Source organism: Bacteroides sp. 43_46 (assembly GCF_001915455.1).
Taxonomy (GTDB): Bacteria; Bacteroidota; Bacteroidia; order Bacteroidales; family Bacteroidaceae; genus Bacteroides; species Bacteroides caccae.
The window spans coordinates 1-57,671 of the sequence record NZ_MNQN01000127.1; the positions used below are offsets into that span (position 1 = coordinate 1).

The following is a 57,671-nucleotide window of genomic DNA, read 5'->3' on the forward strand; positions in this document are numbered from 1 at the left end:
GGATATAGGTAAGTCTTTTAGAGAACAAATAAAAGGATAATATTTGAAATTCTAATATTAGTTGTATCTTTGCACTCAGAAATCGTACCCAAGATACAAACTGATGTCGAACGGTGCAAAGCTGTGAAAACCTTATTCAAGGGACTAACATCGTGATAAAGATATAACTTATTGAGAAATAGTGCCATACAAACCGACTTTCGGTTGCTGGTGGCACCACTTTTAGAGAAAGCAAAACGATGTAAGGAGGTGTGTCAAAATGCGCACCTTCTTTTTTTTAAGCACAAAGCCCCAACTTTCACAAGCTGGGGCTTTGTTATTACCTAAAGATTTTGTATCTTTAAATGTGGCATGAATGAAATGTAAGGTGAAGTACGTGAAACCGCCTGTACATCGGTGATTGACGAATGTCACGCAATATATTTGGGAAGAAAACAAAAAGTTCCGTTCCTTCTATTTTGCTTCCGTTGCTTCTATATTCATTCCGGTGGACTGTGCTGTAAATAGGGAAACAATGAGAGACAGATTGAAAAGGCGAAGGAAAGACTGTATGTTGCTTCTGTTTTTAGGCTTAAAACAAAGGCTATACGCTCCATTTAGATGGGTGTATAGCCTTTATTAATTTAGATATAGAAATACATTACAGCGGCTTAAAATGCTATTTTCGTGCGCTTCGAATAAGCACTCCTTGTTGTATGATCGCTTTTTTAGTAGCGAAGGAAACACCATCGGACAACCCTTTGTGACGTAGGGTTTCTTCCGTAATACCTATTTCTTCAGCAGTAAATTCAGAATAGATTGCTGATATAGAACCAAAAAAACGGCTTGTTTTTTTGAAAATGAGATGAACATGTATAACCTTAGTCTCTTTAGCCATGACTTTACTTTTAGATATTTGTAATACTAAAAACTTCTATATAGTTGCTATATGGAAGTTTTTCTAATTGCAAATATACGAAATAAATGAAGAAAATAGGATGTATTTTTGTTTATTTCGTGATAAATACAGACTTATGGAAAAGATATAATTTATTGTTAAAATAGCCTATACCCATGTCAGCACCCTTTAAACACCCATTAGAAAATAGAGACAAAATGTGAATATCACCCATTAAACACCCATTAAAAAAGAAGTGTTTTTATTATTGAGTTTTACCCTATAATACTGGTATATGCATTGAGTTATACCCTATAATACAACTTTTAGGAATACAGATATTTTTGGTAATATGCTAAAAAACAATGATTTATAATAAAATATAATGTTTAATATTAAGTTAACCTTTTCATAAGTAGGGACATTTGACTTTTCAAAGCATCCACATCGTCTTCTAAATGGTTTACTTTATCATAATACGTCGCGTTAATATTAGGCATCTTTGCGCTTAAATACCATTCCACATATAGTATAGTATTAATCTCATCTTCCATCAAATTAAAGTTTGGGTAATTAGCTTTATCAACATTATCAGAGGTACAAACTATAAAACCATGTTCACGGAATCTATTTTTTATGCGTTTCACGTAAGCACGTCCACTTCTGTCGCTTACCACATATACATGATTGTCTTTAATCTCATTCCATTCACTTCGATCCAATAATCTTAAAATGAGATATGAACAGTCTAATAATGTCGGAGACATACTTTCTCCTCGTACTTTAACACAGAAATATTTTCTATTCCTACGTAGCATATTGTAAGGAAGCCTAATAGTCTCCACGACTTCTATAAAATCAGGATTTTCACATCCATAACCTGCAGCTACAGATATATCAACGATAGGGATTGACTCAAATTCCGACTCTATTGGAACGATTTTAGAAATTTTCGTTTGATTGTCATCACGCAACATTGAACCACATCCAGCAAGCAACCAATCCGTAGAGATATCGCTATAATATGAGAGAAATTTCAATAAATTATCTTCAGACATTCCATTTGGTTGACTCAACACGCCATTGGTTATGCCTGTATTTTTATAACATTCATACTTTGTAATCCCTTTAAAATCTAAATATTGCAGAATTCTCTGCTTTAATACTGAAAAATCTCTCATGTTTTCTTTCATAATTGAAATATCTCTATTATATTTGCAGCGTGTTACAGATTAACAGCGCTCAAATGTATGAATAATTACTCTAAAATAAAAAGGTATGAAACAAATAATTGAATTAAGAGACACCGAAAAACGAAAGATGATTGCAGAAACATTTGGAATATCTCTCGCAAATCTTAGTCAAATACTCCGTTTCAAACGGAATGGAAAGAATGCAGAAGCTATTCGTAGAATGGCACAAGAAAATGGTGGAATTAAATATACTGAAGGTAATGAACCATCAAAAGTGAAGGTTTTGGATTCTCACGGAAATGTAACAAGAGTAATAAGCAATAAATAAAAATCTGCAATGCAAAAGAATAAGATTTTGAAACGTATAGATCGCATTATTTTTCAAGCCATTGTCATGGGTGATAACTTAACAGCAGATGATGTGCTACGCCTCGGCAACCATGCCAGATTCAAGAAGAAACTATTCATGGTTGGTGACACGTGCCGGGTTTCAGTGAGAAAGTTGTCCAATTCAGCGAGTATATTCACAGTCGTCAATTACTACTACATCAATAGTCTCTGTTTTACGGATCGTATCCGCCACTATTTGGGCAAATTGAGGACAACAGCATTTCGTAATATGGGCATAAGTGAAGTCTTTGTCGTAATCATAGATGATACGTGCCTTTAGCTTATGAACAGGACATTTTACATCTCGGAGTATACTCTTGCATATTGTTTGGTCTGATGCAAGTTTAGATTCCAAATCATCGAAAAACATCATAACGGTTTATTTAAATTAAATATTTTCCATATTGGCTACAAATGTAGCAAAACTATTCCGGTTCGTGATGAATAGGAATAGCCTTTTTAGAAACATGAATGTAGAACAAGAAAAACGATATAGTATATGAAAACATTTAGAGTGATTCAGAATGTGTTGATAGCGGTCGGGATAATAACTACCGTTTCATTGGTTGACGGGATTGAGGTGTCTGCCTCTAATGTGCAGGCGGCTTTTGTTATTGCCTGTTTCACGATAGTGACCATTCTTGAAAGGGAATTCCGTTCGGAAAAGGACGAAGAGTAAAACAAGTATGCAAGCAAGGAACTTCCCCGTATTTCGGGATAACACAGACTCATGGTTTCAGATTGAATTTGTCATGGTATTATTTAATGGTGTTAGGACAGGTTTTCAATGGGAACAGGTGAAAAGAGGGGAAGCAGCTACAATCCTGGGGCAGTGCCGGGACTTGCGCTAAAGTTAATAGTATAATTATTATGGCTGAGATATTTAATAATCGGATTTGCGTGTTTGCGAATGAATTAATCATCTTCAATCCCAAAACGCAAGTTGGGAGTGAAGATGGGTTCATTCCTGAAGGAACATACTATTCGATGGTGAGGAACGGGCAACTTATCGTACTCCGTCGTGGTATTCCCGGATGTCCTGCCCTAGTAGATTTTGAAACCATGAGAAAGGACGTAAAGAAAGGGTACATTGTACGTAAAGGTGATCCCCGTGCAGAAATTGCCGCTAAAACACAGAAATCCATACTGGAAGATGCGATTGTCTACAGCAATGCCGCCTACGAGTTTTTCAGTGTGAAATACCGCTATGACGGTGACAAGAAGCTTCCCCCCGCGAAGATTGACGAATATACCCTTAATGTGCGCATCATGAACGCGCTCCTCTCCCTTCGCGATGGTCGTAAAGCCAACTCGATAGGCGGTGGTGGTACGCGCATCAACGTTTGGGAAAAGCTCTGTAAGTTGAGCAATGATCTTCTGACACTGAAAGACCCGAACGGGCGTGATATTTTTCCTCATAACCTGCCGAAGAACTGGAAGGCTTTGAAACGTAAATGCGAGCAATATGAAGCGGCACGACGGATCAGTGAGGAAGAAGGCTATCGCAGTGTCATCCATAAATCGTATGGCAACAAATACGCGGCAGTCGTACTGAACGAGGACGCAAAGGCAGTGATGCATAAATTAATCAGTATGCATAACAATCTGAATAATGTTCAAATCATGGAAGAATACAACAAGGTGGCTTCCCTGATGGATTGGAAACCGATCGATAGTCCTACCACCGTTGAGAACTGGAGACAAAAATTTGCTCTCACAACAATGGCGGGAAACAAGGGAGACAAAGCTCTGAAGAACACACGCATGAAACAGATACACCGCGAAGCCCCGACACAAGCACTTACTTACTGGACGCTGGACGGATGGGATGCGGAACTGTTCTACCAGAAAAAGACTCCCAAAACGGTAAAGAAAAACGGTGAGGAAAAGAGATATATGTACACCACTTATACCAACCGGAAAACGATGGTAGTCGTACTTGACGCATGTGAAAAATATCCGGTAGGGTATGCCATTGGCGACCATGAATCACCCGCTCTTATTCGTGAAGCATTACGAAATGCGGTACAACATACCAAAGAGCTATTTGGGGAACGCTATAAGCCTTTACAGCTACAAAGCGACAATTATCAAAAGAAGGTGATGGTTCCCTTCTATGAAGCCATGACCAAGTACTATACACCAGCCGCTTTGGGAAATGCAAAGTCCAAAATTGTAGAACCCTATTTCAAACGGCTGAACGTGGAATACTGCCAAAAACAGGCGAACTGGTCGGGCTTCGGTATCACTGCCGACAAAGATAACCAGCCTAATTTGGAAGTATTAAACCAGAATCACAAGTTCATCCCGGATGAAGCCACCGTTATTGCGCAATTAGAGGCTATAATAGCGCAGGAACGGGCAAAGAAGATAGATGCTTACCGCGCTGCATGGGAACGTACCGAAGAAGCCCGCAAAATGCCTTTCGGGATTGAGGAATATCTGATGCTCATGGGGGAAACCACCGGACGCACAAACAAGATCACAGGTTCGGGACTGTTTATCGAGTTCATGGGTGAACGAATCTGCTTCGACAGCTTCGACCTTTCCCTCCGCGACCATTACAACGAAGACTGGATAGTACGCTTTGACCCGGACGATATGAGTCAGGTGCTTGTATCGAACGCAAAACGCCTGAAGTCCGGTCGTGTTGACAAAGAGATCGGGACATTGCAATACGTACTGCAACGTGATATCAAAGTTCCGATGGCTTTGGCTGATCAGAAACCGGAACATTTTGAATACCGGGCACGTGTCGACAGGTTCAACACTGAAATGGTGGAAACGGTGAAGGAGAAAGTGAAAGAGGTAGACAGGAGAATCACCACCATTTGCCAACGTATCCCCGAAATAGCTGCAGGAACGGTTCTTGACCGCTACCTGATAACCGACAGCTTGGGACAGCACAAGGATGTCCGGTCGAAAATGAGGGATGACGCCACGGACGCGGATTTCATGGAAGTGACCCAACATATCACCCGGCAAAGTGTAGCAATGGCTTCCACCGGAACGGATGATGAAGATTACGATTACAACCCGCTGGACATGAATTTTTCAAGATGATTTAAAAACAATTTAAAAGATATACAACATGGATAATCAAGCATTAAAAACGTACATAGAGAAGTTAATCAATCGCGGATCATCTGCAACGGAGTTGGCGCGTAAATGTGGAATATCGGATACCGCCATGTCCCAATTCAGAAGCGGCAAGTATGGAGCTAACGAAGACTCTATCGCTGAAAAGATCGCTTCCGGTCTTAATTACTACGAAAACGCCTGGAATGTAGTGGAAAGCGTCACCAGTTACCAGCAGGTACGCACCGCGTTCGTGGCAGCCAAACGGAATCACAAATGGATGTGCATATCTTCCCGATCCGGCAGTGGGAAGACTCAATCCCTCATAGACCTTTATAACATGAGTACTGATAATTCAGTCATATATCTGAAATGCCGGAAGTGGACGGCACGTAAATTCCTGACCAAGTTAGCCACATGCATGGGGGAAACGGTAACGCGCTATATGGATAACGATGACCTTATGGACTTGGTTGTTTCACACATAAACCGCATGGCTGGAAAATCCCCTTTGTTAATCCTTGATGATGCCGGAAAACTGGCGCACAGTGCCCTTTGTACGTTGATACCTCTATATGATGATACTTTACACCGTTTGGGGGCTATCGTAGCCGGAACGGAGACGCTGGAACGCAATATAAAGCGTTATGTCGGTCGTGTAGAAGGATACGACGAAATAGACGGCAGATTTTGCCGGAACTACATCGCATTACTGGGAGCCACAAAGAAGGATGTCAAAGCCATTTGCGCGGCAAACGGGATCAATGATACGGAGGAACAGGAAAACATTTGGGGAAAGTTGAATAAAGAGAAAAAAGAGCCTGTGCCGGGAAAATATGTTTGGTTTACCGATGATTTGCGTGAACTGTCCGGCATGATCGAAGACCGTATAATCAAACAACAAATCGAGCGTGGAGAACTGGCATGAAAGTTTGGAGTCAGAAGAACCTAGAAGACATCCGACATGAATATATTGATTTTGACGGTGAATGGTATCTGGCATTCGGTCGTCCGGAAAAATCCGGTTGCTGGATCATTTACGGAAAGTCGGGACAAGGAAAAAGTTCTTTCGCTCTGCAGCTGGCACGCAAATTTGATGAAATGGGGCTCCGGGTTCTTTATTTAACACTTGAAATGGGCGCGTGCGACGACTTCGTGAATTCCGTTCTTAGTGTCGGCATTCATAGTAAAACGAATAATATAATCTATTCGGATGAAGCCACCATCACAGAACTGGACGAATACCTCTCAAAGCAACGCAGCCCGGACGTGATAATGATAGACTCCATACAATACTTCGAGCAGCAAGGGGGAGCGAAAGCCCCCGAAATAATCCGCCTGCGCAAGAAGTATCCGCGAAAGATATTTGTCTTCATCTCGCATGTGGACGGGCGCGAGGTGGAAGGAAAAACAGCCTATGACGTGAAACGTGACAGCTTTAAAAGAATCTACGTGGAACATTTCAAGGCAACATTTATCGGACGTGGCAAAGGAGGTTCACGCGGATATTACATAGTATGGGCGGAAGGGTATCAAAAATATTGGATTGAAAATATTAAAAGCGATAATGATGGAACAGAAGACGAAGAAACCTATCAGTAAGAGCCTTATCAAACGCCTGCATATCATATACAGCGCACAAGGCATTGATGACGAACAAAAGCGGGCTATCCTGCTAGACCTGACAGACGGACGGACAAATACCACAAAAGAGTTGACATACAGCGAGGCAATGTATCTCTGCGGTTATTTGAACGGTGCGAAAAAAGAAAACCAGGATCTAACCATCACCGAACGGGAAATAAGGAGACGCAGATCGGCTGTCCTGAAGAGAGTGCAGCGGATCGGAATCGACACAACGGACTGGGGAGCGGTGAATGCGTTTTGCCTTGATACCCGGATAGCAGGAAAGAAGTTTCGCGAACTGGACGGGGAAGAACTTCTCCTGTTGATACCGAAGCTGGAGTCAATATTAAAAAAGAAAGAAGATGGCGGATATTAGTGCGGAACAACACCGGATAAACCGGATTAATGAATTACTGGATCGGCTTGACAAGATTCCCGGTGAGCTGGATGCCATACACGAAAAATTGTATGCCGGAAATATGAATCGTAACGAGTTTGCGAAGTTGGTAGACCAAAGGTCATCGCTTTATATCGAAGCGGAAAACAAGGAACGGGAACTGAAAGAAGTATATAAAATCAAATTGTAATTAATCATTTAAAAGTTAATAGTATGGATATTAGTAAATTGTCAAAAGAAGAAAAGGCGGAACTGTTGCGTAAACTGAAAGAGGAAGAAAAAACAGAGTCCATTCAGCGGAAGGAAACCTACGAAGCGTTGAGACATCAGTTCATGTTCGATGTGGAAAGTAAACTCATGCCAGTAGTGAATGATGTTCAGGGCTTTTATGATTGGATTGTGGGTGAAAGCAAGGCTTTCCGTAACGTGATGCGTGAATACGGTCAGCTCCGTATGCGTCAGGGTGAAGAAACCGCCACTTTTTCAGTAGTAGACGGGAACTTCAAACTGGAGGTAAAAAGCAACAAGGTGAAAAGTTTTGATGAACGTGCCGATCTCGCTGCCGAAAGGCTGATTGACTACCTGAAGAATTATATAGCCCATTCGGAAAAAGGAGTCGATGATCCGATGTATCAAATGGCGATGACGCTTCTCGAACGTAACCGTCAGGGGGATTTGGACTATAAGTCTATCAGCAAATTATATGAATTGGAGTCACGTTTTGATGAAGAATATGCCTCTATCATGCAACTGTTTAAAGAAAGTAATGTCGTGTATAAAACTGCAACTAATTACTATTTCCATAAGCGTGACGAGAACGGAGTATGGCGTCGTATTGAACCTTCATTCTGTAGATTATGATTATAGCAGTTGACTTTGACGGAACCATTAGCCGGGGGAGATTCCCGGCTATTGACGGGGAGCAACCATACGCTGGTGAATCGCTCCGGAAATTACATGATGAAGGACATAAAATCATTATTTGGACATGCCGTACTGGTGATCAGTTATTGAATGCCATCAACTGGCTGTTGGAACGCAAAATACCATTCGACCGTGTAAATGACCATGATCCTGAAAATGTCGCTAAATATGGGGAAGGCGGGAAAAAGATATATGCCCATTGCTATATCGATGACAAAAACATCGGAGGTTTTCCCGGATGGCTGGCATGTGTGGAGGAGATTGAACGGATGGAAGAAGCCTATAAAACTATTTTAAAAGAGGATAAAACTAAAGTATGAACAAGAAGAAGGAGATAATACGCACTATCAGAAATTTTAAAAGGATTCTGAAAAGTGGGAATGTGAAAACGATATTGGTCGTTAGTGATTGGGATATATATATAAAAACATACACTATTGAGGAAATTGCTGCCCGTTTCTTACGAATAAAAGGTTATAATGTACAAATTACCATATCGGATAATACGGAGCACCCTTCCTACCAGTTTGGTTATATACGATTCTATCGTTATGCCAGAATCAAGTTTAATTCTAATTAGCAAAAAGATGAATGCAAAAGATCAAAGAAAACTGTGCAAAGCCGGCTATACAATCCTGCGTCGCCATGATTACCCCCAGCCGCATATCACTTTTAAAAGCGATATAAATCCGGATAGTTGGAAAAGGTATGGGGACAATTATCCTTCAAAAGCGGAAAGAGACCGGGCAATGAAACGTTTGCTAACAGATGATAAAATAGTAGAAGATTAAATTGGATATGAAAAAAGATAATAGCTTAGAGGATCTACTGATTCTATATTTAGTATCAGTAATAGGTATATTTACCTCCTTATCGGTTTTGGCTTATTGTGGAGTTTTAAAATAAAGGGATAACAGCCGGGAAAGATCGGCTTTTGATAATATTTAATTTAGAAAGGAATAAGAATATGGCAAAGATTTATGTAGCAAGTAGTTGGAGAAATCAACATCAACCACAAGTAGTTAGTTTCCTTCGCGAGCAGGGACATGAGGTTTACGATTTTAGGCATCCTGCTGGAAAAACTGGATTTCAGTGGTCACAGATTGATGAAGATTGGCGGAATTGGAGTACAGACCAATATAGGGCTGCGCTTGAACATCCCATTGCACAGGCTGGTTTCAAATCTGATTTTGATGCAATGCAATGGGCAGATGTTTGTGTTCTTGTATTGCCTTGTGGACGCTCTGCACATTCGGAGGCAGGATGGATGAAAGGAGCAGGAAAAAAAGTAATAGTCTATCAAATTTGGGAAGAAGAGCCGGAATTGATGTATAAGTTGTTCGATGGTGTGTGCTCAATGGGGGTAGGATTACAGATGTTTTTAGCTGAATTTGACAAGGAGAAAAATAACGTATAACAAGATAATAATGAATAAAGATAATATTATTCCACCTATGACGCATCCTTATGGGATGTGTTGGCAACAGCCGCCAACTTACTTGATACTAATTGATGATACTCATGCAGTGATGAGTAGACTTGATTTTGAAATACTCATGGATTATACTTGTTCTCGACCGTCAGCTCTCTATAATGGTAAAATGTGGAAAGCACAATATGAGAATGAAGGTGCGTTGAAATGGTTTCTTTGCTATTGTTTCAATGAGAATGAGAAGACGAATGAGATAGACATTGCATATCGTGAAATTTTGATAATTGACTAATAACAATACGGAAAGGAATAGAATGTTATATATAGCAGAAGTAGTAGCAATAATCGAAGAGGCGAAAGAACGTGGAGAACATTCGCACACATTCATAAATCTGTCTTCGTATGTACGACATATACTAATAAAAGTCGGATATAAAATACGTTTCTCTATAGATGAGAATTGGAATGGCGTATATAAAGTAGAGTGGTAATTTTAAGTAAAACAAAATAGATGAGCTTTATTGCAAGACAAAAGAATGGGCTTTTATGCCGATTCTCAACGGTGATAGATACTGTTAGTGATTATAATATGACAGATGAAGAATATATTGAAATGTGTGCCCAAAAAGCAAGGGAGGAAGCTCAAGAAACATTAAAACATTCTCTTCGTCCGTTTGAAGAGGTAAAAGCATCTTTTGTACCTACCAATATGAGCCGTGATGAGTTCAACAGGATTTTAAAATTAATGGAAAAAGAATAACTATAAACATGAAACGATTTAATACCAAACAAGGTTTGTTCCCCTAAAGATAGATGAAGACTTTAATGTGGGGCATATTCAATCGAAAGACGGAAAAGTAAAAGACTTTAAAACGCGCAAGGCAGTTGAGAAGTATTGCAAAGAAAATCATTGCATTTATTGCGAAGAAAAATACATATTCTACAAATGATTATCCGTTCGAGAAAAGCCGCGCAAGAAAAAATCTTTGCGCGGCTTAATTTTATATTCTCAAATTACAGCAATCATTCGGGCTGTAGTTTACATTCTTCTTCCAGTACTGAAAATGACTATCCACGTCCTCACAAACTGAAATCTTCCTGCATCCTGAAATCTTATTTAGATATTCGATTTTTCGCTCCAACTGCAAATGATTATACCCTGCATGCTTCAGGGTGTATTCGGAATAGTCAATATCAAACCATTGCTTCACCCATGTGTTTACCCGCAAGAACTCCACCAGAATCTTATCACATCTGATACTGTTCAGAACCCTAAAATCAATAAATTGAGGGATAAATGGTGATAACCTGACAGAGACATCAAATCCTTGCTCCTGCAGCTTCTCAATAGCTTTAATCCGTGCAGATGGCGGACACGCCTTTTCAAATGTACGTGAAAGAGTGTCATCCGTAGAAGTCACAGATATTTGTATATGCGCCAGTTTTCTATCCATCAACCGGATATATATGTCATCTGCTACCATTGAGGACTTTGTCACGATAAGGTAATGTACCCCTTGTCGGTTCAGGTTCTGAATTGCTTTATAGGTTTCCCTGTAAACAGCCTCACAAGGTTGGAAACAGTCAGTCATTCCACCCAAACGCACAACTGTTCCCCGCTCTAATTTGCAGATCTTCCTCCCCACTTTGTCCGTCCGGGAAACAGATGGATTATCAGGATGCCATAGTCCCCTGAAATTAAGGAGTGACTTTGCATAACAATAAGAACAGTCGTGAAAGCATCCACAGCCGTAGAGGTCTAAACGTGTCGGGTAATTGCATTTATTTCCTTCATTTCCGGAGACGGTCTTATAAAAGGACTTAAACTCTGGTGCTTTTGTGAACGTAGTCACCCATTGTGGTGCATTTACTGTATATCCGGTAGTCATACCCGCAATTTCTTCTTTCAACATGCTCATACTCTTTTAAAATGAATGTTTATAATAATAATACAAATTTGATTATCTTTGCAATGCCAATCACATAAAACAAAAATGCGAGTAGACGCAGCAAGGGTTTTTGCCCCCGGCTGTGCGTCTGCTCGCATTTTGTTAGTATGTGATTGGCGTCTTTACTAACAGGCTGGGGGCTTTTTTATAGCCTTTCCCCCACAGGCTTATATTCAATTTTGACAAATCACTGAAAATCCGTATATTTGCGCTTATAATAGTGCTTTCTTATGCGGAATCCTGAAATGACCAAAATACGTGACCGGAAGATGGTAGAAACGTTCTATCTTCTCTATGATAAAAAGCGCATCCGTTTGGAGGATGTTCTTTTGCGTATGAGTCATGACCTGTTCTTTCTTGATCAGAACTACATCTACAAACGGATTTTTTATATATCGGAGAATTTATCATATTACGAACAATTAAAAGAGGGCAAAAAGCCCGATTCAAAAAAGAACGATACAAATCAACTTAGTCTTGGTTTTTAACCGTTGCATCATAGATGATACAGCGGTTCTTCGTCTTCCGTTTTCTCCGGTAAGTCCCCATTGCTAATTTTCATTTCACGGTCTTTCATGTCGGCATGGCTTGCAAGTTCCATTGTGGTGTAATCCATGATTTCACATTCAAAGCTGATCCGGTACAGGTTTCCCGCACCCCCCGACTCTTCCCGTCCGACATGGGTACGTCGGAGCGTGCCGAAGTTCTTTCCCGATTTTCCGTGTAACATCATCCCCAGCAATGTCAACAGGTCAAGAAAGGACAACGCCTCTTCCTGCATAGCCGCACCTTCGTAGGTATCGGAAAAAGTTTCGTAAAACAGCCGGAAATCAATCTGCGTGTGAAGCCGCTGAACGAGTAACCCTTCATCCTCAATACCCAGCGTATTAAATTCAATGAATACAGCCGGGGACGAAAAGGGATGTTCTTCATCGAGAAAACTAACCTGTTCATGCCACATGTCTATATGTTCAATCCCCGGTGTATTTTCCATCCGTTCCCTTAGCTCGGAATACTCATCCGGGATAGATGCGAGGAACTCATCTTTGCTCCGTATTATTTCAACCAGTTCTTTGTAGCAGTCTGTCCAAATCATAACTATATAGATTAAATATTCGAGAATCGTTTGTCAATCTCCGATGCGATCCATGTATCGAGTTGCTTCATAAACGTAGCGGACTCACCCATATACTGACGTTTGGGGATTCTTATCCTGCTGCCTACTTTTTTAAGTGCCATACTTTTGTAAAAAGAAGCCATTGTAGACAGCCGCTCATTGGCTTTATTTTGCCGTAATTCGCCATTTTTCCTCTTTTGCATTGATCCGGTCGACTTCATGTACAAATACCAAAAATAACGTTTCATTCGCTCCGTTACGACAATGTACCCGCCTTCATTGTGGATCTTGGCATAAGCCAGCGGATCGGTCTGATAAATGATACGGTCTATTCCACGGCTGACCGCATGTATGCTGTCACGGAGCTTCCCGCTTTGTATCAATACGCCACGATCCGAACCGATTGCGAGTGACCTTTTAGCCCACGGTGTCAGTGATGTATCAAGAAACCCCTGCCTGCGAAAATTCTGCTTGAAGAAGTTCACACCCGCAACTTTCGCGTAGCGGTGCGCATCTTCTACCAGTGTGGATAATTCTTTAAAAAAATCAGGTAATTCAGTTCTTTCCATTTGCATTTCAAAATAAAATTGTATATTTGCAATGTTCGCGGCTGTAACAGGTCAAGAGCTCCCTTCAGGAGTGGTAGTTTCGGCTACTGCTCCTGAAGTTCTTTAAGAAGGTCGGTTGCTTTTCCGTCCACCACGTCTTGCCATGACACTTTCACGGCTTTTCTCTTATAAATGAACACCATCCGCTGCCCGGCATACTTTTCGCCATACAGTTTGTATATGCCGTTCAGTTTGTTTTTCAGCATTTCCGGTTCGACAGTGTCAAAAGCGCTCAAATTGAATACAGTATATTCGCACTGCTGTTTTTTCGAACTGTCAAGCCCGTGTTTTATACCGCCCAGCCCCTGAATATTTTTCAGGTCTGCCAGCTTTTCGTCAATCAAATATTCCGGGTTCTTTACCCCGTCCTCGTTGATGTGCGGGCGGATTTTTACTTTCATCTTCAGTTCCTTTGAAATTACCCGTGCGCTTTCCACATTCTTTGCCAAGTCTTTCGGATCAGCAAAGTCGCTGATCATCACTTTCGATTCCGGATCACGATGATAAGGGGCGTATATTTTATTCCGCTCCGTCTCTTTCCTGATTTTTATCAGGTCATTGTCCGGCATTGAAAAATAAGGATGTGCAACCGTGAATATCTCACCGGATTGACCTACGTTATTCGCAAAAGCATCCGGTATCGTCACAATAGGCGTAGCAGGTGTTTCCGGTTCGTCCGTTTGTTCGACATAACACCTGCACCGATATCCGTTGGGCGGGTAGTTCTGCAGCCAAAACGGATCGTTAATAGGTTTTACGACACCATCCAGTATCCTATGTGATTCTCTTACCCGTTCATCCCCGGCAGTCACATACTTCAGGTTAGGCATTATATCCGCATTCTCCTTGAATTCCTGCCATTCACTGGCGCGTCTGCCGCTTGTTTCTGCCGTTTCAAATTCCGTGCGAAGGTAATTTTCATTATAGTCTTTATGAATTGCCATTACTTTTTCCCGGAAGTCCTCATAAGAAAGTTTTTTCCCCTTATCATCATAAAGGGCATCATTCATCTCCTTAATTTCCTGATACGTCTTCGCTCCGGAGAACTTGAACAAGTTGTCACGTATCCGTTGAGGTTCTTCCGCCTGTTCCGGATCATTATAGTCGTCTTCTCCCCATCCTTCAGCCGCCTTCTTATTCAGTTCCTCGTATGTCTTTCTGAATAATTCCCCGTCAATATTCCCTGTCTTAACTTTACGTTCGTAAACCTGTTTCATCACTCTTCCGATGATACTGCTGAAATCATACTCCCCGGCTTCCATGACAGGCGACGTTACCGTTTCATCGTCCGGTTCGGTCTTTTTTTTTTGAGGGTCTGTTTGGGGCTGATTCGGCAATGTTCCTCCCTGCTGCTCACCACCGGGATTTTTCTTTTGACCAATGATCGGCAAACCTGTTTTTTTAGCAACTTCTTCATGGTCAAACTCAAAGGTATAAGCCAGCTTGTTGATTGCTTCGATGTATTCCGTGATAGACAAACTTTCCGTGTCGTCCCACTTCAGTTTCAGCCTTTCAAGCGGTTTGTATACCGGGCTGATCTTTACCAGTTTGGGAATGATAATGTAATTGAAATAAAACTGGAACAACATTTTATCATATTCGTGCCGCGATTTTTCAACACGTTCATGTACTTCTGCCGTACCTTCCCACGCACCGTTTTCAGTTGTTCCCGTCTGACCCAGCAAACGTTTACTGATCTGGTTGTCACATCGTTCCTCTAACGGTAAAAAAGCATTGGTTGTATTTCCCCCGGCTTCTTTCCCATACTCGACCGTTTCGTTTCCTTGCAGCACAGCAAAGAAATTATTCCTGAAGTCCGTCATCATTTCGAATAATTCGTCCATCCGCTTTTTATCCATTCTGTCTGAAGTAACAAAGACGGGCGGAACACCATATTTTTCGATATAATTCATCCATGCCCCCAATCCTAATTTCTTGGCAAGAATGATGACCGCCAGTTCGTTGAGCATCCCCAGCGACCACGGATTCCCGAATTGTACATAGTACGGTTCAAGCGCACCGTCTTTGTACGACCATCCAGTCTGGTCTGATTCCTCCCTGATGATGATTTGTTGTTGTGGAATGTAATTTGACATGGGAATTTCTTCGACATGGCTAATTTCCAAATTATCATCAAGGTGGGAAAGATCGGCAAGCGATACCCCCTGTAACTGATGCAGAAAACAGATTCTGATAAGCTGGTGAAACCATGGACGATCCAGTAATTTTTTTGCTTCCTCATCTTCATTGTCATTATCATCCACAAGGTTATATTTTGCCTGTTGCACAGGTAAGACGCGATTGTCAATGGTCGTCTGCAAATGTTCATCGTTATATAACGACTGAAAAAAGCGGTATAATAAACCACGCCTGGGATCATCCGGATCGGTAGCTGCGGTCACTGACATGATCCAGTCGTCAATGGTCTTTTCCCGATAAACAACAGCCTGCCTTTTATACATTGTTCCTGACGTTGGCAACCCACTGCTGTCCATTCGATAATAATACTCATTGAGTATATTCTTCAGGCTCATCCGACGAATAGCCTTCTGTTGAAACCAGTTGAATATTTCTCTTAACTTCTTGTACATAACATACCTTTTAAAAGCGGTTTAAAAACTATTTAAAGAAACCATCCACCATTGCGCGTGTGCCCGTATAATATGGGATATTGCACGTTCCCGTCTTCATCCGTTACCGGGGGAATATCCTGTGGCAAAGTCATGATCCCGTCGCGCAGTTTGACAAGTATGCCGTCCGCCCAATCGTTCAAGCCCGACAAGGAATCCGGAACTTTACGGGTTGCATTCCGGCTGACAGCACGACAGGCTGTGATACATGCGACCACACGTACCAACAACCCTGTCCGGATCGGAGGATCACCAAATATTTTCCCCACGTCGTAACGACCACCGATATAGGCGCACACTTCACTTATGACAAGGTCTTCAATCCCTGCCAGTATCTCTTCTTCTTTCTCTATACTTTCGATCAGCAACCGATTCTGTATGATGGTTGTCAAATCATCCATGTTGATGTACTTCATAGTTACCAAGTGTATTTACGTTTATATCTTCCCGCTTTCCACGGTCGTGACGCGGGTTCATCCTCTGATTGTGGGGGATCAGTGTATATTTCAAGTTTCTTCACCGCCTGTTCATCGGCATCCGGACTGTCGTCATGTTCTGTCATACCCGGTTCAACCGCATACAATTGCTTTAAGCCGACAGCTATGTCAGGGTTTGACTTTAGCAGTTCATTGACATACATACGACCGTTCTGATAATACGGGTGCATGGAAAGCATACGAAGCAACTTGGTCATCGTTTTGGGAGTTTGTATTGGAACCAAATTAAGCTCCACCCCCGTTTCCGCTTCAGCTTCCTCAATGTTCCGTTTAACTTCATCATTCCAGAATTGACTCTCATATTGCCAAAAACAGATAATGCCCTTTGCCCTGAATTCAGCCTGCTTCATGCACATCCATTGTACGCAGAGTTTCATCTTTGACTGCTTTACGAATCCGTCTATCAGCCAAAAATCATTTTTATGGCGTCCCCAAATCTTACATGCGTTAAAGTCACTTGTATCTGTCCCGGCATACGCAATGTCCCAATGTGCCACGATCGCATTCATCGTGTGAAGGTCAGGGAGCTTTCCCCACTTCACCATTTCGGGCTTGAATATTTTACCCTTGACAAGCGGTACGTGGTTATATTCCGCATGTGCCGCGAGAATGCCCATGTCTTTTTCCTGCTGACGATAGAACTGGGCGGAATACATCGATTTCCACGCTGGTTCATACGTTACCGGATCATAAGCCTTCACCAGATGCCAGTCCCAGTCGGGATGCCGTTGTTTGAGAATCGTCTGTACCATCCGGGATGCAAAACGGTTGTTAGCACCTATCAGACGTCTGCGCTTTCCCGTCATGGTTGCCAGCACGTCCGCTTCGATCCAGTCCGCATAATCATCCTGCATCCGGTTGTTTTTGATGGTCTGCGGTGTCTCCAAGTCGTCAATTATCCACAGGTCAGGACGATGTGCGCCTTTACGAAGCCCGCGAACCTTCTGCTTCGCACCGAACGCCTTGCAAATAAAGCCGTTCATCGTTACGAAGTTTCCCTTTTCCCAATATCCCGGATTATACTGCTCGCCAAAGTCGTGTTTCAAAAGTTCGTTTGCCTCGAATTCCGCACGTAAATCTTCCAGCAGGTCACAAGCGCGGTCAAATGTGTCGGAAACGATACACATATAATGCGTCTCACCGTTAATCCATAACCATAGGGGAATGATCACATCGTTCCATACCGATTTTGCAAGTCCGCGTCCCCATTCGGCATATCCTTTATAAATTGGATCGTTCATCACCCTATTGGCATGAGCGATCTGAAAGTCCGCACAGTCTGCGGTCGCATAATGGGGAAGATAGGTTTCGACAAGATACTTGACATCCCGCTTCGCACGCTGTATGCGGTTCATCCGAACTGTCAGCGATTCGTCCGGATCAATCAGGTTGCCCGTGCACCGCGCACGTTTTAACTTCTCCTGATACTCCTTGAGGGCTTTGCTATCTTCGACTTTCATTATCCCAACATTTTTGCGGCTTCATAAAGGTGGTTCTCCTGAAAGTCCAGTGTTTTAAAATAAAGGTCTGCATCGTACACCTTCATCGCATCGAATATCCGGCTCATGACATCAATGTAAATAGCGAGCGTAATCCGGTTCTTTTTGTCCACCTCTTTGAGCTGGTTTCCCCATTGCGCCACACTGTTGTCAAGCGTAGCCGCCTGTTTCCGTAGTTCGAGCACCTTGTCGCTGTCACCTTCCGCAATGGCTTCGTCAATCATGCGCAGCAGCTCCAGTTTTTGGTCTGCAAGAATGTTGATAATCTGTTTCAGGTTGTCACCCTGCTTTTGCGATGAAATAACAGATGCCTGACGCTCTTTTTTCCAAAGTGCGTCATTCTCATTAATCCAGCTTGAAACAGACCTTTCCGACACGTTTATTCGTGTGGAAATCTCCTTGCACGTCATTCCTTCACGTACATAAAGGTCGTGCGCTTCCTTCTTCAATTTACGGTAGTATTCTTTGCTTGGCATATCGCTTCCTTTCGTTTACGCAGCAAAGGTCATATTTCATCATCACCTGTGGAAAACGGCTTTTCATGTTGGAACGTATTCTTTCCAAGTTGGAAAAAATACGTCCTTGTTAACACTGTTTTTTTTCCAAGATGAAAACGCTTTTTCCGTACCCGCCTTTCCTTTTCCAATTTTGCAGTATGAAATTTTAAATATCGCGAAAATGAATCTGACTGCAACAGCGGAAAACGGACGTGCCCGGATTGAACTCAAAGGCACAATATCAAAATGGAGGGAGACGGAAGCGGAATTCACTTCCAAAATTGAGCAACTGATAAGATCAGGAATCAAGGATGTGCATATCTATATCAACTCTCCCGGTGGCGAATGCTTCGAAGCCAACGAGATCGTGAACGTGATCAAGAAGTTTCCCGGCAAAATTACGGGTGAAGGCGGTGCGCTGGTAGCCAGTGCGGCAACCTACATCGCTATCAATTGCACATCGTTCTCCATGCCTGCCAACGGACTTTTCATGATCCATCAGGTCAGCGGAGGGGCATGCGGGAGAGTCGCTGATATTGAATCGGCTTTGGAGGTCATGCGCAAACTGAATGAGCACTATCTGAATGCCTTCCTGTCAAAGTGCACGGACAAGAAGAAAATCCGGGACGCCTGGGAGAAGGGCGACTACTGGATGAGCGCGCAGGAAGCGAAGGAAAACGGCTTTGTGACGGAAGTTACAGGCAAGGCAAAAGTCGATAAGGCTATGGCACAAATGATTACCAACTGCGGTTACACAGGTGAAATTGAGATTACTGACTCTATTAATAACGAAAAATCAAAAAATGACATGGATTTAACAATGTTGACTACCCGCTTCGGAATGGACGCAAGTACCACGGAAGCACAATTCATCGCACAGGTAGACGTGTGGAAGCGTAAGGCAGACCGCGTCGACATGCTCGAAAGACAGGAGGAGGCACGCAAGGAACAGGAAATCGAAAACATCCTGAACAGTGCGATCAAGGAAAAAAGAATCACAGCCGACGTTCGTGACGACTGGAAGGCGAACCTGACCAGCAATTTCGATACCGCAAAGAAGCTGCTCGACGCTATCAAGCCTGTGGAAATGCCGGAAGTTCATGCTCCCAGTCTGACGGATACCACAAACAAAAAGTTCGAAGACCTTCAAAACGATCCGGAGGCTTTGAAAAATATCATGGAGAAGAATCCGGCTGAATACGAACGTCTTTTGAATGACTACATAAAGCGTAACGGAAAATAAAATACTAACCATTTAAAAAAAAGAATATGGCACAACCAGTAGACGGTCTTTATTTGAACAAGTACGTCGATCCCCAACTGTTGATCGAACGTCGCAATTACAGGGCGGACTTCATGCAGGTCTTAGGCTCTGTTCCTGCCGGAGCTTTGGCTGCGGACGGTGTACGCAGAAACAAACTGATTAACAATGTCGGTTTTCGCGTAAACAACACGGAAGATTTCGAGCCGAAGCAAATGACCGGAAAGAATTATATCGTACCGTGGGAAATCTACGATACGGAACCCAGTTCCTGTACGGATGACGAAATCCGTTATCTCGCTTTTGACAAGCGCGCTGCTATCCGTGTGAAGCACAATGAAGCCTTTCAGGTCGGTATCCGCAACCATGTGCTGCACAAACTGGCTCCGGAGGATGATTCAAACGAAGAAATGCCTGTTATCCGGACAACGGGTGAGAAAGATATTAATGGTCGTTTGAGACTGTCTTATAAGGATCTGGTCGATTTTGCAACGCTCGCAAAGACGTGGAACCTTCCCGTTACCGATGCCCTGTACATGGTGCTTTCCCCCCTGCACATGGGTGACTTGTTGCTGGATAAGGATGCGTCCAAGTACTTCTATGACCGTACTTTCTACCTTGATCCGGCAACCGGAAAACCGAAAGGCTTCATGGGTATCAAGTTCTTTGAGAATAACGACTGCCCGTTCTATAATGCGGAAACAGCCAAGAAGGTGGCGGAAGGCACAAAACCGTCTGCCGAAACGGACTTTCAGGCAAGCACGTTCTTCTATGCTCCGAATACGTATTACCACATCGAATCCGTGAAATCCCTGTATCGTCCGGAAACGACCGATACACGCAGCAAGAGTCCTACATCCGAATATCGTACCCAAACCTACGGTATTGTAGACCGTATTGAAGATTTCGGTGTTGGTGCAATTTTATCAGGTAAATCCGTATAACGAATTATTTTATGGGAAATTTTACAGGAGTAATCATCAACAAAGTTAATGGCGGGCTGGTACGGGATACCGATACCAGTGACCGCATCATCTTGCTCGTGGTCGGTGGATCGGAGATCGGAAAACTTGAATATTACAAGCCGGAAAACCTCAACGACATTACCGATTTGGAAGCACTTGGTTGGGATGATACCATTGATCTTGAAAACAAGGAACTGGTGCATTACCATACCAGCGAAGTCTTCCGCCTGTCTCCGGAACGTTCGCTGTATCTTATGCTGGTTCCGAAGTCTGAAAAAGTGTCAAGCCTGCTGACGAAGGAAGATTTCGTCAATGCGGTACGTACCATCAACGGAGTAAACACCATCGGTATCTGCTCACTGACTGCGGACGAAACAATCACAGTAGCCGTACAAGAGGCACAGAAGATGGTCAATAAATTCAGGGAAGACCACCTGTATATCGATGCGGTAATATTGGAAGGTGTCGGAAAGTATATCAATGCCATTGCCGATGCTGTCGACCTCCGGAAGTTGGATGCTGAAAACGTCTCTGTCGTGATTGCACAAGACCCGGCACGGGCGGCAAAGGATGAAGCATACCGGACACACGCTGCCGTAGGAAGCGCACTCGGAATGCTGTCTGTCCGCTATGTACATGAAAATATGGGCAGTGTTGATATTGAAAACCACCCACGGACGGCAAAGGGGACAAAGGACTATCCATTGACTGACAAACTGAACGGGCTTTGGCTGGATGCAGCCTTGAGCAATGGCAAACCCTTCTCACAGTTGAGCGTATCCGACCAGAAAAAACTGACTGACCAAGGGTATATCTTCGTCGGCAGCTTTCAAGGGTATGCCGGATTCTTTTTCAGCAATTCATGTACGTGTACGGAAGCGGACAGCGACTATGCATATATTGAATATAACGCTGTTTGGAACAAGGCGGCACGTATTATCCGCAATACCTTGTTACCGCGTGTGAGAAGTAAGGTGAAAGCTGACCCGTCAACCGGATATATCAGTAATACCACGATCAGCAGTTGGGACGCGCTTGTCAAATCCGCACTGGAAACTATGGTAACTTCGGAGGATATTGCAGACTTCGACATTTATATCAATCCCAAACAGATGGCTGTCAGCGACAAGCCTTTCAATATCAAGGTAAAACTGGTTGCAGACGGTATTGTACATGAGTTTGAGATTGACTTGGGTTTCACAAATAAAATCTGAAAATATGGCATTGTTAGGAACATTAATCAACAAGTTCGGAAAAATAGCCGGATGGAACAGCGTCAAGGTTGTCATGCTCGGTCGTCAGGTAGAGGGTATCACAGCCCTTTCCTACAAAGACAGCAAAGAGAAAGACAACATCTACGGTGCCGGTGAATTTCCTGTCGGTCGCGGTGAGGGGAATTACAAGGCTGAAGCATCGATCACCCTTCTGAAAGAAGAAGTGAACGCCTTGCAACTGACACTCGGTTCGGGAAAGCGTCTCACGGATATCGAGCCGTTCGACATTCCGGTCATGTATGAGTATAAAGGGCTTGTCATGAAGGACGTAATCCGGAACGTCGAATTCACGGACAATGGCGTGGACGTTAAACAGGGTGATAAAAGCATTGCCACACAATTCACCCTTCTTCCCAGCCATATCGACTGGAATGTGGCAATGTAGTTTAATAACCGTTTAAAAGACTTTTAAAATGAAAGAAGAAGAAATGAAAATCAAGGCTGGAAAGCCTTACGAGGAACTGACAACGGAGGAAAAGGCTTTGATTGTCGATTTCACAGAGGAAGAGCATACGGAACTGAAACTGAAATACGGAAAACGCCTGAAGCATGTCACCGTACAGGTGGACGAGGATGAACGTTACGACTACCTGATCGTCCGCCCGAAAAAAAACATCCTGCTGGCTATGGCAAAGAAAAAGGATGATCTTGAAGAAGCAAATGACATTCTGATCCGGAACTGCGTGGCGGCTGGCAATATGGAGGCGTTGGAAGATTCTACCGTCTATACTTCAGTCCTGACCGCCATCGGACAACTGATTGCCGGACAGGCGGCTTTTATCAGCAAAGCATAGAGGAATATTCATCAGCGTTCGGTCTTGTCGAGGGAATAGATGCCATCCTGAAAAAAGTATATGGCTTCGACATCCCGGACAAACTGGACGAAGATGAATGGCTCCGGCTCTATGCCGAATACCGCATGTTGCGGAAAACGGAGTTGGAAGAATTTGAAATAGTAATGCACAATGCATTCGCTAAAGTTGTAAACCGATTATTCTCAAAAGACAATGCAAGTGACTCAATGGATATTGGAACTGGTTGACAGGATCACGTCTCCGCTACATGCGGCAACCGATGCAGCCGAAGAAGCTACACGGGTAATCGACGACACGGAGGAAGTGGTTGAACGTCTTGGGGAGACATCGGGAAAAACAGCCGGAAAACTGGAAGGGCTGGGAAAGGGAATGTTCTTTCTCAACCAGCTGAAGGAAGGTGTTGACAATATCCGTGATTCCTTTAACGACGCCATCGAACCGGGCGTCCGGTTTGAAACTGCCGTTGCCGAAATGTCCGGTATCACCAACATGGAGGGGAAGGAACTGGACGTTCTCGCCACCAAAGCCCGTAACACGGCAAAAGCGTTCGGTGTCGATGCGTCAAATGCTATGGTCGTTTATAAGGACTTGCTTTCAAAGATTACTCCGGAACTGAAAAAAGCACCGGACGCGCTCGAAATCATGTCGAATAATGTAATGACACTTAGTAAAACGATGCAAAATGACGTCCCCGGAGCGTCTGCAGCCATGTCCACCGCCATGAACCAGTATAAGGTTTCCCTCGATGATCCGATGAAAGCCGCACAAACTATGACGGACTATATGAACATCATGGCGGCAGGAACTGTCGAAGGGTCTGCCGAAATCAGGGAGGTCGCGGAAGCATTGAAACAAACGGGTAGTGTTGCAAAAACATTCGGGGTTGAATTTGCCGAAACAAACTCCCTGATCCAGTTGCTTGACAAATCGGGGAAAAAGGGTTCAGAAGGCGGTATCGCTTTGCGTAACACGATAGTCAAATTGCAGGCTCCGACTACGGACGCGATCAAGCAACTGAAAGCTGCCGGGGTCAATATAAAAACGATGCAAAACCAGTCCCTTTCACTGACTGACCGACTGCGTGCCCTGACTCCGGTCATGCACAACGCTACAATCATGTCCGCGTTGTTCGGAAGTGAAAACCTTGCTTCAGCGATGGCTTTGATTGAGGGTGTAGACCAAATTGACACATGGACGGAAGCGATACAGGGTTCTACTTCTGCGGTCGACATGGCAAATAAACAAATGGATACTTATGCCGAAAAGCAGAAACGTATGCAAGCGTTTATCGACGACCTGAAGATCAGTTTCTTTGAATTTGTAGAACCGATTGCCCCTGCCATTGAAGTTGTGGGAATCTTTGTAGGCGCGCTTGTCACGCTCGGAACTGTCGCATGGTCTATTTCGCAGATCATGTCACTTGGAATAACAAAGATTGCCGGGGTTTGGGTTGCGTCGATGGCTAAAATGGCATTGTCTACAATCGTGGGTAGCCGGCTGATTTCCGTCGCTATCATGGGTATCCCTGTCATCGGCTGGATCGTTGCAATCATAACGGCTGTCATCGCTTTCGTGGCTTTCCTTTATAACAAGTTTGAAGGAGTCCGTGTGTTCCTGTTCGGGCTGTGGGAAGTCCTTAAAACGGGCTTTCTTTCCTTTTTCAAGACGATTCATACCATCCAAATGGGAATCATTGAAATTCTGAATCCGGTTAACTGGTTCAGGGATGACTGGAGCATTGACGACGTATTTGAACGGGTAAAGAAAGAAGTGTTTGACAACGCTGTGGCAGTCGGTCGGGCATGGGAAGAAGGCAAGGAAAAGGGACGGGAAAGCTGGCGGAACAAGGACAAAGTCCCCGGACTTGACAAGTTCCAGCTGGACACCGCACCAGCGGCAGTCAACAAACCGACCACCGTCACAACCTCAACCGGGGGGACTTCCGGGAAAGACGTGGGACTTGGTGGAAAAGGTGGAAGCAGCGTGAGGAATATCACCATGAACGTGACATTCAACAATCATTTCAGGGTTGCGGCAGGTGCGGACATGCGCGATGTTGCGGATAAGGTCAAACGGGAAATTTTAGCGGTGATAACCGATACAGTACCAGCAATAGGATAAAGTTATGACAGGAAATACAGCGTTAAATATTGGTGCATTGTTCACGGAGGTCTTCGGGATTTCATCCCCGATTTATCTTCCGTGGGGACGAACCCTGCAGGATTACGATCCGGGGAAATACATCGGAGTGACAACGATTCCGGATGCCGAAGCCGAAGCATACAGCTGGATGGGGACTCCGGTCATCGGGACGTTTACCCTTGACGGTAACAAGCAATACAGCACCTATAATCCGGACGGGTCACGCGGCACGATGAATATGGCTAGTTTTCCGATGCCGTATGCAACGATCGTGGACTTTTCGCGCTCGATGAACTGTTCAAAAACGAAGGTATTGGGTGTTCACGGAACTGTAAAGGAAGTCTACGGGCTCGACGACTGGAAAATCAATATCCGGGGATTCTGCATAGCAGACAAAAGCCGGGAAGGTTATAAGACGGTTGCCGAACAAGTGAACGCGCTCTGCAAGTTCCGCAAAGTGACGGAAGCGGTCGGAGTTACGGGAAGCATCTTCAACAACAAGGAAATTTACTCCATTGTCATTGATAACATTTCGTTCAATCCGATTCAGGGAAACAGCAGCGTAGTTCCGTTCACGATAGAAGCAACGAGTGATAACCCTTATGAACTGACACTATGAGCTATATGATGTGCAGCCGGATCACATTCCCGGCAAACAAGAGACGCGAGGAACTGGTCATCTATACGATTTCGTCGGTTCACATCGAAAGTTCATGGAAGATGCTGACAGACTCTGCAGAAATAGTCCTTCCCAGGCGTATCAAATACTTTGCCGGAAAAGACCTGAAGGAACTGCTGTCTGCCGGGGATCAGGTGAAGATTGAACTCGGATATGATTCCAACCTGTACACGGAATTTGAAGGATATATATCGCTGATCGGCTGGGGTGTTCCAGTGACGATCCGGTGCGAGGACGAAATGTATAACCTGAAAAGAAAAACAGTGTCCTATTCCGCAAAGAATGTCACACTGAAGAAACTGCTTGCAGACGTTGCCAAAGGCTATGAGGTGAAGACGAACTATGATGCTGAACTTGGTGCGGTACGGTATTCTTCCAGAACGGTCGCGGAAATCCTGAATGACATCCGGAAGAAAACCAACCTCCACTGCTATTTCATCGGCAAAGTCCTGTATTGCGGAAATGTCTATTCCGAAAAGGTCGACACCGAAAAGGTGAAAATCGTACTGGAAAAAAATGCCGTCAGTCAGAACCTGAACGAAACCAACGGTGAGTTTCAGGTCAAGGTTGTCAGCATCGGTGCTGGCGGCAAGAAACTGGAAGCAAAAGCCGGAACGGAAGGAAGTGAGGTCTATAACCTGACTTACAATGAAAAAGGAAAGTCCGTCAAGGTCGAAGACCTGAAGAAGTTCGCCAGAGATTTCTACGAAAGCCTTAAAAAGCAGAAGTACCGCGGGGGCGTCGAACTGTTCGGGATACCTGTCGTCCGCCACGGTATAACGATTGACCTGAAGAGTGAAATAACTCCGGAAATGAACGGATACTATTACGTTGAGAAGGTGACAAAGGATTTCAGTGACGATGCTACATACAGGCAAAAATTAGAGTTGGGAGGACGTGCGGAATGACTACGGATGAACAGTTACGTGATGCGCTTGAAAAATGGCGCGAAGGGGCTAGACAGGCGCAATTGCGCTGGGTAACGGTAGACAAGGTTGATAAAGAAAACAAGGCAATGGATGTGACCGGGGTCATTGACCAGCTTGAATATTATGATGTCCAGTTGGGAATGGGTGCATTATGCATCTATCCGAAACCGGGAACAACTTGTCTGGTCGGAATCATCGAGGGACAGGAGACTGACGCCTTCCTGATTTCTGCTGATGAGGTGGACGAAATTGTGCTGAATGGCGGGACATTGGGCGGACTGGTAAAAGTCGGGGAACTGACGGAACGGCTGAACCTGATTGAAAAGGACATCAATTCATTGAAGCAGAAATTGTCAGGATGGACACCTGTACCGAACGACGGGGGATCGGCTTTGAAAACGGCATTGTCTTCCTACATTTCGGAATCACTAAAAGAGACACAGGTCAGGGACATTGAAAACGAAAGGGTGAAGCAATGAAAGGACTATTACTCGACAAGGATGGTGATATCAGAATTGTCCCCCATAAGGGAAAAGACGGGCTGACCGGGTTCGTAATCGGTGACACTCTGATTCAAAATGCGGCAATCGTGCTTGAGCTGAATCAGGGTGAGTTGAAAGAAGACCCGGTGCTGGGTGCGAACCTGATCCGGTATATCCGTTCACAGGCTGATAAAAGAGCCATTGAGAAACAAATGAAAATCCACCTGAAACGCGCGGGCATTGACTATTCGGAGCTGGTGGATAAAATAAATATTGAAATTACTAACGATTAAAATGATTGAAAATGAAAGCAAGTAACGATCTGATTAAAAAGTTCGGAGTAGACAAAATCATTCACGGACTGATTGGGATGCTCATTTTAGCCGTGTGCGTGGTAGCATCTGTTTTCCTGTTTGGGGTGAGCTTCCCTAGCGTATTGGGCGGCATGGTTTTGGGAACTGTATCCGCATGGCTGGCTGGTAAATGGAAGGAATCGAAAGACGATGTTCCGGATATGGCAGACATCCGGGCGACGGTACGCGGGGCATTGTTGGCGGATGTGGTCATATTACTGGTATGGATAGTTTTCCGACTGATTCTATAACCTGTATGTATCATGAAAAGACTACACGTACAGTTATGGATCGCAGTTTTCCTGTCCGTATCCGGAATGATCCTGCTGTTTTGCGGATTTTGGGTAGTACCTACGGGACAGATTGACAACTCGGTTTTAGTCGCCTATGGCGAAGTTTCGACTTTTGCAGGCGCACTCTTCGGAGTTGATTACAGGTATAAATGCAAGTATAAGAAATACATTCAAGGAGAAGACGAAACAGAAAATAAGGAGGAAAAGAAAGATGAATAAACCTACATACATTATCATTCATTGTTCTGCAACACGCGAGGACAAAGATTTCACAGAGAAGCAAATTAATGATTCACACGTAGCCCGTGGCTTTGGAAAATGGGGATACCACTATTATATCCGGAAAGACGGTCGCGTGATTCCCATGCGTGCGGAAAACGAAATCGGGGCACATGATAACTTTATCGTTCCCGGTGAGAAAACCAGTTATAACCGATGTTCAATCGGTATCTGCTATGAGGGCGGACTGGATAAGAACGGCAAGGCAAAGGATACCCGGACGGACGCACAGAAGAAAGCGATGCGCGAGCTCGTTCAGGACATCTGCCACCGCCACGACATTATTGATATCCTCGGGCATCGAGATACCAGTCCGGACAAGAACGGGAACGGCATCGTCGAAAAATGCGAGTGGATGAAAGAATGTCCCTGCTTCGACGTAAAGAGTGAATTTACCTCATTTTTACCACCTGTAATCGTTCGACCGTAATGAAAAAGATACTCGTTTTTTTACTCACAATCGTGGTGCTGTCCGTCTGTTCCTGCCGATCGTCCAAAACGGACACGACCGTCCATCAGGATAACACGGAACAGAAGCAGACGGAACAGGAAGAAGTTTCTACAGACAAAGCGCAGGTCAGCGTAAACAAGAATGTTGAGCGAATGATCGAGATGATGCAGCAAATGGAATTCAACTGGCAGAAGACGAACTATTCGCCACCGGATTCGACCGGGAAACAATACCCGACCTCCACGGAGACAGCGACAGGAACGTCTACCAGACAGGAGAAAGAAACCTATAATGAACAACTTCAGGTACAAATACAGGAAATTCAGGAAACCCTGCTGACATTGAAGGAGCAACTGGAAAAACAGGAGAGGAATGATACAAAGGTCGTTGAAAAGGTCGCGTACATTCCTCCGTGGGCAAAAGCCGTAATAGCAGCCTTTTTTATTGCATTTGTATTTTTTATTTATAAAAATGTAAGATGAAAACTGTAGTACAAGCCGGACAAACCCTGCTGGACATAGCCGTGCAGGAATATGGTACAATCGAAGCGGCTTTCATGCTTGCCAGGACGAACGATATGGGCATAACGGACACCCTACAAGCCGGACAGGAAATCGAAACCCCGGAAAAGGTCTATAACAGTGAACTGGCTGATTACTGCCAGCGGAACTCCGTTTGTCCGGCTACTTCTGAAACCGCCTCAAATGCGGTACGATTGAGAATTTTCACCGAACAGTTTACCGAACAATTTAAGTAATGGCTAGAACAATCGCAGAAATAAAGAAAGAAATGACGGATGCCTATATGTCAAACAGCATTATCCGTGACCTGTATGGCATCACGGGTGATGCCGACTTTGATTCGGTGTTTTCCCCCGTATCAATAGAAAGTACCCTGTTTTACATTTTTGCGGCAACAGCGCACGTCATAGAGCAAATGTTTGACCAGTTCAAATCGGACGTGGAGGAACGGATTGACGCCAATATCATACCGACCGTGCGATGGTATCATAGCAGTGCGCTGGCTTTCCAGTATGGTGATCCGCTGGTCTATGATCCGGAGAAATACCAGTTCCGGTATTCCGTTATCGACAAAACCAAACAGCTTGTCAAGTATGTGGCAGTCAAAGATCGCGGAGGAAGTATTCAGATACTCGTGTCCGGAGATGAGGGGGGACTTCCTTGTCCTTTGACCGGGGACGTTCTGACGGCATTTAAAAGCTATATGAATTCGATCAAGATTGCCGGGGTAATCTTGTCGATACAGTCAATTCCGGCAGATGACATCCGTATCAACGCGACCATAGAAGTCGATCCTATGGTTATCAACGCTTCCGGTATCCGCCTGACGGATGGTAGTAAACCAGTACTTGCCGCCATCAACGATTATCTGAAAGGTATCGAGTATGGCGGTAAATTCAATAAGACAAAACTTGTTGACGCGATACAGAGGGTTGAAGGCGTACTGGACGTCGAACTTGGAGAATGTGCCGCAAAAGCGGCATCCGCTACGGAATATAACGTAATTAAAAATAATAACTATACGGCTGTAGCCGGGTGCTTCATCCTGAACAGCCTTGAAACCTCCCTGACTTATGTGGTATGATTTTGACATTATCAAATACGCGCAGTATGTGCTTCGTCCGTCATTGAGGAAAAGGAAGATATTTGCAATCATATCCATCTTCCTTCTCCCTTTAATCTTCATTTACACCCTGTTTAAAAGCTACCGTAAACAGGCTATCAACAAGCTGAATATAAACGGTCAGGTGATATATATCGAGAAAGTGCTGAACGACAGGTTTTTCTTGAAAAACAGGGAAATATACATCACTGATATTGCGGGAAAAGAATCGTACCTGTATCACCGCAGGGAAGAGCAAATCCCGTCCTACCTGTATAAACGGGGTGAAGGAGTGGGAAAGAAACACATCCAGCAGCGCGGTGAAGGGAACTATTCGGGAAATTACATGGTGAACATACCGTCGTTCCTGTCAACGTATGAGAATGAGATTAAAAACTTGATTGACTATTATAAACCAGCCGGACGAACCTACGTCCTTAAAATATACGAATATGAATAAACTGTTATTTAAAGAAGGCGGACAGCCATTTTATTTGGATGATTTGGAATTTATGCAAGAATCCACAGCAGACGTATTGAAAGCCATTTGTTCCGGGATGAAACTGGGAGAGAAACATATTCTGTTAAGCGATCCGGTCAGCACGGAAATCCTTGGTTCCAATACAGTGTATACTATTGTCGGAAATGGATATATCGTGATAGGTGATGAAGTTTATCCGATAAAACCGGATATTCTTACTGTGCCTACATCACAACCAGTATACTGGGTGGTTGTTCAGGAAAAATTTCAAAATGAAATATTTGCGGACAATTCCGAAGCGCAAGTATATGAGCGCAGGTATGTAAAACTGTCAACAACATATACAAAGTCAGATATGTATGTAGGCAGAAATGATGTAGTAACATTCAGGAACAAAATATTGGCTATTGTCACAGATTATTTGGACAAGACCATAATAGAAAAGGACATGAAAGCCCAGTTATCCCTAAGTGAAGTCGTTTCCGGAAAAGCAGAAATCATATACCGGGCAAAACAGACGGGCAATGAAACTGTCTATTTTAATATCTTGGCTGCTGCCAATACAGGAACTTCCATGATAGCTCCTGAAGTGAACGGCAAACGGAGATTATGTACATTTGATTCGTCTGTAAAGAATATTTCCGGAGTGTTCAGTCTATCGATGTCGTATGCAGATTCATGGGATAATCCACAATCAATGATTGTTCAACTCACATTCGATAACGGCAACTGTTATATAGCTTCAGCAGATGGCAGCCCACTTGTCCAAATGCCTGCAAGTACTATTTTAATCGAGGATACATTAAAGATTTAACTGATAATGGCAACAATATACGAATTAAAAAGACGGGCACAGGAACTTTCGGCAAAGAAAGATTCCTTATCCATATCACCTGAAGAAGTGGGCGGCTTGATTGATGAAACGCTGGATGTCATCAACGAAGCGGAGAAAAACCAGATCGGGTTGGGGATTCGTAACACATACACCACCGTCGCGGAGATGAACGCGGACAGTACTTCCCCGGTCGGTTCTGACGGAAAGCCGTTGAAATTCGGTCAGATCGTGACGGTGTATGACGAGAATACCCCCGATGCAGTCGACAATGGTAACATCTACGCCTTTCAAAATCCGGGGTGGAAACTTGTCTCAACGACAGGCAACCTTTCCGTATATGCAAAAAAAGAAGATGTAGAAACGGCAAAGAATACGGCTGATGCTGCACAAAAGAAAGCCAACGAAGCTGCGGAATCCGCTAAAAAAGCGAATGAAAATATCGGAAAGCTGTCCGATAATATCGGCACGGAATCGGAAAGCGAAGACGGGACAGTATGGGGTAAACTTAAAAGCCTTTCTGACGATGCCGACAGCACATCACAGGACGTGTCTTCATTAATGGTAGATTTCGTACATCACTCAACAGAACGCTTCGACGAAATAGTAACCGACTCTTCCATTGTGTTGGAGCAGTCCAATGCGCCTACTGAAGACGGTAAAATTGTATTTCTCGCCAGTCTGGGTAAATTTGCCTGCTTCGTTGACAACAAGTATTATCCAAGCTGGAAAGGTGTTGATGCCTATATGAATACCGACCGCACACACCCGCACGAGAATAAAATATACCTGTTCGGCAACAAGACCTACATCTACTTTGCCGGGGCTTTGCTTTCTGCCGACTCCGACGCGATACAGTTAGCCGCGTCTGCGGACTTGGCTGCAAAAGCGGCAAAGAAATCGGCTGAAGACGCACAGGCTACCGCGTCTTCAGCATTGTCGCTGGCTAACAAAGCCCTGTCCGTTATCAATGTCAACGAAATATGTGGCGGCTCTGTCTATTCCTTGTCCGCAGCCATTGCCGCAATTACGGAAAGGGAGAATGCGGATAATGTCACTTACCGCAAACCGGGTATCGTATTGACTTATAAAATTGCTGAAGGTGAATGGGAATCCAAACAGTTTGCCGGATCATCCCTTGAAGGCTTTGCCACAGAAGCGAACTGGACGGACTTCGGTGGTGCTGGTGGCGACATGACGGGCAAAGGCGCAGTGCTGCTGGTCGATGAAATTGCGCCATTATCAAACGGATACTATATTCTTCAAACGGCTATCGATGCCCTGACAGCTTACGAGACGGCAAATGAAACGGAATGCATCAAACCCGGTGTGGTTATCATCTACCGCACCGGAAAGGAAACATTCGAGTCCAAACAGTTGTGCGCGTCCCGTGCCGATTATAATGACTTGGCGGCATGGAACGACTTCGGTTCTGCCGCTGGGGGAACAGTCGAAACCGATTCCGAAATCATCAAGGACAGCGTGAACCCGGTAGCAGGTGGTGCGGTCTATGATGCCATGCCCGTCGACGTGGATGGCGAACAGGCGGAAGACGGAACGGTGCGTGTGTACATGAAGGACGCGGAAGGGTTTCCGCTGGGCGACGGTTTCACCTTTGCAGTCGGAACTGGTGGCGGTGGGGGCGTTGCCGGGACAATCGTGTATATCTATCCGCAAAAGACCTCCCTGTATGCCGCACTCGGAACTGACGACCTGACAATCAGGCTTGCGATCCTGTCACGTACCGGATCGGGTGAAATGGTTTCATACAACAATATCGAAACCCTGCAACTGAAAGACAAGTCAACGGGGGAAACGCTTGAAACGTTCAACGTGAACCGGGAAAGTTCCCCGTCAGATACGGACTACACTTTTGCGATTTCCGTTAAAAGCTATTTCAGCGAAGCGATGAACCGCAAGTTTGTGGTCGTTGCCACCGATGACGGGGGAAATACCGCGCAGAAGACAATCAGCGTCACGGCTGTAAACCTGAAACTTTCCCGTGTATGGGCTTTGTACAAAACATTGCAGGAAGGTTCGGGACTCATCACCATGACGGACGTGTTCAAACTGTCTTCCGCCAATAAGTCAACCGTTACGGCACATATCAAAATAGGCGACGAATGGAAGCTGATCTCACAAACCAGCGTGGCTTCCACACGCTCACAGGACTTGCAAATCAACGTTTCGTCTTTGGGACTGAAACATGGTGCATATACTGTCAGGATTGTCGCACAGGACGTGGAATCGGGCGTATGGTCGAACTACCAGTTCTTTGATGTGATGATTGTCAACCCGTCAAGTCTTATGCCTATCGTGGCGCTTGCGCATTCCGAAGAAACGGAAACGGCATGGTCAGTCAAGAAGTATGCAAACCTGAACATCGAAGTGGCGTGCTATGATCCCAGCCATGTCGCTACCGATGCCCATGTCGAAATACACAAGGTCGCGAAAGTTGCCAATACCTCTACCGGAGACAACAGTGAAACCGATACAGTGCTGACTACCGTATCAGTAGGACGTAACAGTACATTCAATCTGTCCACCCGTGTCGATGGCTTTACTATTGCGGACAATATCAGGAATACGTTGGGTATTTACGGGAAATGCGGTGCTGGGGAAAGCAATACGATTGAGTACTCCGTTAACAGTTCCGTCATTGACATCAATGGTGATTCCAGCTATATGATTTATTTCAATCCGGCAGACAAGGACAATTCGGATCAGGACAAGTCATGGCTGTACGGACTTTATGAAATGAAGCAGAACGGGTTCAACTATTCCACGAATGCCTTTGTCACCGACAAGAACGAAGGGAAGGCGTTCAAGGTTTCGGATGATGCCACCGCATTGTGTACTTATCGTCCCTATAACCGTACCAACATTGAGCAGACCGGATCGACTACCATCATCAAGATAAAGACGCAGAACGCTGCCGATCCTGACGCGAACGTCGTGTCATGCTGGGACGAAGCAAACCAAATCGGGTGGCGTATCACTTCAAAATGTGTGTACTTCAAAGCACTCGGAACTGAACTGATCGAACGGTATTTCAAGCCGGGCGACATCTACGAGTTTGCTTTCGTCATTGAAAAGGCAAATGCGGAAGAGGACGGCAAAGGCTATACCAAGCTATATTGTGACGGTGACCTGATTGGCGCATCCAAATATACGGCAGGACAAAGCGCGATCAAACAGTCCGAACAAATCAGCTTCTCCGGAACAGCCGGGGAACTGTATATGTACCGCTTGCTCTCCTGGGAAAAGGAAATGGCGGACGAACAGATTAACGATGAATTTGTGATCGGTAAATCTGATACGGACGAAATGATCGCTTTGAACAAAAAGAACGATATCCTAACCGACAATAAAATCGACCTGAACAAAGCACTTGAAATGTGCGACTGTCTGGTCGAAATGCCACACGGGGACTATAAACTTGAAACGCTTGACAACGTAACGGACACGTCCACCAAGATATATACAGACCTGTATCTGTTCTGCAAGGACAAAGGTATGAGTCTTATTTTCGAGAACGTGGAAACGACCAATCAGGGTACGACATCCGCCTTCTATCCAACCTATAAGAACAGGAAATACAAGCTGAAAAAGGCAATTATCCGTGCGATGTATCCGGAACGGGCTCCGCAGGCTTTGCTCGACGCGATTGTAAACAAGAAAATCATTTTGCGTGGTGAGACTATTCCATTCGACAAGGTTTGCCTGAAGGTCAACTATGCATCACCCGACAAGGTAAACACCCCGATTTCCCGTATCAATAACGATATGCAGAAGGCTTTGGGCGAGGAATATATGACCCCAGCGCAGAACGCGTACTATGCGGATGAAAACAACACGCTGGACTTGCGTACAAGTATTGACGGTAACAGTGTGCTTGTCTTCAAATCAGATACCGGAAATATCAATGACGCGTACTTTTGGTGTCGCGGTGACTGGAACATTGACAAGGGAAATCCACCGACTTTCGGCTTCAAGGATGTTCCCGGCTACAATGCCGACTGTTTGAGTTATGGCGACTTCACCGACCTTCCGGACGTGACGGAATCCTATTTCATGTCCCATGCTGACGACTACGATCAGGATACGATCTACATGCTTTCCAAATCGACGGACGCTTCGTACAAGTTCATGGAATACGTCGACGGGGCATGGAAAAACACTACCGGAACAATCTCTTTCAACGGCAGGAAAACGGTCGTTACCGGACGTGTCCTGAATCCGGTTGAATGTGTTGAAATGCTTGATTATGAAGGTATGTGCATCTTCGATGATATCGACAACTTCATGACTATGCAGTCGACGCACAGCAAGTGGGTGAAAGGCTTGTACGGTGCGGAACTGTCAACGGAAAGCCTTGTTCCCAAATGGACGATGTTCTTTGAATTCCGTACACCGGACGATGACGGCATGAACCTTGCCTATGCGCTTGGAAAGAAGACACCGTACCACTGGAAACAGTTCTGCGAATGGGTGTATTCATGTAACCCGAAGAACCGTATGGCAGGCGGCAAAATCAGTATCAACGGTGCACAGGTCAGCGATACGCTCGAAAACCGATACCGGAAGCTGGTTGAGGAAATGGACAAGTATTGCAGCGTGGCTTCTTTCCGCGCATACCTAGTCCGTATCCTGTATCATTCAGGCGTCGACCAGTTATCGAAAAACAGCATGTGGGCTTTGTACCTCTGCCCGGACGGTATTTACCGTTGGTACATGAACCACGATTATGATTCGGACAGTACGAACGGAAAGAATAATTCCGGTATCTTCAAACTTCCGTATAACGTGATGCTTGACAGCGTCATGGAGGGGGAAAACGTATTTGCCGGACGTATGAGCGTCGTTTGGCAAGGCATGTGGCGTTATGATCAGGTCGGACTTGCAGCGACCGCGGAGAAAATCCGCACATCGCGCCTTCCGGGTGGCGAGTCCGCTTTCTCCTACGAAGCCGTTCTGCGTGAATCGGAAGAAAAAGACCACCTCTTGATCCCTGCGATCGTCGCTTGCCGTGATTCCGTGGCGAAGTATATCACCAATCCGGGCGGTCAGGCGTTCAACGTGATCTCCGGTATGGGTATCCCTTACCGCCATTACTATGTGTCTGCCCGTTATGACTTCCTTGACGCTTATTTCGGTGTCAGCACGATCCTGAAGGCGGATAATATGTGCATGTTCCGCGCCATCGGTGAGGACATCAATATCGAAGTGACCGCAAGCGAGCAATGGAAATTGTGGGCGGGCTTCAATACGCCAGCCGCACAACAGGGGGCATGGGCGGAAGAAGACGGCTCAAAGGTGACATTCCATTTCGACGGTTCAAACTCATCGAGCGCGATCTATATCATCGGTGCATCGAAGATCAAGTCTTTGGGTGATTTGAGCACTGTCAACATCGACGGTACACAGGCAAAAGACTTCACTACGTTGATCCGTGTCGAGGAACTGGTGTTCGGCAGCAAACGCGAAGGATATGCCAACAATAGCGTCACAGACCTCCCGCTTGGTGAAAAACCGTACATGAGACTCCTGAACGTTGAGAACTTCAAAAAGCTGGTATCTCTTGACCTGACCGGGGCAACACGCCTTTTGCGCCTGTTGGCATACGGCAGTTCCCTGCAGATTATCAATTTTGTAGGCGGCTGTCCGGTTCAATATGCGGAACTGCCGACCACCATGACACAGTTCAAGTTGATGAACCTCGATAAGTTGAGCTATAAGGGGCTGAACGCGGACACAGGCATCGTTGTTGAATCCATGCCGAACATCACCACACTGCGCGTGGAAAACTGCCCGCTTATCGACGTTGTAAAGATGATCCGCGACATAATCGATTCGCAGGAAGGTAATGTCGTATTCCGCCATATCCGTATCACAAACCGTGATTTCATCGGGAACGGTTCGGAAGTGCTGGAAATCCTGCAACTCGGTATCGGGGGACTGGATGAAAACGGTAATCAGGTAGAGAAGCCCGTACTTACCGGGAACTATCTGCTGGATGAAGTCATCGAGAACTCGGATATAGAAGCGATCCGGAACGGCTTCGAAGGTCTGACCGTCAGCACCATAATCGACGCTTATATCAAGATCATCGACTGGTTTAATGCGGAAGCGTATGGCGGAGAACCCTATTATCCCGAAGTCACATTGGATAATGTGGGTGAAATCATGGACTATTATAATGGTGAAACCTATGAAGAATACCTTCAACGGTTTGCGGAAGAAAATATGGATATTAACGATATAGTAAACAGCAAATAACATGAGTACAAAAGAACAGAGCGCAACCCTGCTGCGTCTCAATAAACAGGAACAGGTAAAAGCCTTGCAGGCGGTAGGCTTTGCCGACATTACGGAAAACTCGCGTGCCAGCGAGTTCCCTAACCGGATAAAGTGGGCTACCGGGTTGCTGGACATGCGGGTGGCATGTAACCGGATTTCCGATAATTCCAAATGGTATTTTACCCGTGAGGAGTGGAACTCGTTGACTCCTGCCAACAAGTTGAAGTTTATCCGTCGTGGTTTGTGTATCCGGGCACATTCGCAGTCTTTTGTCATTGCGGCACAAGAGTGTTATGCAGCTGACTTGTCTTCCAGCTTCTATTGGGGCGGTCTTGGTAAAGCGATTGACGGGCTTTCCGCAAAGATGCTGGGCAAAATGTACACCTGCTTCACCGGGAAAGAAGATACACGCCTGATCCTTGATGCCCTGAAAGGGACAAATTCGAACGGTGTGGAAGGCGCACCCGCTGCGGAAGCTGCCGTAGCCTATAAAGCCTTCACACTCGATGGCGACGGTCTGGAGGATGATACTGAATGGTTCTTGCCTTCTTCCGGACAGATGATGATCATGTATCGATACCGTGACCAAATCAATGAAATGCTGCGTGCATTTTGGAGCAGTGACAGCATGTTCCTGACGGACAAATACTACTGGACGAGCACGTACTATGATACGACAAATGCATGGACGTGCAATTTGAATACCGGGCACATGAACGTACAGAATAAAAATACAAGCCTGTTGCATGTAAGGGCAACGGCAGAAGAGTAATCCATTAAAACAGTACATATTTATGACAGACAAGAATAATGAAAGCGCATTGCTTTTGCGCATGAATAAAGAAGAACAGGTATCTGTTTTGCAGGAGATCGGTTTTACCAACGTGAACGAAAATACGCCTGCCAGTGACATTGCAAAATATATCAGATGGGCTGGCGGGCTGCTTGACCTGTCCTTTGCCACAATCCGGATCGAAGACGGTGTCAACGTGTTCTTTACTGCTGAAGAATGGAATTCCCTTAGCGCAAATAACCGTTCAAAATACCTGCGTGTAGGTGTCCGTATCCGTGCGGATCGTCGCCAGTTCGTCATAGCGAAAAGCGACTGCACTGACGATATAGGCGGGCGTACTTTCAAATGGGGGGCATACGGTACGGACATCCGTGGCGTTAAGAATTACGGGAACGGTAATCAAGGGCTTTATGAAACGGCAGACGGAAAGCAAAATACTGATGCTATCATAGAAGCCACTGCAGGAGTCAAGGATAATTCCGGTGTCGTCGGTGCACCAGCCGCAGAAGCAGCAAAGAACTATAAGGCTTGTACGCTTGAACTGGACGGACTTGAAGACAAAACCGAGTGGTATCTTCCCAGCGAAGGAGAACTCATTACCATCGCCAAATATAAGACCGAAATCAATGAGTTATTATCCTCTGTATCAGGTAATCAAAATATAATTACAGCCGACTGGTATTGGAGCAGCACCGAATACGACGCCTCGAGCGCGTGGTACGTGAGCATGAGCAACGGCAGCGTGTACACGAGCAACAAGACTAACGCAGGCAGGGTTCGTCCCGTTTCCGCAATAGATTCTTTATCTCTTTAACTCTTTATCTCTTAGATAGTTACGTTTAATTAGCCCCGGTAGGGGCTTTTTAAGTTTTAAAATTCTGAAAAAATGAGTGTTAATAGTTTGACAATCATTAACTTTGCGGAGCAAAAGAAAAATTTTAAAAATATCAAAAATTAACATGGGAAAAGCAGAGGACAGACCAGTCTATCAATTAATGTATCGGTTATTAATGTTGATACTTGATGCAAGAGACAAGTTTCCGAAGAATTACAGGTACGAATTCGGTACGGAACTTATGATGTCCGCCCTTCGTTGTTGCGAGTTGATCCGTTATGCAAATTCAAGCCTTCCGCGTCGAGTGGAATACCTGAACGAATTCCTTGTTAAGTTTGATACATTGAAACTCTTATTAAGGGTATGTCGAGACCGGAAACTGATCAATATTCAGACGACAGCAGACATCATTGAGATGATTACGTCGATTGAAAAGCAAATTATAGGGTGGCGTAATTTCACCGCTTCCCAGGAAAAGACAGCTTCCGTAAAGCCAGAGCCATAATCTTCACGGAGTTTATGGGAGAGCAATCTAATTTATCTATTGGGCATTCCCCCGGTGATGAACCGGGAAAGACTAAGACAGTGAATGCTGAATCCTCGAACGCGTGGTACGTGAACATGAACAACGGCAACGTGAACACGAACAACAAGACTAACGCAGGCAGGGTTCGTCCCGTTTCCGCAACAGATAAACCGATCTATGACATACCCTTATCTTCCATCGTGCATGCATTTGACGTCTGTTGCAAGAATAAACGCAATACAGATGACTGCATAGAGTTTTCGTTTGAATATGACACGGATTTGGTTGCCGTGTGGGATGCTATCAGATACGGTCGCTACGAACCTGATTATTCAAAATGCTTCATACGGAAAAAGCCCGTTCTTCGTGAAATTTTTGCTTCCGCTTATGTTGATCGTGTAATACAACATTGGGCTGATCTACGCCTTGATCCTATTTTGGAAGAGCGTTTTCAGGCACAGGGAAATGTTTCAAAAAATTGCCGTATTGGTGAAGGAGCACTTTCGGCTGTTATCTATCTGAATGGGATGATCATGGAAGTCAGTGAAAATTATACGAAAGACGCATACATTTTCAAGGGTGATTTCAAAAGCTTTTTTATGTCAATGTCCAAATCCCTGTTATGGGAAATGATCGACCTGTTTATCCGGGATAACTATAAAGGCGACGATATAGAGTGTTTATTATATATATTGCGCACTGTTATCTTTCACCAGCCACAGTATAAATGTTATAGGAAATCACCGTTACATTTATGGGATGAGTTGCCTCATGATAAAAGTTTGTTTCATGCTGATCCGGATCATGGTTTTGCCCCCGGCAGTCTTCATGCGCAGAAATTCGCAAATTTTATCGGTTCTTGTTTTGATTACTATGTTTCCGAAATACTGGGAATCAAGCATTATGTGCGTTTTGTGGATGATTTCGCCTTTGTAATGCGTAATAAAGAAGATATTCTAAATACTGTTCCTTTGCTTGACAGTTACCTGAAAGAGCAGCTGCTTCTTAAATTACATCCTAAAAAAATATATATACAGCATCATTCTAAGGGAGTTTTGTTTGTAGGGGCATTCATTTTGCCCGGTCGAATTTATATTTCAAACCGTGTTGTCGGTAATTTATACGATGTAATCAGCAAATATAATAAAATAGCGGAGGAAGGCTTTGCGGAAGCACACGCGGACAAATTTGTTGCCACCCTGAATTCCTACTATGGATTAATGAGGCATTTCAATACGTACAATCTAAGACGGAAAGTGGCGAAACGTATTAATCCTGCATGGTGGGAATATTTTTATGTTCAGGGACATTGGGAGGTTTTTGTGTTGAAGAACGAATATAATTTTAAGAAACAATTAAAAAAACAAATAAGAAAAGGCAATGCGAAAAAATATCTTACCCCGGAAATTGGCTAAGCCGATCGAACAATTATCCGATGGAACATGGATAATACGATATGCAATACAATCCATTGACAGAACCGATAACGAAGGAAACGAACTGGTGACATTTGCCAGTTCCATATTCCTTGAAAAACCAACGTTGGAAATGATAAAGAAAAGTATTCATAGATATGCAATGAGCGTTCTTGATGATGAGGATGTTCTTCCGCTTGTTGCCAATCCTGATTTATCAGTTTACATGATCATAGATTAAAATTAAAGCCTGTTTAAACGATGATTAAACAGGCTTTAATTTTGCACCAAAAATCACATTTTGTTTTATGTTAATATGTGTTTTAATGACACATTTTGTTTTTCGGTCGGGAATTTTTTGATTTGGCGATTGTACTCGAAAATGTATGGTCATGCGTGTGGTATACATAAGTGCCGCAACTGATTATGTATATCTTACCGTCCGCCACCTGATTAGCCAGAGGAAGATAACCGTAAAAACATTCTTTCTTATTAGTTTCTTCGTCAACGATAGTAAAAGGACGGTATTTATGTGTTTTCTTATTGAACAGGAAAATTCCTTTGGTATATAAAGACACCATTAACTCAGTCTCAGACACTTCGGCAATAGAAACAACTTTATCACCATAAGTAGAGGGGAAATGGATAAACTTGTCAGTAGACGGATCATACAGATTAATTCCTCCGCCATCCGTTCCAATCCATACCTTGCCGTCCTTTTCTTCATAAAGGCTAATCACAGATTGCTCGCTAAGGCCGTTGGTATTGTTCAAGATAGCTTCTTTATAAGTCTTTATATACGTTTCTTTAATACTGAATATCCCTCCACGCACACTTCCAGCCCATAAATTATCTTTCATGTCCTTGTACAACAAGGTTATGGAATTGACCGGTAAGGAAGAATAGTCCCCCACTATGTGTTGTAATTGCGAAAACTGAAAGGTTCGGGGAGTAAATAAATTGATTCCGCTCCCGTCTGTTGCCAGCCATATATTACCATTATATTCCGCCATATCCAACACATAATTGTTTTTCAACCCGGAATTTTCTTTTGTGTAATGCTTCAGCATTTTTCCTGTCCGGTCATAACAGTAAAATCCATCTCCATAAAAAGCGGTATAAATGTGATGGTCTGCTGTTACGTATAACGATGTCAACAGATTCTGACTGCTTGGAATCAAAAGGGTGAATTGCCGGATGCGACAGTCATATAAATAGATTCCTTTCTTCCGGGTACCTATCAGAATCTTGCCATCTTCCAAATAAAGCATTTTCTGAATCCTATAATCCACCGGATTAATGCCTTTGCCTTCTTCTTTTTCGATATGAATCGTTTTTAGTTCTTTGCTTTTGTAATCATAACAATGAATGGCATTCTCGCTACCAAACCACATACCACCTTCAACCCCCACAGATGAATAAATAATGGAGAAATTAACAGTGTTAAACTGGTCTTGTTCATCATCATACAGAGCTAGTCCCTTTGAAGTCGCTATCCAGAAATTCCCTAAAGAATCCTCTGTCAAATGATTAATATAGTTACTCGGAAGAGAATGAGGATCTCCCGAGTGATGAAGGTAAGTCTTTATCCCTTCCTGAGTATAGCTATTCAATCCGCTTTTGGTACCTATCCATAAAGTACCTTTATGGTCCAATAAGATAGATTGGGCAGTGGATTGAGAAAGTCCTTGCTCTATGGAGAGTTGGGTGAATGAGTAATTAACGCAGTGTTCAGAAGAAAGCAGTTTTACCCCTGCCAGCAGAAATAATATTATGATTAAGGTACGGTACATTATAAATTCATTTTCTGCAAAAATACATTTTTTTCTCATCACTAAAAATCTGCACCTCATTTTTTCAGCAACTATCCATTAAAAAAGAGAGGCCTTTTCTAAAAAAAATCATCAAAAGCATCCTATTTAGACAAGATTTGACTCGAATTATACGATTCCTGAGTCATTTATAAAAGAAATAGAATACGTTTGCAATGTTAATTTTTAAAGTAAATTCTATGAACCAAAATTTAAGCGTATGAAAAAGGTTATACTTTTATTGTTATCAGCATGTAGCATATTTGCTTGCACTCATACTCCCAAATGGGAATTGGTGTGGGAAGACAACTTTGACGGTGCAGAGCCCGACACTAGTGTATGGAGCCGCATACCTCGCGGCAAACCTGATTGGCAAAACACCCAGTCTTTTGACGACCGTTGTTATGAAATGCGTAACGGCCTTTTAATCTTGAAAGGAATCGTCAATGACAATACAGAGGCAGACGCAGCCCAATACCTGACCGGAGGATTATGGACCAAAGACAAACGTGCTTTCCACGGAGGACGTATCGAAGTACGTGCCAGACTACACGGAGCAAAGGGAGCATGGCCTGCTATATGGACATTGCCTTATGAAACAGACAAATACTCATGGCCTATGGGAGGAGAAGTGGACATTATGGAACGTCTGAACCATGACTCTATTGTCTACCAAACCGTACACTCGCACTATACCTATACACTAGGAATAGAAAACAACCCGAAACACGGAAACACTATTCCCATTAATCCCGAAGACTTCAATGTATATGGAGTGGATTTTTGGCCGGACAGTCTTGTATTCCATGTCAACGGAAAACGAAACTTTGTTTATCCTCGAATTGAAACCGAACAAGAAGGACAGTTTCCTTTTAATATCCCGCAATATTTGCTAATCGATATGCAGTTAGGAGGAAGTTGGGTCGGTACGGTAGATCCGGCCGACTTACCCGTAGAGATGGAAGTAGACTGGGTACGCCATTACCAATGGAAATAAAACGATAAAAGTATTCTTAGTTACAAGAAAATAGATAATAAAGAACTTATTAACTTGCTTAAACTTTAAATTTATGAACGGACAAAAACAAAACTTTTTCCGCATTTTCTTAGCGGGCGTTCTTATACTGCTCTCTTTCGCAGTATATGCACAGGAAAACACAGTGACAGGTAAAGTGTACGATGTATCAGGCGAACCTATTATCGGAGCCAGTGTAGTGATTCAAGGTACGACACAAGGGACTATCACCGACATGGACGGTGCTTTTCAGTTGAAGGCACAACCTTCACAGACGTTGGTCGTTAGCTTCTTAGGATATAAGGATGTCATCCTCCCAATAGGAAACAAAAATAATTTTAAGGTTACTTTGGAAGAAGACTCCAAGAAACTCGACGAAGTGGTCGTGGTGGGATATGCCACCCAAAAGAAAGTGAATCTAACAGGTTCCGTGGCTTCTGTGTCATCCAAGGATATCCAGGACATCCCGGTAGCCAATACAGCTACTTTGTTGCAAGGTCGTCTTCCGGGTCTGGTACTGACTCAAAACGGTGCACAGGCCGGTAATGACAATCCGGAAATAAGAATCCGTGGTATCGGTACTTTTGGTAACAACAACCCGATGGTATTGATTGACGGCGTGGAAGGCAGTCTTTCACAAATTTCCGAAATCCCCTCTGCGGATATCGACAATATCTCTGTATTGAAAGACGCAGCATCTGCAGCTATCTATGGTGTACGTGCCGCCAATGGCGTTATCTTAATTACTACCAAACGAGGACAGGCCTCAAGTAGAGTGAAAGTATCCTACTCGGGAAGCTATACATTACAGACTCCGGGTATCGTTCCCGACTATGTAGACAGTTATAACTGGGCTCTTATGAGAAACGAAGTGAACCCTGACACTTTCTCACCGGAAGCTCTACAAAAACTGAAAGATGGTTCGGATCCCGATCATTATGCAAACACCAATTGGTTGGACGCCGTATTGCGCAATGCCAGTATGCACCAGCATCATTTGTCCGTATCAGGTGGTAGCGAAAATACGCACTTCATGGCCTCGGTAGCTTATTCAAACCAAGATGGTATCATGGTAAAAACAGGTGTAGAGCGTTTCTCTTTTCGTTCAAACCTTGACACCCGCTACAAACGTTTCACATTCGGGCTGAACTTGTCCGGTAACAAAAACAACGTGACGGCTCCCGCTGTTGCTCCTTCGGGCGAAGGCGGTATCATGCGTTTCGTATCTTGGTTCACTCGCCCCACCGTACCGGTGATGTACTCCAACGGACATTATGGCTATGTAGACGGTTCGTCAATGAGCGCCGAAATGGTGAAAAACCCTGTAGAGTTGATGTCCTTAGGACATCGCAGCAACGAATATTGGCGTTTCAACGGTAAGGCGTTTGCCGGTATTGAACTATGGGAAGGATTGAAGTTCCAAACAAGTCTTGCTTATGCTTTCGACCTGAATGCGACTAAGTCTTACACTCCCAAATCTCCTGCCCGCTATGATGCAGACGGAAACATTGTAAAGGCAGCAGGAGAGACTAATAAGGAAGAGGATTATTGGTACCGCAACGCAACATGGACAAATGAAAACTTGCTGACTTATAACAAGCAATTCGACAAACACAATATCAATGTACTGTTGGGGCATTCGGTCATCGGTTCACGTTTCTACAAAACAACAGCATCCATACAGGGTTTCCCAACCGAGAATATTTATGAGCTCAAAGGAGGTACAATCAATCCGGGAGCAACGGGGGAATCAGAAGAATATAAGCTCCAATCATTCTTCGGCCGTGTAAACTACAGTTATGATGACCGGTATTTATTCGAATTCAATATTCGTCATGACGGGTCCTCACGTATGCCCAAAGCCAATCGTTATGCCACATTCCCTTCATTGTCTGCAGGATGGGTATTCTCGAACGAAGGGTTTATGAAAGACTACAGAAACTTCTCTCTCGGAAAGTTACGTCTGTCATGGGGTAAATTAGGTAATCAGGAAATTGGTAACTACGCTTATGCAGCTACTTTGGGTGCAAGCGGAAATTACTTCTTCGACCAAGGTGCAGACAAGCAGGCAGGTATGGTACAGACATCCGTCCCCAATGAAAACATTAAATGGGAAACAACCCGCTCTGTAAACATAGCTCTCGACCTTGGATTCTTCAACAACAGAATACAAACCACCTTTGAATGGTTCGACAAGAAAACTTCCGATATCTTGATGCAACTGGCTATGCCCGGCATTTTCCTGGGTTCTCTCTCCGCTCCTTATCAGAATGTGGGTGCAGTCCGTAACCGCGGTTGGGAATGGACTGTAAATTACTCCGACAGTAGAGGTGACTGGGCTTGGAACGCCGGTTTCAACCTGTCACGTGTAAAGAATGAAATCCTTGAAATGGGTGAATTGGAGGAAAAAATTGACGGCAATATAATCAACCGTATCGGCAACCCTATTGGCGCTTATTTCGGATATAAAGCAATAGGCATCTATCGTACGGAAGCCGACTTGCAACGTACCAACTCGAAGGGTGAAGTTATCAAACAAAACGGTGTGGCTCCCAAATTGGGCGATATCATGTACGCCGACCTTGATGACAACGGTAATATTACTCCTGAAGATCGCGATATTATAGGTAATCCATTCCCGAAATACTCTTATAGTTTCAACCTGGGCGCATCTTGGAAAAACTTCGATTTGTCTACTTTCTGGCAAGGGGTGGGAGGTATCTATCGTTACAGTTGGGAGACTTCTACCGACATTCGAGGCAACCTCACGAGCCGTTGGGTGAACCGTTATTCGGCTGACAACATAAATGCTCCCATGCCTGCACTAGGTAACACCATGAACGATTCTTATTCTTCATTCTGGCTTGAAAAATCAGATTACCTACGTCTGAAGAATCTGGAATTCGGCTATACTTTCCGCCAGGCCGAACTTGCCAAAGTTGGTATTTCCAGCATCCGTGTTTACTTTGCCGGAAGTAATCTATTGACGTTCACACCGTTGAAGAACTGGGATCCGGAAAAGTCATCGGGTGATACAAGAAATGACGTACATCCCAATATGCGTACTTATTCATTTGGATTAAACATTCAATTCTAATTACAAGGAGGACAAATATTATGATTAAGAATACAAAAAATATATGCAGAGTTTTACTATTATCCGGAATGTTATTATCTGCCAGCGCATGTTCGGACAGTTTTCTACAGACAGATTCTCCGAACCAGCCTTCCCAAACGACTTATTGGCAAACCGAATCGGATGCATTGATGGCACTGACCGCTTGCTACGACGCCATGCAAAGCCAAAACTTATATGACGACAACATTGACGGCTGGAAATTCGGATTTCTGGGACGCGAAACCAGCACAGACAATGGTGACCACACATGGGGTAACTGGATGCTAGGTAGTTCCATTTCACAATGTACCTCGGCTACCACCGATGAATGTTTTTCAATGTACTGGAACGCCAATTATGAAGTTATCAAGCGATGCAATATGTTAGTGGAAAACGTAGAACGCATACCAATGGAACAAGAAAAAATAGAAGCATACAAAGCTGAAGCAATAGCATTGCGCGCCCTGATGTATTGCAATCTGACTTCTGTTTTCCGCGATGTACCCTATCTGACAAAACCTCTCACTCTGTCAGAAGCCCAAGCACCCAAAACGGAGCGCAGCCAGATTATCTCTTCTTTGTTGGAAGATCTGAAAATATGGATTCCTAAGATCCCCGTGATAGGAAAAGCACAGACAGGACGTCTGACTCAAGAAGCGGCCTACGCTATTATGGGACGGATAGCCCTTTTCAACCAGCATTGGGACGAGGCTATAAATGCCTACAAAAACGTTGTTGGTAAAATACAACTTTTCAAATCGGGAGACGGCAGCGACCCGGCAGCTAACTTTGCAGACTTATTCAAGGAAGCCAATGAAACAGCTGGTGAAGTATTACTGAGTGTTCACTACAAAGGCCCGGGACTGGGTGAAGGTAATTGCTTTGGAGTTTGCTGGTCTGCTCCGATGAATGCCATCGAAGGATCAATGAATTTATGCGATGATTTTTATTGCACGGATGGATTACCTATTGACAAGTCTCCTTTATTTAAGGGTAGCCTTGACAAAGGAGCTCATACAAAAGAGAATCCGGATATGGGACGTTATGAGAACCGCGACCCTCGTATGAAGGCAACATTGATGCTTCCGGGAATGGAATGGAACGGAAAGTTGTACACTAACAACTTACCTGCCAGCTCCACATGCTGTATCCGTAAATGGTTTACTCCCGAAAATACGGCAAACGAATATGACGGTAGCTTAGATTTCTATGTCATCCGCTATGCAGAGGTACTATTGTCACTCTCTGAAGCTATGATTGAAAAAGGCGGTTACTCCCAAGCGGAAATTACCAAGTATATCAATGAAGTCCGCGACCGCGTAGGTATGCCTGCTGTAGAAGAGGTAGAAGGAACTAATCTGGAACAAGATGAACTACGCGCCATTGTACGCCATGAGCGCCGTGTGGAACTGGCCTTCGAAGATTTACGCTTTGCCGACCTTTATCGCTGGAAAGATTTTGAGAATGCTCAGAAACGTATGCAGGAAGACAAGTCATTCTATGGCTTCGGAGCAGTCGAACGCAATAATCTACGTGGAGCACAAGATTTGGTATGGCCTATTCCGCAAAGTGAGATTGATACAAACCCGATGTTGGAACAGCACAGCGAATGGAAATAGTACTGCCTGATTGCAGTATATAAGTAAAGAGTGAGCACGAAGCCGGAATAAATTATGGTTTCGTGCTTATTCTTTTTTTAATGCAGCCATTTACAATTTCTTTCTGTCACATACATAAAAACGGTACCCCGATTCACATCGCAGCACCGTCACAACACAAACACAAAATAAAACACGACAAAACTACTATGCAATCTACCTGTTATGCCGGGGAGGCATATTCACCGACTCATATATACTCGCATACCTACAAGTAGTCATCAGGCGATTTGCATATATAAAACATTCCTATTTCGGTTTTGTTCACGAAAAAGATGTTTTATATTTATTTTTTCTCTTTATAATCTTTCAGAAAGCCCTCCATTAGCCATTTTGCCAATGCTTGACGATTGGAATTTATCACCAGACGGCGCTGGTCAAAAGAGTTTTGGATATTGCCCAGCTCCACGAAAACAGAAACGGGAGTAGTATGCGAAAGCACATACAAATTGCGTCCGCTCACTGTTCCGGAGAATCCCCGGTTCGGCTGGTGCTTTCCGTACTTTGATTCGAATGTGTCTTTCATATTATTCGCCAAGCGCTTGCTAACCGCTTTTTTGTTTGAATGATAGAAAAAAACATCAGTCTGCTTTCCCTTGCTACGGCTGTCTACATGGATGAAGATTGCCCGGCAGTAGGAATAATTCTTACGGTCTTTCTGGTAAAGGGCATTTATCTTGTTACAACGTTGCTGAAGACGTTGTACCTGATTCAACGGGATCACATCGCCCATGCAAGTCTCCCGTTTGCTGTTCGACAGGTACGAATCGTCTCGAATACCGTCTTTGGCATCTTGAATGATGATATGAACTTCCGCCCCTTCCTGCATCAGGTTACGTGCCAGGCGAAGAGCGATGTCGTAAGCATATTCGTCTTCGTGAAGTTCGTGCTTCCCTACCCGTCCGATAGCTCCGGGATCGGGTCCGCCATGTCCGCTGACGACATAAAAGCAAGCACCTGCAAGGCGGTTGGAAGTGACTTTGACATTTGCCAGTTCCTTTCCGAACAAAGGTTCTTTGATAGTGGTTCCTATTTTAGTCGTTTTAGCTTTGGAAGATCTCTGCTGGGTTCCTGTACCTTTAGCTGTTGTATTTTTAGCCTCTGTATTCCCGGCAGAAGTTCCCGATGATTTCTTTACCGGCGGAATGACATAAGTCACGCCCACTTTCAGCACATTATTCTTTCCCAGTTTCTTCTTGTTCAGTTCGATAAAGTCATCGTAGTACTTCTTCGGAGAACGGTTGTGCCTCAACAGAAAAGACGAGATGCCTTCTCCCGACTTCGGAGTAGCCCTCTGCTGCGCCCAAAGTGCCGTACCCGAGAAAAGAAAAATTAAGAATAAAAGAATATAGAGTTTATTTTTCATATCTACACAATTATCTCCTTCACGTGAGTATCATTTCACTCATAAACAGGGCAAAAATACAATTATTTTCCCTACTTTTGCGCCATTAAAACATTTTTTGAAATAAATCATTAAAACCCGATAACATAACCCGATAACATTATGGCAAAACAATTCAAGCCCGAAACCCTGTGCGTACAGGCAGGGTGGACGCCTAAAAAGGGCGAACCACGCGTATTGCCCATCTATCAAAGTACAACTTTCAAATATTTCTATACCCGCCTGCAGAACCCGACGAATGACGCTGTGGCCGCTAAGATTGCCGCCCTCGAAGGTGGTGTGGCCGCCATGCTGACTTCCAGCGGTCAGGCTGCCAACTTCTACGCTATCTTCAATATTTGCCAGGCAGGTGACCATTTCGTTTGTTCTTCCGCTATCTATGGTGGTACTTTCAACCTGTTCGGAGTGACAATGAAAAAACTCGGTATTGAGGTTACTTTCGTCAATCCGGATGCCGGCGAAGAAGAAATTTCCGCAGCTTTCCGTCCGAATACGAAAGCATTGTTCGGTGAAACAATTTCCAATCCTTCCCTCGAAGTGCTGGATATTGAGAAGTTTGCCCGTATCGCGCACAGCCACGGTGTCCCTTTGATTGTTGACAATACTTTCCCGACTCCGATTAACTGCCGCCCGTTCGAATGGGGAGCAGATATCGTTGTTCACTCCACTACCAAATATATGGACGGACACGCTACCAGCGTAGGCGGTTGTATCGTAGATAGCGGTAACTTCGACTGGGACGCTCATGCCGATAAATTCCCCGGACTTTGCACGCCGGACGAATCTTATCACGGGCTGACTTACACAAAAGCTTTCGGCAAAGGTGCTTATATCACTAAAGCCACTGCACAGTTAATGCGTGACCTCGGCAGCATCCAAAGCCCCCAAAACGCATTCTTACTGAACCTGGGACTTGAAACGCTTCACTTACGCATGCCTCAACATTGCGGCAACGCACAGAAAGTCGCCGAATATCTGTCCAAGAACGAGAAAGTAGCTTGGGTAAACTACTGCGGACTGCCGGATAATAAATATTACACTTTAGCACAGAAATATATGCCGAACGGTTCTTGCGGAGTTATCTCCTTCGGTCTGAAAGGCGGACGTGACGTATCTATCAAGTTTATGGATTCACTGGAATTCATAGCTATCGTCACTCACGTAGCAGATGCACGTAGCTGTGTGCTTCACCCGGCAAGCCATACTCACCGCCAGTTGTCGGACGAACAGCTTATGGAAGCAGGGGTACGCCCGGACTTAATTCGTCTGTCGGTAGGTATCGAAAATGCGGATGATATTATCGCAGATATCGAACAGGCGCTGAATGCATAAAAACTGATTATTACAGTATTACATCATAAAGAAGAGACTGGCTCAATTCCGTTTTGAGTTCAGTCTCTTTTTATTATCCTTACAATAAATTGCAATAAAATATGCCGTTCCAGTATGCTCTGACAAGGAAGTATTCTCACCCTTATGAGAAAAAATACTTATTACTATGAGAAAAAGTTCTCACTATGATGAGAATTTTTTCTCATCATAGTGAGAATACTTTGAGAAAAACCTTATCTCCTGTTTCGAATCTGAATCTCGGTGAAGCAGTTTGCCACTTGTTTATGATAAGTGTTACCGTTATTTCGACAAGCAGGAAATAAGTACTGCTCCGATCTACCGAAATGATGATACAGGGAATATATTCCACCTGTATCTCTTAGATCTTTTATCCGTGTCTCCTACATGAATCTCCGAACAGAAATCGTTAAAAAACATTATATTTCCGTATATACAAGGTCACAACTTACCTGTTTTTTTCCATAATTTTGCAAACCGAATTAGAAAAGCAGGTATCAAGATGAAACTAAAGTATTATCAAATTTCCATTCGCTACGAGAACAAAATGCATGACTTCCACGGTTGGGGTGTAGCAGTGCAGATTTGATTATTTCTATAAGAACTACTCGCCACGATGCGAAATGCTGGCTTCCCTTCTTTGGAGGCGGCATGATATAGGAACATATATTTATCATTATCAACTAAATTTCTTTTTTATTTTATGAGCAAAAAAAGATGGCTCATAGTACCGCTATGCGTAGTACTATGCAGTCAGGGTTCATTTGCCCAAACACTTACCAGGAAAGTTTTGGGCATTAACGAGATGTTCCGTCTGGCAGACGAGAACAGTCAGAGTATTCAAACGTATAAAACCGGGAAGGAAGTTACCGATGAGGCTTTGAAAGCTGCCAAGTCACAACGTTTGCCGGACATCAGCGCATCGCTCTCTTTCAGTTATTTGGGTGACGGGTATCTGTGGGACCGTGACTTCAAGAACGGGCAGAACATTCCAATGCCTCATTTTGGTAATAACTTTGCGCTGGAAGCACAACAGGTCATTTATGCAGGCGGTGCTATCAGCAGCAGTATTACTTTAGCAGAACTCAGTCAGCAAATGGCTGCGCTGGACTGGCAGAAGAACCGGCAGGAGATACGTTTTCTTCTGACCGGCTACTACCTGGATTTATATAAGTTGAATAACCAGGTACAAGTGTTGCAGAAGAACCTCGATTTGACAGAACAGGTGATTCGCAATATGGAAGCCCGACGCACACAAGGAACAGCTCTGAAAAATGACATCACCCGTTATGAGTTACAAAAAGAGACATTGAAACTGCAATTAGCCAAAGTAAAGGATGCATGCAAAATAATGAATCACCAACTGGTGACTACGCTGCATCTTCCTGCCGGAACGGAAATCATCCCCGACTCCACCCTACTGGACGAAGAAGTGAAGGCTCTGGCGGAAAACGACTGGCAACTACTGGCTTCGCAGAGCAATGTCGGTTTGCAGCAAGCACAACTGGCAATGAAGATGAGCAAACAGAAAGTCAAACTGGAACGCTCGGAACTTCTTCCGAAAATAGCTCTCGTAGCCGGTGAGCATCTGGACGGGCCTATCACTATTGAAGTCCCCGTGCTGGATAATAACTTCAATTATTGGCATGTGGGGGTAGGAATCAAATACAATCTTTCATCACTGTTCAAGAACAACAAGAAAGTACGCCAGGCAAAACTGAATATGCGTAAGGCACAGGAAGAATATTCACTAGCGCAGGAACAGATAGAGAACGGCGTCCAAGCCAATTATGTCAATTTCCTGACCTCATTTACCGACCTTCGCACACAAGAGAAAAGCGTGGAGCTTGCCAATCAGAATTACGACGTAACCAGTAATCGCTATAAGAATGACCTTGCATTACTTACCGACATGCTCGATGCCAGCAACATGAAATTAAGCGCAGACCTCGGTCTGGTCAACGCACGTATCAACGTGGTTTACAGTTTCTATAAAATGAAATATATCACACATACCCTTTAATTGAAAATCAATTACTCATACCCTTTTAAATAGAACAGATTATGATAGCTAGAAAGACTCAAAAGATTATATACAACATTCTGATTCTTTGTTTTCTCATTGGTGGTGCCACTTATGTTTGTTCCCGGTTCATTCATTTGGGAAACATCGAATATACCGACAATGCACAGGTGAAACAACATATCACACCTATTAATACCCGTGTGCCGGGATTTATCAAGAAGATATGCTTTGAAGAATATCAGCAGGTACGAAAAGGTGATACGCTCGTTATTATTGAAGATGCGGAATTCTGTCTTCGTGTAGCACAGGCGGAAGCGGATTTGGCCAATGCCACTGCGGGACGGCAGGCAACGACCATAGGCATTACCACTACCCAAAACAACCTGAGCGTAAGTGACGCAAGTATTGAAGAAGTACGCGTACAAATGGAAAATGCCAAACGTGAACTGAACCGTTTTGAGAAATTATTGCAGGAAGATGCTGTGACGAAGCAGCAATATGATAATGTGCATACGGCTTATGAAACAGCCAAAGCCCGTTACGAACAGGTATCGCGTGCCAAACAATCTACGTCTTTAGTGAAAAGCGAACAGACACATCGCCTAGGACAGAACGAAGCAGGTGTCCGCCTGGCAGAAGCAGCTTTAGAGCTTGCCCGTCTGAATCTTTCCTATACGGTTATCATCGCCCCGTGTGACGGTACCACAGGAAAGAAAGAGATTCTGGAGGGTCAGTTGGTTCAACCGGGACAGACCATGGTGGATATTGTAGACAGCAGCGATTTGTGGGTAATCGCCAATTATCGTGAAACCCAGCTTTCCAATATCAGAGAAGGTGCAGATGTGGAAATGACAGCAGATGCAGTGCCGGGCGTCACTTTCAAAGGTATCGTCGAATCCATTTCCGATGCTACGGGAGCGGCTTTCTCAATGATTCCGCAGGACAATGCAACCGGGAACTTTGTAAAGGTAGAACAGCGAATCCCCGTCCGCATCAGCCTGAAAGGAAACAAGCCGAAAGATTTAAAACGCTTGCGTGCCGGTTTCAATGTAGAATGTGAGGTGAAATATTAACGTATGGAAACACCTGTTTTAAATGGCCCTTTCGTGATGCCCATGTTCCGTAGCTTCGTACCGCGGAAGATACAACCGTGGATTTATCTGTTCATTGCCGTTACTTTCCAACTTTCGGGCGGGGTGTATTTGGGAGCATTGAACCAGATGATCGGGGGAATGGCGTTGATGCGTGAGGATATATTGATGTGTATGTACGCCAATCTCGCAGGTATGGCTATCTACTTCCCCTTGCTGTTCCGCATGAAGTTCCGTTTTACAAATAAGACGTTGCTCACATCGGCTGCATTGGGGGTATTGGTCTGTAACCTGATTGCTCCGCATATTACTTTCCTTCCGCTATTGTGGTTGATATGTTTCATCGAAGGCATGTGCAAAATCCAGGGAACCTTTGAATGTATGTCCAACATTCAGTTGTGGATGACGCCCAAACGGGATTTTACCGTTTTCTTTCCCTGGCTTCACATCGTCGTCTTAGGAAGCATCCAGTTGTCCGACCTGATAACGACTTATCTGATGTATCATTATCACTGGACATATATGAATCTTTTCATTGCAGGATTGATGATAATAGTCCTGTTGATACAGACTATTTGCGTAAAGCATTTCCGGTTTATGCGCAAGTTTCCGTTGTTCGGCATTGACTGGCTGGGGGCAGCGTTATGGGCGGCATTGCTGGCCGAGATAGCTTTCCTCTTCAACTACGGTGACTGGTATGACTGGTGGAACAGTCCGGTTATCCGTCAGTTGTCGGTAGCTATCCTGATAACCCTGTTTTTTTGCATCTGGCGCATGCTGACTATCCGTCACCCGTTCTTAGAGCCTAAAATGTGGAGTTACCGCTACCTCTTACCTTTATTGGGACTAATCACACTAGTGGAAGCATTTCTGGCAACCGAGCATGTATTGGAAGAAGTTTTTTATGAGGAAGTGATGAAGTATGAGGAGCTGGTAAGCGTGCAATTGGCGTGGTTTGCTATTATCGGTATAGTAATCGGCTGCGTATTCTCTTATTGGTGGATGCATATCAAACACTATAATTATGTACGTCTTATCATTGTCGGTTTCTTAGGGCTTATCGGCTATCTGATAGGGTTCTATCTGACAATCTCTACTGATATTCACATCTCACAGCTTTATCTTCCGACAATATGCCGGGGATTCGCCTATGCGGTATTAAGCGCCACCTTTATGGTCTGCCTGGAAGAAATCATGACTTTCCAACATTTTTTCCAATCGTTAAGTGTATTCAATATGCTTCACATGGTAGTCGGCGGTGTATTGGGTTGCGCGATCTATGCACAAGGACTGGCTTATTACGTTCCTGATAACCTGGCACGCTACGGGGCGGCAATCGACCATGTATCATTCAGCAGCAGTCCGTTCAATCTCGGCCATTACATGGAAGAGTTTATCAGTCAGATGATGGAAGTGAGCATCAAGCAGATTTATGGCTGGGTGGCTTATGCCTGTATCTTCTTATTCCTGCTGTTGCTGCTTTATGATTTCCCGGTGCGCCGTTCGTTGAAAAGCATGCCAAGCTGGAAAGAAGTGGCACGTGATGTAAAAAACTCTTTTTGGCGTACAGCACAAGGGACATCAAAAAAGATAAATAACTAACTATACGAATGACATCAAAATAGTTTCTTAAAAGAAAGCGACTGTCACCCAAATACAGGAGCAGCCGCTTTTCTTGACAATAATCAGTACAAGCGATATCTATATATTTATAAAATCAAGTTAGTGTTCACGATCTATAAATGTACACTCTTTACCCAACATAGCCTCACCATATTTCTTTGGAAACATATTAGGTACAGCATGATATGTTTTTGATACATGATTCACATCGATACCTTTCTTTCTTACTATATAAGACTCCCCAATTGTAGTTTTAAAAGAAATCACGTTATCTTTATTGACTTCAATATTTACATTTCGATTATTCTGCGTGACAACTTGAACTAAATCATCATCCCAAGGATTCTGTATACGACATTCTTTTCCTGCTAAACTTTTTATCTCAACAAATGGAATATTCCCTAAACTATCTATAACCGAGGAAACAATAAAAGCTCCTTCAGCGCGTAGAGTAAAAGCAGATGCGAATTTCGAAGGTATCGCCGGAAATACCCTTATCTTTCCTTCATGACTTTGAAGTAACATCTCATTGATAGCAGTACCTAAAATACCCATTGTTTCCATACCACATTGAACGAAAGGCTTTGTCCGAAAGCCCGATTTTCCGGCTTCAGGACGATTGTAAGTCAATCTTGAGTCATACATATAGTCACGCTGAGCATATAATTCGGCATTAGGAATCTGATCAACATAACGAGAAAAATAATGCCAATGGTCTAAATTGTAAAATAGCCCTTGATTAAAATGCTGCAAATAATTAACGCTACATTGCAAACGCTCCAACACTTTATCTCCCAGCCCCAATCGTGCGGAAACAATCGCTCCGGGAGTAATAGCATTCCGGTTTTTCGGATGATGCAAAGCAATGTTTCGGGCTATTTCAAAATAATCGGTCCCTTTATGATCCAACCCAAGCACACCTGCCGGAAAAACAGCTGTAGTATGTGCGTCAAAATGATAGCCTTGTATATTTGTTTTCGCATCCGGATACACTTCATTATTTTCTGTAAACGCCAATCCAAATACCTTTCCTTTTTCGGGTACATCCAAAATCGGAGGAGCCCATAAATGTGATATAACATGTTTCCATTGTTTTATCTTTGACTTATCCATATTTAGGTCCTGAGCAGCT

61 protein-coding genes (1 of these 61 running past the window's edge) are annotated in these 57,671 nt (G+C 44.1%); 49 read left to right on the forward strand and 12 right to left on the reverse strand.

Annotation, left to right across the window (positions count from 1 at the left end):
- Window positions 1-658 precede the first annotated feature (658 nt).
- Window positions 659-877 (reverse strand): hypothetical protein, encoded by a 219-nt coding sequence (locus tag BHV72_RS15330; protein ID WP_007765896.1) that lies wholly within the window; start codon window positions 875-877, stop codon window positions 659-661.
- 395 nt (window positions 878-1,272) lie between these two features.
- On the reverse strand, window positions 1,273-2,070 hold the full coding sequence (locus BHV72_RS15335; protein ID WP_055256001.1) for a S24 family peptidase: 798 nt from the start codon (window positions 2,068-2,070) through the stop codon (window positions 1,273-1,275).
- Between the two features lie 85 nt (window positions 2,071-2,155).
- Here BHV72_RS15335 and BHV72_RS15340 point away from each other — a divergent pair, with 85 nt between their 5' ends.
- The 17 genes from BHV72_RS15340 to BHV72_RS15420 all read left to right on the forward strand — a co-directional run bounded on the left by BHV72_RS15340 (window position 2,156) and on the right by BHV72_RS15420 (window position 10,677).
- Window positions 2,156-2,398 carry a hypothetical protein gene (locus BHV72_RS15340; RefSeq protein ID WP_008766298.1) on the forward strand — a complete coding sequence of 81 codons (243 nt, stop codon included), beginning with the start codon at window positions 2,156-2,158 and terminating at the stop codon, window positions 2,396-2,398.
- A gap of 27 nt (window positions 2,399-2,425) precedes the next feature.
- Window positions 2,426-2,740: a hypothetical protein gene (locus tag BHV72_RS15345; RefSeq protein ID WP_138337142.1), complete on the forward strand. Its 315-nt coding sequence runs from the start codon at window positions 2,426-2,428 to the stop codon at window positions 2,738-2,740.
- A gap of 219 nt (window positions 2,741-2,959) precedes the next feature.
- Window positions 2,960-3,139: a hypothetical protein gene (locus BHV72_RS15350; RefSeq protein ID WP_004310117.1), complete on the forward strand. Its 180-nt coding sequence runs from the start codon at window positions 2,960-2,962 to the stop codon at window positions 3,137-3,139.
- 7 nt (window positions 3,140-3,146) lie between these two features.
- Window positions 3,147-3,311, forward strand: coding sequence for a hypothetical protein (locus tag BHV72_RS15355; RefSeq protein WP_008766300.1), 165 nt, complete (start codon window positions 3,147-3,149; stop codon window positions 3,309-3,311).
- Between the two features lie 19 nt (window positions 3,312-3,330).
- Window positions 3,331-5,523 (forward strand): hypothetical protein, encoded by a 2,193-nt coding sequence (locus tag BHV72_RS15360; RefSeq protein WP_008766301.1) that lies wholly within the window; start codon window positions 3,331-3,333, stop codon window positions 5,521-5,523.
- A gap of 28 nt (window positions 5,524-5,551) precedes the next feature.
- The gene (locus tag BHV72_RS15365) at window positions 5,552-6,466 is read left to right on the forward strand and encodes an AAA family ATPase (protein WP_008766302.1); all 915 of its coding nucleotides are present in this window, start codon (window positions 5,552-5,554) and stop codon (window positions 6,464-6,466) included.
- Entirely contained in the window at window positions 6,463-7,140 is a 678-nt protein-coding gene (locus tag BHV72_RS15370) for an ATP-binding protein (protein ID WP_008766303.1), read from the forward strand. The genes BHV72_RS15365 and BHV72_RS15370 overlap by 4 nt, the downstream gene beginning before the upstream one ends.
- Window positions 7,106-7,540 (forward strand): hypothetical protein, encoded by a 435-nt coding sequence (locus BHV72_RS15375; RefSeq protein ID WP_032841070.1) that lies wholly within the window; start codon window positions 7,106-7,108, stop codon window positions 7,538-7,540. Before BHV72_RS15370 ends, BHV72_RS15375 begins: the two co-directional genes overlap by 35 nt.
- On the forward strand, window positions 7,527-7,751 hold the full coding sequence (locus tag BHV72_RS15380) for a hypothetical protein (protein ID WP_008766305.1): 225 nt from the start codon (window positions 7,527-7,529) through the stop codon (window positions 7,749-7,751). Before BHV72_RS15375 ends, BHV72_RS15380 begins: the two co-directional genes overlap by 14 nt.
- A gap of 23 nt (window positions 7,752-7,774) precedes the next feature.
- Window positions 7,775-8,422 carry a DUF3164 family protein gene (locus BHV72_RS15385; RefSeq protein ID WP_008766306.1) on the forward strand — a complete coding sequence of 216 codons (648 nt, stop codon included), beginning with the start codon at window positions 7,775-7,777 and terminating at the stop codon, window positions 8,420-8,422.
- Window positions 8,419-8,805, forward strand: coding sequence for a hypothetical protein (locus BHV72_RS15390; protein ID WP_008766307.1), 387 nt, complete (start codon window positions 8,419-8,421; stop codon window positions 8,803-8,805). The genes BHV72_RS15385 and BHV72_RS15390 overlap by 4 nt, the downstream gene beginning before the upstream one ends.
- Window positions 8,802-9,065: a hypothetical protein gene (locus BHV72_RS15395; protein ID WP_008766308.1), complete on the forward strand. Its 264-nt coding sequence runs from the start codon at window positions 8,802-8,804 to the stop codon at window positions 9,063-9,065. Before BHV72_RS15390 ends, BHV72_RS15395 begins: the two co-directional genes overlap by 4 nt.
- 7 nt (window positions 9,066-9,072) lie before the next feature.
- Window positions 9,073-9,276, forward strand: coding sequence for a hypothetical protein (locus BHV72_RS15400; protein ID WP_004303279.1), 204 nt, complete (start codon window positions 9,073-9,075; stop codon window positions 9,274-9,276).
- 176 nt (window positions 9,277-9,452) lie between these two features.
- On the forward strand, window positions 9,453-9,902 hold the full coding sequence (locus tag BHV72_RS15405) for a hypothetical protein (protein ID WP_008766309.1): 450 nt from the start codon (window positions 9,453-9,455) through the stop codon (window positions 9,900-9,902).
- Between the two features lie 10 nt (window positions 9,903-9,912).
- Entirely contained in the window at window positions 9,913-10,209 is a 297-nt protein-coding gene (locus BHV72_RS15410; protein ID WP_032841071.1) for a hypothetical protein, read from the forward strand.
- A gap of 22 nt (window positions 10,210-10,231) precedes the next feature.
- Window positions 10,232-10,408: a hypothetical protein gene (locus tag BHV72_RS15415; RefSeq protein WP_008766311.1), complete on the forward strand. Its 177-nt coding sequence runs from the start codon at window positions 10,232-10,234 to the stop codon at window positions 10,406-10,408.
- A 20-nt stretch (window positions 10,409-10,428) separates the two neighbouring features.
- On the forward strand, window positions 10,429-10,677 hold the full coding sequence (locus tag BHV72_RS15420) for a hypothetical protein (RefSeq protein ID WP_008766312.1): 249 nt from the start codon (window positions 10,429-10,431) through the stop codon (window positions 10,675-10,677).
- A gap of 241 nt (window positions 10,678-10,918) precedes the next feature.
- Here BHV72_RS15420 and BHV72_RS15425 read toward each other — a convergent pair whose 3' ends face one another.
- Complete coding sequence (locus tag BHV72_RS15425) at window positions 10,919-11,830, reverse strand: SPL family radical SAM protein (RefSeq protein ID WP_171035995.1); 912 nt, start codon at window positions 11,828-11,830, stop codon at window positions 10,919-10,921.
- Window positions 11,831-12,096: 266 nt separating this feature from the next.
- On the opposite strand from BHV72_RS15425, the gene BHV72_RS15430 reads away from it, so the two are divergent.
- Window positions 12,097-12,354, forward strand: coding sequence for a hypothetical protein (locus BHV72_RS15430; RefSeq protein WP_008766315.1), 258 nt, complete (start codon window positions 12,097-12,099; stop codon window positions 12,352-12,354).
- Between the two features lie 8 nt (window positions 12,355-12,362).
- On the opposite strand, the gene BHV72_RS15435 is transcribed toward BHV72_RS15430, so the two are convergent.
- The 6 genes from BHV72_RS15435 to BHV72_RS15460 form a co-directional block, all read right to left on the reverse strand.
- Window positions 12,363-12,962, reverse strand: coding sequence for a hypothetical protein (locus tag BHV72_RS15435; RefSeq protein WP_008766316.1), 600 nt, complete (start codon window positions 12,960-12,962; stop codon window positions 12,363-12,365).
- An 11-nt stretch (window positions 12,963-12,973) separates the two neighbouring features.
- On the reverse strand, window positions 12,974-13,552 hold the full coding sequence (locus BHV72_RS15440) for a phage virion morphogenesis protein (protein WP_008766317.1): 579 nt from the start codon (window positions 13,550-13,552) through the stop codon (window positions 12,974-12,976).
- 83 nt (window positions 13,553-13,635) lie between these two features.
- Entirely contained in the window at window positions 13,636-16,182 is a 2,547-nt protein-coding gene (locus tag BHV72_RS15445; RefSeq protein ID WP_008766318.1) for a phage portal protein family protein, read from the reverse strand.
- A 32-nt stretch (window positions 16,183-16,214) separates the two neighbouring features.
- Window positions 16,215-16,637, reverse strand: a complete 423-nt coding sequence (locus BHV72_RS15450; protein ID WP_008766319.1) for a hypothetical protein — start codon at window positions 16,635-16,637, stop codon at window positions 16,215-16,217.
- A gap of 2 nt (window positions 16,638-16,639) precedes the next feature.
- Window positions 16,640-18,178, reverse strand: a complete 1,539-nt coding sequence (locus BHV72_RS15455) for a hypothetical protein (RefSeq protein WP_055256005.1) — start codon at window positions 18,176-18,178, stop codon at window positions 16,640-16,642.
- Window positions 18,178-18,693, reverse strand: coding sequence for a DUF1804 family protein (locus BHV72_RS15460; RefSeq protein ID WP_004303263.1), 516 nt, complete (start codon window positions 18,691-18,693; stop codon window positions 18,178-18,180). The genes BHV72_RS15455 and BHV72_RS15460 overlap by 1 nt, the downstream gene beginning before the upstream one ends.
- Window positions 18,694-18,895: 202 nt before the next feature.
- Here BHV72_RS15460 and BHV72_RS15465 point away from each other — a divergent pair, with 202 nt between their 5' ends.
- The 24 genes from BHV72_RS15465 (at window position 18,896) to BHV72_RS15580 (ending at window position 41,683) form a co-directional block, all read left to right on the forward strand.
- The gene (locus BHV72_RS15465; protein ID WP_008766321.1) at window positions 18,896-19,957 is read left to right on the forward strand and encodes a Clp protease ClpP; all 1,062 of its coding nucleotides are present in this window, start codon (window positions 18,896-18,898) and stop codon (window positions 19,955-19,957) included.
- Window positions 19,958-19,983: 26 nt separating this feature from the next.
- Window positions 19,984-20,919: a hypothetical protein gene (locus BHV72_RS15470; RefSeq protein ID WP_004308935.1), complete on the forward strand. Its 936-nt coding sequence runs from the start codon at window positions 19,984-19,986 to the stop codon at window positions 20,917-20,919.
- Window positions 20,920-20,930: 11 nt separating this feature from the next.
- Complete coding sequence (locus BHV72_RS15475) at window positions 20,931-22,154, forward strand: DUF2586 family protein (protein ID WP_008766322.1); 1,224 nt, start codon at window positions 20,931-20,933, stop codon at window positions 22,152-22,154.
- Between the two features lie 4 nt (window positions 22,155-22,158).
- On the forward strand, window positions 22,159-22,599 hold the full coding sequence (locus BHV72_RS15480) for a hypothetical protein (RefSeq protein ID WP_008766323.1): 441 nt from the start codon (window positions 22,159-22,161) through the stop codon (window positions 22,597-22,599).
- 28 nt (window positions 22,600-22,627) lie between these two features.
- Window positions 22,628-23,008: a hypothetical protein gene (locus BHV72_RS15485; protein ID WP_008766324.1), complete on the forward strand. Its 381-nt coding sequence runs from the start codon at window positions 22,628-22,630 to the stop codon at window positions 23,006-23,008.
- A 213-nt stretch (window positions 23,009-23,221) separates the two neighbouring features.
- Window positions 23,222-25,150 (forward strand): phage tail tape measure protein, encoded by a 1,929-nt coding sequence (locus BHV72_RS15490; protein WP_008766325.1) that lies wholly within the window; start codon window positions 23,222-23,224, stop codon window positions 25,148-25,150.
- A 4-nt stretch (window positions 25,151-25,154) separates the two neighbouring features.
- Window positions 25,155-25,790 (forward strand): DUF6046 domain-containing protein, encoded by a 636-nt coding sequence (locus BHV72_RS15495; RefSeq protein WP_008766326.1) that lies wholly within the window; start codon window positions 25,155-25,157, stop codon window positions 25,788-25,790.
- Window positions 25,787-26,758, forward strand: a complete 972-nt coding sequence (locus tag BHV72_RS15500) for a hypothetical protein (RefSeq protein WP_008766327.1) — start codon at window positions 25,787-25,789, stop codon at window positions 26,756-26,758. Before BHV72_RS15495 ends, BHV72_RS15500 begins: the two co-directional genes overlap by 4 nt.
- A complete protein-coding gene (locus tag BHV72_RS15505; protein ID WP_008766328.1) occupies window positions 26,755-27,258 on the forward strand; it encodes a hypothetical protein in 504 nt (167 codons plus the stop codon). The genes BHV72_RS15500 and BHV72_RS15505 overlap by 4 nt, the downstream gene beginning before the upstream one ends.
- Window positions 27,255-27,554 carry a hypothetical protein gene (locus BHV72_RS15510; protein ID WP_008766329.1) on the forward strand — a complete coding sequence of 100 codons (300 nt, stop codon included), beginning with the start codon at window positions 27,255-27,257 and terminating at the stop codon, window positions 27,552-27,554. The genes BHV72_RS15505 and BHV72_RS15510 overlap by 4 nt, the downstream gene beginning before the upstream one ends.
- An 11-nt stretch (window positions 27,555-27,565) precedes the next feature.
- Window positions 27,566-27,865 (forward strand): hypothetical protein, encoded by a 300-nt coding sequence (locus BHV72_RS15515; protein WP_008766330.1) that lies wholly within the window; start codon window positions 27,566-27,568, stop codon window positions 27,863-27,865.
- Between the two features lie 12 nt (window positions 27,866-27,877).
- Entirely contained in the window at window positions 27,878-28,126 is a 249-nt protein-coding gene (locus BHV72_RS15520; RefSeq protein WP_008766331.1) for a hypothetical protein, read from the forward strand.
- Window positions 28,119-28,616, forward strand: a complete 498-nt coding sequence (locus BHV72_RS15525) for an N-acetylmuramoyl-L-alanine amidase (RefSeq protein ID WP_008766332.1) — start codon at window positions 28,119-28,121, stop codon at window positions 28,614-28,616. Before BHV72_RS15520 ends, BHV72_RS15525 begins: the two co-directional genes overlap by 8 nt.
- Complete coding sequence (locus BHV72_RS15530; RefSeq protein ID WP_008766333.1) at window positions 28,616-29,119, forward strand: hypothetical protein; 504 nt, start codon at window positions 28,616-28,618, stop codon at window positions 29,117-29,119. Before BHV72_RS15525 ends, BHV72_RS15530 begins: the two co-directional genes overlap by 1 nt.
- Window positions 29,116-29,394, forward strand: coding sequence for a LysM peptidoglycan-binding domain-containing protein (locus BHV72_RS15535; RefSeq protein WP_008766334.1), 279 nt, complete (start codon window positions 29,116-29,118; stop codon window positions 29,392-29,394). The genes BHV72_RS15530 and BHV72_RS15535 overlap by 4 nt, the downstream gene beginning before the upstream one ends.
- On the forward strand, window positions 29,394-30,242 hold the full coding sequence (locus BHV72_RS15540; protein WP_008766335.1) for a hypothetical protein: 849 nt from the start codon (window positions 29,394-29,396) through the stop codon (window positions 30,240-30,242). The genes BHV72_RS15535 and BHV72_RS15540 overlap by 1 nt, the downstream gene beginning before the upstream one ends.
- Entirely contained in the window at window positions 30,232-30,720 is a 489-nt protein-coding gene (locus BHV72_RS15545; RefSeq protein ID WP_008766336.1) for a hypothetical protein, read from the forward strand. The genes BHV72_RS15540 and BHV72_RS15545 overlap by 11 nt, the downstream gene beginning before the upstream one ends.
- Complete coding sequence (locus BHV72_RS15550) at window positions 30,713-31,555, forward strand: cupin domain-containing protein (RefSeq protein ID WP_008766337.1); 843 nt, start codon at window positions 30,713-30,715, stop codon at window positions 31,553-31,555. Before BHV72_RS15545 ends, BHV72_RS15550 begins: the two co-directional genes overlap by 8 nt.
- Before the next feature lie 6 nt (window positions 31,556-31,561).
- Entirely contained in the window at window positions 31,562-37,852 is a 6,291-nt protein-coding gene (locus BHV72_RS15555; protein ID WP_008766338.1) for a hypothetical protein, read from the forward strand.
- A gap of 1 nt (window position 37,853) precedes the next feature.
- The gene (locus BHV72_RS15560; protein WP_008766339.1) at window positions 37,854-38,645 is read left to right on the forward strand and encodes an Lcl C-terminal domain-containing protein; all 792 of its coding nucleotides are present in this window, start codon (window positions 37,854-37,856) and stop codon (window positions 38,643-38,645) included.
- Window positions 38,646-38,667: 22 nt separating this feature from the next.
- Window positions 38,668-39,480, forward strand: a complete 813-nt coding sequence (locus tag BHV72_RS15565; RefSeq protein ID WP_286856581.1) for an Lcl C-terminal domain-containing protein — start codon at window positions 38,668-38,670, stop codon at window positions 39,478-39,480.
- A 145-nt stretch (window positions 39,481-39,625) separates the two neighbouring features.
- A complete protein-coding gene (locus tag BHV72_RS15570; RefSeq protein ID WP_008766341.1) occupies window positions 39,626-40,006 on the forward strand; it encodes a four helix bundle protein in 381 nt (126 codons plus the stop codon).
- Between the two features lie 14 nt (window positions 40,007-40,020).
- A complete protein-coding gene (locus BHV72_RS15575; RefSeq protein WP_008766342.1) occupies window positions 40,021-41,442 on the forward strand; it encodes a reverse transcriptase family protein in 1,422 nt (473 codons plus the stop codon).
- Complete coding sequence (locus BHV72_RS15580; RefSeq protein ID WP_008766343.1) at window positions 41,408-41,683, forward strand: hypothetical protein; 276 nt, start codon at window positions 41,408-41,410, stop codon at window positions 41,681-41,683. The genes BHV72_RS15575 and BHV72_RS15580 overlap by 35 nt, the downstream gene beginning before the upstream one ends.
- 82 nt (window positions 41,684-41,765) lie before the next feature.
- On the opposite strand, the gene BHV72_RS15585 is transcribed toward BHV72_RS15580, so the two are convergent.
- On the reverse strand, window positions 41,766-43,235 hold the full coding sequence (locus BHV72_RS15585; protein ID WP_286856585.1) for a ligand-binding sensor domain-containing protein: 1,470 nt from the start codon (window positions 43,233-43,235) through the stop codon (window positions 41,766-41,768).
- A 238-nt stretch (window positions 43,236-43,473) separates the two neighbouring features.
- On the opposite strand from BHV72_RS15585, the gene BHV72_RS15590 reads away from it, so the two are divergent.
- The 3 genes from BHV72_RS15590 to BHV72_RS15600 all read left to right on the forward strand — a co-directional run bounded on the left by BHV72_RS15590 (window position 43,474) and on the right by BHV72_RS15600 (window position 49,005).
- Window positions 43,474-44,250 (forward strand): glycoside hydrolase family 16 protein, encoded by a 777-nt coding sequence (locus BHV72_RS15590; RefSeq protein WP_005679517.1) that lies wholly within the window; start codon window positions 43,474-43,476, stop codon window positions 44,248-44,250.
- A gap of 73 nt (window positions 44,251-44,323) precedes the next feature.
- A complete protein-coding gene (locus BHV72_RS15595; protein WP_055256231.1) occupies window positions 44,324-47,365 on the forward strand; it encodes a SusC/RagA family TonB-linked outer membrane protein in 3,042 nt (1,013 codons plus the stop codon).
- A gap of 20 nt (window positions 47,366-47,385) precedes the next feature.
- Entirely contained in the window at window positions 47,386-49,005 is a 1,620-nt protein-coding gene (locus BHV72_RS15600) for a RagB/SusD family nutrient uptake outer membrane protein (protein ID WP_005679520.1), read from the forward strand.
- A 325-nt stretch (window positions 49,006-49,330) separates the two neighbouring features.
- On the opposite strand, the gene BHV72_RS15605 is transcribed toward BHV72_RS15600, so the two are convergent.
- A complete protein-coding gene (locus tag BHV72_RS15605) occupies window positions 49,331-50,410 on the reverse strand; it encodes an N-acetylmuramoyl-L-alanine amidase family protein (RefSeq protein WP_286856589.1) in 1,080 nt (359 codons plus the stop codon).
- A gap of 141 nt (window positions 50,411-50,551) precedes the next feature.
- On the opposite strand from BHV72_RS15605, the gene BHV72_RS15610 reads away from it, so the two are divergent.
- The 4 genes from BHV72_RS15610 to BHV72_RS15625 all read left to right on the forward strand — a co-directional run bounded on the left by BHV72_RS15610 (window position 50,552) and on the right by BHV72_RS15625 (window position 56,518).
- Window positions 50,552-51,781 (forward strand): O-acetylhomoserine aminocarboxypropyltransferase/cysteine synthase family protein, encoded by a 1,230-nt coding sequence (locus tag BHV72_RS15610; protein WP_286856591.1) that lies wholly within the window; start codon window positions 50,552-50,554, stop codon window positions 51,779-51,781.
- Window positions 51,782-52,502: 721 nt separating this feature from the next.
- Window positions 52,503-53,822 (forward strand): TolC family protein, encoded by a 1,320-nt coding sequence (locus BHV72_RS15615; RefSeq protein ID WP_286856593.1) that lies wholly within the window; start codon window positions 52,503-52,505, stop codon window positions 53,820-53,822.
- Between the two features lie 41 nt (window positions 53,823-53,863).
- Window positions 53,864-54,898: an HlyD family secretion protein gene (locus BHV72_RS15620; RefSeq protein WP_286856594.1), complete on the forward strand. Its 1,035-nt coding sequence runs from the start codon at window positions 53,864-53,866 to the stop codon at window positions 54,896-54,898.
- Between the two features lie 3 nt (window positions 54,899-54,901).
- Window positions 54,902-56,518, forward strand: a complete 1,617-nt coding sequence (locus BHV72_RS15625) for a hypothetical protein (protein WP_122264872.1) — start codon at window positions 54,902-54,904, stop codon at window positions 56,516-56,518.
- A gap of 120 nt (window positions 56,519-56,638) precedes the next feature.
- On the opposite strand, the gene BHV72_RS15630 is transcribed toward BHV72_RS15625, so the two are convergent.
- Window positions 56,639-57,671 carry the 3' portion of a glycoside hydrolase family 95-like protein gene (locus tag BHV72_RS15630; RefSeq protein ID WP_286856595.1) on the reverse strand. It continues 32 nt past the right edge of the window, so only the last 1,033 of its 1,065 coding nucleotides appear in the window; its start codon lies beyond the right edge, outside the window; it ends in the stop codon at window positions 56,639-56,641.

Coding starts and splice junctions, on each gene's coding strand:
- BHV72_RS15620 (WP_286856594.1), top strand. CDS start 53,864: ATGATAGCTAGAAAGACTCAAAAGATTATATACAACATTCTGATTCTT.
- BHV72_RS15505 (WP_008766328.1), top strand. CDS start 26,755: ATGACTACGGATGAACAGTTACGTGATGCGCTTGAAAAATGGCGCGAA.
- BHV72_RS15625 (WP_122264872.1), top strand. CDS start 54,902: ATGGAAACACCTGTTTTAAATGGCCCTTTCGTGATGCCCATGTTCCGT.
- BHV72_RS15615 (WP_286856593.1), top strand. CDS start 52,503: ATGAGCAAAAAAAGATGGCTCATAGTACCGCTATGCGTAGTACTATGC.
- BHV72_RS15570 (WP_008766341.1), top strand. CDS start 39,626: ATGGGAAAAGCAGAGGACAGACCAGTCTATCAATTAATGTATCGGTTA.
- BHV72_RS15470 (WP_004308935.1), top strand. CDS start 19,984: ATGGCACAACCAGTAGACGGTCTTTATTTGAACAAGTACGTCGATCCC.
- BHV72_RS15380 (WP_008766305.1), top strand. CDS start 7,527: ATGGCGGATATTAGTGCGGAACAACACCGGATAAACCGGATTAATGAA.
- BHV72_RS15485 (WP_008766324.1), top strand. CDS start 22,628: ATGAAAGAAGAAGAAATGAAAATCAAGGCTGGAAAGCCTTACGAGGAA.
- BHV72_RS15530 (WP_008766333.1), top strand. CDS start 28,616: ATGAAAAAGATACTCGTTTTTTTACTCACAATCGTGGTGCTGTCCGTC.
- BHV72_RS15360 (WP_008766301.1), top strand. CDS start 3,331: ATGGCTGAGATATTTAATAATCGGATTTGCGTGTTTGCGAATGAATTA.
- BHV72_RS15540 (WP_008766335.1), top strand. CDS start 29,394: ATGGCTAGAACAATCGCAGAAATAAAGAAAGAAATGACGGATGCCTAT.
- BHV72_RS15445 (WP_008766318.1), bottom strand. CDS start 16,182: ATGTACAAGAAGTTAAGAGAAATATTCAACTGGTTTCAACAGAAGGCT.
- BHV72_RS15575 (WP_008766342.1), top strand. CDS start 40,021: ATGGGAGAGCAATCTAATTTATCTATTGGGCATTCCCCCGGTGATGAA.
- BHV72_RS15560 (WP_008766339.1), top strand. CDS start 37,854: ATGAGTACAAAAGAACAGAGCGCAACCCTGCTGCGTCTCAATAAACAG.
- BHV72_RS15515 (WP_008766330.1), top strand. CDS start 27,566: ATGAAAGCAAGTAACGATCTGATTAAAAAGTTCGGAGTAGACAAAATC.
- BHV72_RS15415 (WP_008766311.1), top strand. CDS start 10,232: ATGTTATATATAGCAGAAGTAGTAGCAATAATCGAAGAGGCGAAAGAA.
- BHV72_RS15595 (WP_055256231.1), top strand. CDS start 44,324: ATGAACGGACAAAAACAAAACTTTTTCCGCATTTTCTTAGCGGGCGTT.
- BHV72_RS15365 (WP_008766302.1), top strand. CDS start 5,552: ATGGATAATCAAGCATTAAAAACGTACATAGAGAAGTTAATCAATCGC.
- BHV72_RS15500 (WP_008766327.1), top strand. CDS start 25,787: ATGAGCTATATGATGTGCAGCCGGATCACATTCCCGGCAAACAAGAGA.
- BHV72_RS15565 (WP_286856581.1), top strand. CDS start 38,668: ATGACAGACAAGAATAATGAAAGCGCATTGCTTTTGCGCATGAATAAA.
- BHV72_RS15420 (WP_008766312.1), top strand. CDS start 10,429: ATGAGCTTTATTGCAAGACAAAAGAATGGGCTTTTATGCCGATTCTCA.
- BHV72_RS15605 (WP_286856589.1), bottom strand. CDS start 50,410: ATGAAAAATAAACTCTATATTCTTTTATTCTTAATTTTTCTTTTCTCG.
- BHV72_RS15580 (WP_008766343.1), top strand. CDS start 41,408: ATGCGAAAAAATATCTTACCCCGGAAATTGGCTAAGCCGATCGAACAA.
- BHV72_RS15340 (WP_008766298.1), top strand. CDS start 2,156: ATGAAACAAATAATTGAATTAAGAGACACCGAAAAACGAAAGATGATT.
- BHV72_RS15495 (WP_008766326.1), top strand. CDS start 25,155: ATGACAGGAAATACAGCGTTAAATATTGGTGCATTGTTCACGGAGGTC.
- BHV72_RS15610 (WP_286856591.1), top strand. CDS start 50,552: ATGGCAAAACAATTCAAGCCCGAAACCCTGTGCGTACAGGCAGGGTGG.
- BHV72_RS15400 (WP_004303279.1), top strand. CDS start 9,073: ATGAATGCAAAAGATCAAAGAAAACTGTGCAAAGCCGGCTATACAATC.
- BHV72_RS15430 (WP_008766315.1), top strand. CDS start 12,097: ATGCGGAATCCTGAAATGACCAAAATACGTGACCGGAAGATGGTAGAA.
- BHV72_RS15520 (WP_008766331.1), top strand. CDS start 27,878: ATGAAAAGACTACACGTACAGTTATGGATCGCAGTTTTCCTGTCCGTA.
- BHV72_RS15550 (WP_008766337.1), top strand. CDS start 30,713: ATGAATAAACTGTTATTTAAAGAAGGCGGACAGCCATTTTATTTGGAT.
- BHV72_RS15450 (WP_008766319.1), bottom strand. CDS start 16,637: ATGAAGTACATCAACATGGATGATTTGACAACCATCATACAGAATCGG.
- BHV72_RS15350 (WP_004310117.1), top strand. CDS start 2,960: ATGAAAACATTTAGAGTGATTCAGAATGTGTTGATAGCGGTCGGGATA.
- BHV72_RS15375 (WP_032841070.1), top strand. CDS start 7,106: ATGATGGAACAGAAGACGAAGAAACCTATCAGTAAGAGCCTTATCAAA.
- BHV72_RS15590 (WP_005679517.1), top strand. CDS start 43,474: ATGAAAAAGGTTATACTTTTATTGTTATCAGCATGTAGCATATTTGCT.
- BHV72_RS15510 (WP_008766329.1), top strand. CDS start 27,255: ATGAAAGGACTATTACTCGACAAGGATGGTGATATCAGAATTGTCCCC.
- BHV72_RS15555 (WP_008766338.1), top strand. CDS start 31,562: ATGGCAACAATATACGAATTAAAAAGACGGGCACAGGAACTTTCGGCA.
- BHV72_RS15385 (WP_008766306.1), top strand. CDS start 7,775: ATGGATATTAGTAAATTGTCAAAAGAAGAAAAGGCGGAACTGTTGCGT.
- BHV72_RS15585 (WP_286856585.1), bottom strand. CDS start 43,235: ATGTACCGTACCTTAATCATAATATTATTTCTGCTGGCAGGGGTAAAA.
- BHV72_RS15465 (WP_008766321.1), top strand. CDS start 18,896: ATGAATCTGACTGCAACAGCGGAAAACGGACGTGCCCGGATTGAACTC.
- BHV72_RS15440 (WP_008766317.1), bottom strand. CDS start 13,552: ATGGAAAGAACTGAATTACCTGATTTTTTTAAAGAATTATCCACACTG.
- BHV72_RS15425 (WP_171035995.1), bottom strand. CDS start 11,830: ATGTTGAAAGAAGAAATTGCGGGTATGACTACCGGATATACAGTAAAT.
- BHV72_RS15490 (WP_008766325.1), top strand. CDS start 23,222: ATGCAAGTGACTCAATGGATATTGGAACTGGTTGACAGGATCACGTCT.
- BHV72_RS15395 (WP_008766308.1), top strand. CDS start 8,802: ATGAACAAGAAGAAGGAGATAATACGCACTATCAGAAATTTTAAAAGG.
- BHV72_RS15330 (WP_007765896.1), bottom strand. CDS start 877: ATGGCTAAAGAGACTAAGGTTATACATGTTCATCTCATTTTCAAAAAA.
- BHV72_RS15370 (WP_008766303.1), top strand. CDS start 6,463: ATGAAAGTTTGGAGTCAGAAGAACCTAGAAGACATCCGACATGAATAT.
- BHV72_RS15535 (WP_008766334.1), top strand. CDS start 29,116: ATGAAAACTGTAGTACAAGCCGGACAAACCCTGCTGGACATAGCCGTG.
- BHV72_RS15545 (WP_008766336.1), top strand. CDS start 30,232: ATGTGGTATGATTTTGACATTATCAAATACGCGCAGTATGTGCTTCGT.
- BHV72_RS15435 (WP_008766316.1), bottom strand. CDS start 12,962: ATGATTTGGACAGACTGCTACAAAGAACTGGTTGAAATAATACGGAGC.
- BHV72_RS15455 (WP_055256005.1), bottom strand. CDS start 18,178: ATGAAAGTCGAAGATAGCAAAGCCCTCAAGGAGTATCAGGAGAAGTTA.
- BHV72_RS15355 (WP_008766300.1), top strand. CDS start 3,147: ATGCAAGCAAGGAACTTCCCCGTATTTCGGGATAACACAGACTCATGG.
- BHV72_RS15410 (WP_032841071.1), top strand. CDS start 9,913: ATGAATAAAGATAATATTATTCCACCTATGACGCATCCTTATGGGATG.
- BHV72_RS15390 (WP_008766307.1), top strand. CDS start 8,419: ATGATTATAGCAGTTGACTTTGACGGAACCATTAGCCGGGGGAGATTC.
- BHV72_RS15335 (WP_055256001.1), bottom strand. CDS start 2,070: ATGAAAGAAAACATGAGAGATTTTTCAGTATTAAAGCAGAGAATTCTG.
- BHV72_RS15405 (WP_008766309.1), top strand. CDS start 9,453: ATGGCAAAGATTTATGTAGCAAGTAGTTGGAGAAATCAACATCAACCA.
- BHV72_RS15460 (WP_004303263.1), bottom strand. CDS start 18,693: ATGCCAAGCAAAGAATACTACCGTAAATTGAAGAAGGAAGCGCACGAC.
- BHV72_RS15480 (WP_008766323.1), top strand. CDS start 22,159: ATGGCATTGTTAGGAACATTAATCAACAAGTTCGGAAAAATAGCCGGA.
- BHV72_RS15475 (WP_008766322.1), top strand. CDS start 20,931: ATGGGAAATTTTACAGGAGTAATCATCAACAAAGTTAATGGCGGGCTG.
- BHV72_RS15525 (WP_008766332.1), top strand. CDS start 28,119: ATGAATAAACCTACATACATTATCATTCATTGTTCTGCAACACGCGAG.
- BHV72_RS15600 (WP_005679520.1), top strand. CDS start 47,386: ATGATTAAGAATACAAAAAATATATGCAGAGTTTTACTATTATCCGGA.